54 protein-coding genes and 1 tRNA gene (2 of these 55 running past the window's edge) are annotated in these 55,714 nt (G+C 69.0%); 29 read left to right on the top strand and 26 right to left on the bottom strand.

Annotated features, from left to right (window positions below; genetic code table 11):
- Both DBV35_RS22145 and DBV35_RS22140 read left to right on the top strand, forming a co-directional pair.
- Positions 1–252, top strand: partial view of a TRAP transporter small permease subunit gene (locus DBV35_RS22145; RefSeq protein WP_108662535.1) — the final stretch only. It extends 336 nt beyond the left edge of the window; 252 of the gene's 588 nt are visible here — the last part of the coding sequence; its start codon lies beyond the left edge, outside the window; the stop codon is at positions 250–252.
- Positions 249–1,574 carry a TRAP transporter large permease gene (locus DBV35_RS22140; RefSeq protein ID WP_211100026.1) on the top strand — a complete coding sequence of 442 codons (1,326 nt, stop codon included), beginning with the start codon at positions 249–251 and terminating at the stop codon, positions 1,572–1,574. The genes DBV35_RS22145 and DBV35_RS22140 overlap by 4 nt, the downstream gene beginning before the upstream one ends.
- A 37-nt stretch (positions 1,575–1,611) precedes the next feature.
- On the opposite strand, the gene DBV35_RS22135 is transcribed toward DBV35_RS22140, so the two are convergent.
- Complete coding sequence (locus DBV35_RS22135) at positions 1,612–2,049, bottom strand: acyl-CoA thioesterase (RefSeq protein WP_205648797.1); 438 nt, start codon at positions 2,047–2,049, stop codon at positions 1,612–1,614.
- A 166-nt stretch (positions 2,050–2,215) separates the two neighbouring features.
- Between DBV35_RS22135 and DBV35_RS22130 the strand changes: the two genes are divergently transcribed.
- On the top strand, positions 2,216–2,506 hold the full coding sequence (locus DBV35_RS22130) for a YggT family protein (RefSeq protein WP_108662534.1): 291 nt from the start codon (positions 2,216–2,218) through the stop codon (positions 2,504–2,506).
- Positions 2,507–2,627: 121 nt separating this feature from the next.
- Here DBV35_RS22130 and DBV35_RS22125 read toward each other — a convergent pair whose 3' ends face one another.
- From DBV35_RS22125 to DBV35_RS22090, 8 genes are all read right to left on the bottom strand, one after another.
- The gene (locus DBV35_RS22125; RefSeq protein ID WP_108662533.1) at positions 2,628–2,813 is read right to left on the bottom strand and encodes a Trm112 family protein; all 186 of its coding nucleotides are present in this window, start codon (positions 2,811–2,813) and stop codon (positions 2,628–2,630) included.
- A 12-nt stretch (positions 2,814–2,825) separates the two neighbouring features.
- Entirely contained in the window at positions 2,826–3,503 is a 678-nt protein-coding gene (locus DBV35_RS22120) for an LON peptidase substrate-binding domain-containing protein (protein ID WP_108662532.1), read from the bottom strand.
- Positions 3,504–3,521: 18 nt separating this feature from the next.
- A complete protein-coding gene (gene trxA, locus DBV35_RS22115; protein ID WP_108662531.1) occupies positions 3,522–4,457 on the bottom strand; it encodes a thioredoxin in 936 nt (311 codons plus the stop codon).
- A gap of 203 nt (positions 4,458–4,660) precedes the next feature.
- On the bottom strand, positions 4,661–5,203 hold the full coding sequence (locus DBV35_RS22110) for a prolyl-tRNA synthetase associated domain-containing protein (protein ID WP_108662530.1): 543 nt from the start codon (positions 5,201–5,203) through the stop codon (positions 4,661–4,663).
- Positions 5,200–5,997 (bottom strand): FAD binding domain-containing protein, encoded by a 798-nt coding sequence (locus DBV35_RS22105; protein WP_108662529.1) that lies wholly within the window; start codon positions 5,995–5,997, stop codon positions 5,200–5,202. Before DBV35_RS22105 ends, DBV35_RS22110 begins: the two co-directional genes overlap by 4 nt.
- 24 nt (positions 5,998–6,021) lie before the next feature.
- On the bottom strand, positions 6,022–8,382 hold the full coding sequence (locus tag DBV35_RS22100) for a xanthine dehydrogenase family protein molybdopterin-binding subunit (protein ID WP_108662528.1): 2,361 nt from the start codon (positions 8,380–8,382) through the stop codon (positions 6,022–6,024).
- A gap of 89 nt (positions 8,383–8,471) precedes the next feature.
- On the bottom strand, positions 8,472–8,957 hold the full coding sequence (locus DBV35_RS22095; protein WP_108662527.1) for a (2Fe-2S)-binding protein: 486 nt from the start codon (positions 8,955–8,957) through the stop codon (positions 8,472–8,474).
- 66 nt (positions 8,958–9,023) lie between these two features.
- Positions 9,024–9,740: an SRPBCC family protein gene (locus DBV35_RS22090; protein WP_108662526.1), complete on the bottom strand. Its 717-nt coding sequence runs from the start codon at positions 9,738–9,740 to the stop codon at positions 9,024–9,026.
- Positions 9,741–9,880: 140 nt separating this feature from the next.
- Between DBV35_RS22090 and DBV35_RS22085 the strand changes: the two genes are divergently transcribed.
- Together DBV35_RS22085 and DBV35_RS22080 are read left to right on the top strand one after the other, a co-directional pair.
- Positions 9,881–10,783 (top strand): class I SAM-dependent rRNA methyltransferase, encoded by a 903-nt coding sequence (locus DBV35_RS22085; RefSeq protein ID WP_108662525.1) that lies wholly within the window; start codon positions 9,881–9,883, stop codon positions 10,781–10,783.
- Positions 10,783–11,583, top strand: a complete 801-nt coding sequence (locus tag DBV35_RS22080; protein WP_245944028.1) for a TrmH family RNA methyltransferase — start codon at positions 10,783–10,785, stop codon at positions 11,581–11,583. Before DBV35_RS22085 ends, DBV35_RS22080 begins: the two co-directional genes overlap by 1 nt.
- Positions 11,584–11,821: 238 nt before the next feature.
- On the opposite strand, the gene gshB is transcribed toward DBV35_RS22080, so the two are convergent.
- Together gshB and rsmI are read right to left on the bottom strand one after the other, a co-directional pair.
- On the bottom strand, positions 11,822–12,751 hold the full coding sequence (gshB, locus tag DBV35_RS22075) for a glutathione synthase (protein ID WP_108662523.1): 930 nt from the start codon (positions 12,749–12,751) through the stop codon (positions 11,822–11,824).
- Positions 12,752–12,937: 186 nt separating this feature from the next.
- Positions 12,938–13,813 carry a 16S rRNA (cytidine(1402)-2'-O)-methyltransferase gene (rsmI, locus tag DBV35_RS22070; protein ID WP_245944027.1) on the bottom strand — a complete coding sequence of 292 codons (876 nt, stop codon included), beginning with the start codon at positions 13,811–13,813 and terminating at the stop codon, positions 12,938–12,940.
- Between the two features lie 48 nt (positions 13,814–13,861).
- Here rsmI and DBV35_RS22065 point away from each other — a divergent pair, with 48 nt between their 5' ends.
- Entirely contained in the window at positions 13,862–15,034 is a 1,173-nt protein-coding gene (locus DBV35_RS22065; protein ID WP_205648796.1) for a penicillin-binding protein activator, read from the top strand.
- A gap of 1 nt (position 15,035) precedes the next feature.
- Positions 15,036–16,217 carry a bifunctional phosphopantothenoylcysteine decarboxylase/phosphopantothenate--cysteine ligase CoaBC gene (coaBC, locus tag DBV35_RS22060; RefSeq protein WP_108662520.1) on the top strand — a complete coding sequence of 394 codons (1,182 nt, stop codon included), beginning with the start codon at positions 15,036–15,038 and terminating at the stop codon, positions 16,215–16,217.
- A gap of 24 nt (positions 16,218–16,241) precedes the next feature.
- Here the strand turns inward: coaBC and DBV35_RS22055 are convergent, their stop codons facing one another.
- Entirely contained in the window at positions 16,242–17,918 is a 1,677-nt protein-coding gene (locus tag DBV35_RS22055; protein WP_157961900.1) for an acyl-CoA dehydrogenase family protein, read from the bottom strand.
- A gap of 147 nt (positions 17,919–18,065) precedes the next feature.
- Here DBV35_RS22055 and plsY point away from each other — a divergent pair, with 147 nt between their 5' ends.
- Both plsY and dprA read left to right on the top strand, forming a co-directional pair.
- The gene (gene plsY, locus DBV35_RS22050; RefSeq protein ID WP_108662518.1) at positions 18,066–18,683 is read left to right on the top strand and encodes a glycerol-3-phosphate 1-O-acyltransferase PlsY; all 618 of its coding nucleotides are present in this window, start codon (positions 18,066–18,068) and stop codon (positions 18,681–18,683) included.
- Positions 18,680–19,795 carry a DNA-processing protein DprA gene (dprA, locus tag DBV35_RS22045; protein WP_108662517.1) on the top strand — a complete coding sequence of 372 codons (1,116 nt, stop codon included), beginning with the start codon at positions 18,680–18,682 and terminating at the stop codon, positions 19,793–19,795. Before plsY ends, dprA begins: the two co-directional genes overlap by 4 nt.
- A 9-nt stretch (positions 19,796–19,804) precedes the next feature.
- On the opposite strand, the gene DBV35_RS22040 is transcribed toward dprA, so the two are convergent.
- Complete coding sequence (locus tag DBV35_RS22040) at positions 19,805–20,902, bottom strand: isocitrate/isopropylmalate dehydrogenase family protein (RefSeq protein ID WP_108662516.1); 1,098 nt, start codon at positions 20,900–20,902, stop codon at positions 19,805–19,807.
- A gap of 176 nt (positions 20,903–21,078) precedes the next feature.
- Between DBV35_RS22040 and DBV35_RS22035 the strand changes: the two genes are divergently transcribed.
- From DBV35_RS22035 to DBV35_RS22025, 3 genes are all read left to right on the top strand, one after another.
- Complete coding sequence (locus DBV35_RS22035; RefSeq protein WP_108662515.1) at positions 21,079–22,050, top strand: glycosyltransferase family 2 protein; 972 nt, start codon at positions 21,079–21,081, stop codon at positions 22,048–22,050.
- 142 nt (positions 22,051–22,192) lie between these two features.
- Positions 22,193–23,197 carry an aldo/keto reductase gene (locus DBV35_RS22030; protein WP_108662514.1) on the top strand — a complete coding sequence of 335 codons (1,005 nt, stop codon included), beginning with the start codon at positions 22,193–22,195 and terminating at the stop codon, positions 23,195–23,197.
- A 129-nt stretch (positions 23,198–23,326) separates the two neighbouring features.
- A complete protein-coding gene (locus DBV35_RS22025; protein ID WP_108662513.1) occupies positions 23,327–24,004 on the top strand; it encodes a glutathione S-transferase family protein in 678 nt (225 codons plus the stop codon).
- A 9-nt stretch (positions 24,005–24,013) separates the two neighbouring features.
- Here the strand turns inward: DBV35_RS22025 and ruvX are convergent, their stop codons facing one another.
- The 6 genes from ruvX to DBV35_RS21995 all read right to left on the bottom strand — a co-directional run bounded on the left by ruvX (position 24,014) and on the right by DBV35_RS21995 (position 29,970).
- Positions 24,014–24,496 (bottom strand): Holliday junction resolvase RuvX, encoded by a 483-nt coding sequence (gene ruvX / locus DBV35_RS22020; RefSeq protein WP_108662512.1) that lies wholly within the window; start codon positions 24,494–24,496, stop codon positions 24,014–24,016.
- Positions 24,497–24,515: 19 nt separating this feature from the next.
- Positions 24,516–25,247 carry a polysaccharide deacetylase family protein gene (locus tag DBV35_RS22015; protein ID WP_108662511.1) on the bottom strand — a complete coding sequence of 244 codons (732 nt, stop codon included), beginning with the start codon at positions 25,245–25,247 and terminating at the stop codon, positions 24,516–24,518.
- On the bottom strand, positions 25,244–26,365 hold the full coding sequence (locus DBV35_RS22010; protein WP_205648795.1) for a glycosyltransferase family protein: 1,122 nt from the start codon (positions 26,363–26,365) through the stop codon (positions 25,244–25,246). Before DBV35_RS22010 ends, DBV35_RS22015 begins: the two co-directional genes overlap by 4 nt.
- Positions 26,362–27,465: a glycosyltransferase family 4 protein gene (locus tag DBV35_RS22005; protein WP_108662509.1), complete on the bottom strand. Its 1,104-nt coding sequence runs from the start codon at positions 27,463–27,465 to the stop codon at positions 26,362–26,364. The genes DBV35_RS22010 and DBV35_RS22005 overlap by 4 nt, the downstream gene beginning before the upstream one ends.
- Before the next feature lie 2 nt (positions 27,466–27,467).
- On the bottom strand, positions 27,468–28,691 hold the full coding sequence (locus tag DBV35_RS22000; protein ID WP_108662508.1) for a glycosyltransferase family 4 protein: 1,224 nt from the start codon (positions 28,689–28,691) through the stop codon (positions 27,468–27,470).
- Between the two features lie 67 nt (positions 28,692–28,758).
- A complete protein-coding gene (locus tag DBV35_RS21995) occupies positions 28,759–29,970 on the bottom strand; it encodes a glycosyltransferase family protein (RefSeq protein ID WP_205648794.1) in 1,212 nt (403 codons plus the stop codon).
- Between the two features lie 163 nt (positions 29,971–30,133).
- Between DBV35_RS21995 and DBV35_RS21990 the strand changes: the two genes are divergently transcribed.
- The 4 genes from DBV35_RS21990 to DBV35_RS21975 all read left to right on the top strand — a co-directional run bounded on the left by DBV35_RS21990 (position 30,134) and on the right by DBV35_RS21975 (position 34,959).
- Positions 30,134–32,770, top strand: coding sequence for an ABC transporter transmembrane domain-containing protein (locus tag DBV35_RS21990; protein WP_108662507.1), 2,637 nt, complete (start codon positions 30,134–30,136; stop codon positions 32,768–32,770).
- Positions 32,767–33,225, top strand: coding sequence for a cyclic nucleotide-binding domain-containing protein (locus tag DBV35_RS21985; RefSeq protein WP_108662506.1), 459 nt, complete (start codon positions 32,767–32,769; stop codon positions 33,223–33,225). Before DBV35_RS21990 ends, DBV35_RS21985 begins: the two co-directional genes overlap by 4 nt.
- Positions 33,218–34,105, top strand: coding sequence for an MBL fold metallo-hydrolase (locus DBV35_RS21980; protein ID WP_108662505.1), 888 nt, complete (start codon positions 33,218–33,220; stop codon positions 34,103–34,105). The genes DBV35_RS21985 and DBV35_RS21980 overlap by 8 nt, the downstream gene beginning before the upstream one ends.
- Positions 34,106–34,191: 86 nt before the next feature.
- Positions 34,192–34,959, top strand: coding sequence for an SDR family NAD(P)-dependent oxidoreductase (locus DBV35_RS21975; RefSeq protein WP_108662504.1), 768 nt, complete (start codon positions 34,192–34,194; stop codon positions 34,957–34,959).
- Positions 34,960–35,055: 96 nt separating this feature from the next.
- Here the strand turns inward: DBV35_RS21975 and DBV35_RS31480 are convergent, their stop codons facing one another.
- Entirely contained in the window at positions 35,056–36,384 is a 1,329-nt protein-coding gene (locus DBV35_RS31480; RefSeq protein WP_211100025.1) for a lytic transglycosylase domain-containing protein, read from the bottom strand.
- 214 nt (positions 36,385–36,598) lie between these two features.
- On the opposite strand from DBV35_RS31480, the gene DBV35_RS21965 reads away from it, so the two are divergent.
- The 5 genes from DBV35_RS21965 (at position 36,599) to DBV35_RS21945 (ending at position 40,918) form a co-directional block, all read left to right on the top strand.
- Positions 36,599–37,213, top strand: coding sequence for a ribonuclease D (locus tag DBV35_RS21965; RefSeq protein ID WP_108662503.1), 615 nt, complete (start codon positions 36,599–36,601; stop codon positions 37,211–37,213).
- A complete protein-coding gene (gene lptC, locus DBV35_RS21960; protein WP_108662502.1) occupies positions 37,210–37,851 on the top strand; it encodes an LPS export ABC transporter periplasmic protein LptC in 642 nt (213 codons plus the stop codon). Before DBV35_RS21965 ends, lptC begins: the two co-directional genes overlap by 4 nt.
- Before the next feature lie 27 nt (positions 37,852–37,878).
- Positions 37,879–38,445, top strand: coding sequence for an LptA/OstA family protein (locus tag DBV35_RS21955; protein ID WP_108662501.1), 567 nt, complete (start codon positions 37,879–37,881; stop codon positions 38,443–38,445).
- 280 nt (positions 38,446–38,725) lie between these two features.
- The gene (locus DBV35_RS21950) at positions 38,726–40,264 is read left to right on the top strand and encodes a 2-isopropylmalate synthase (protein WP_108662500.1); all 1,539 of its coding nucleotides are present in this window, start codon (positions 38,726–38,728) and stop codon (positions 40,262–40,264) included.
- A 162-nt stretch (positions 40,265–40,426) separates the two neighbouring features.
- Positions 40,427–40,918, top strand: coding sequence for a pyridoxamine 5'-phosphate oxidase family protein (locus DBV35_RS21945; protein ID WP_108662499.1), 492 nt, complete (start codon positions 40,427–40,429; stop codon positions 40,916–40,918).
- A 76-nt stretch (positions 40,919–40,994) separates the two neighbouring features.
- Here DBV35_RS21945 and DBV35_RS21940 read toward each other — a convergent pair whose 3' ends face one another.
- Genes DBV35_RS21940 through DBV35_RS21925 form a run of 4 tightly spaced genes read right to left on the bottom strand, consistent with a single transcriptional unit; the run spans position 40,995 to position 43,942 of the window.
- Positions 40,995–41,273, bottom strand: coding sequence for a hypothetical protein (locus DBV35_RS21940; protein WP_108662498.1), 279 nt, complete (start codon positions 41,271–41,273; stop codon positions 40,995–40,997).
- Positions 41,255–42,145, bottom strand: coding sequence for an SDR family oxidoreductase (locus DBV35_RS21935; RefSeq protein WP_205648793.1), 891 nt, complete (start codon positions 42,143–42,145; stop codon positions 41,255–41,257). Before DBV35_RS21935 ends, DBV35_RS21940 begins: the two co-directional genes overlap by 19 nt.
- The gene (gene queG, locus DBV35_RS21930; protein WP_108662497.1) at positions 42,142–43,272 is read right to left on the bottom strand and encodes a tRNA epoxyqueuosine(34) reductase QueG; all 1,131 of its coding nucleotides are present in this window, start codon (positions 43,270–43,272) and stop codon (positions 42,142–42,144) included. The genes DBV35_RS21935 and queG overlap by 4 nt, the downstream gene beginning before the upstream one ends.
- On the bottom strand, positions 43,253–43,942 hold the full coding sequence (locus tag DBV35_RS21925; RefSeq protein WP_108662496.1) for a glutathione S-transferase family protein: 690 nt from the start codon (positions 43,940–43,942) through the stop codon (positions 43,253–43,255). The genes queG and DBV35_RS21925 overlap by 20 nt, the downstream gene beginning before the upstream one ends.
- Positions 43,943–44,049: 107 nt before the next feature.
- Here DBV35_RS21925 and DBV35_RS21920 point away from each other — a divergent pair, with 107 nt between their 5' ends.
- Positions 44,050–44,859 (top strand): undecaprenyl-diphosphate phosphatase, encoded by an 810-nt coding sequence (locus DBV35_RS21920; RefSeq protein WP_108662495.1) that lies wholly within the window; start codon positions 44,050–44,052, stop codon positions 44,857–44,859.
- Between the two features lie 35 nt (positions 44,860–44,894).
- On the opposite strand, the gene DBV35_RS21915 is transcribed toward DBV35_RS21920, so the two are convergent.
- Positions 44,895–45,866, bottom strand: coding sequence for a complex I NDUFA9 subunit family protein (locus DBV35_RS21915; RefSeq protein WP_108662494.1), 972 nt, complete (start codon positions 45,864–45,866; stop codon positions 44,895–44,897).
- A 242-nt stretch (positions 45,867–46,108) separates the two neighbouring features.
- On the opposite strand from DBV35_RS21915, the gene DBV35_RS21910 reads away from it, so the two are divergent.
- From DBV35_RS21910 to DBV35_RS21880, 7 genes are all read left to right on the top strand, one after another.
- Positions 46,109–46,193 (top strand) — tRNA-Leu (locus tag DBV35_RS21910).
- Between the two features lie 790 nt (positions 46,194–46,983).
- Complete coding sequence (locus DBV35_RS21905) at positions 46,984–48,219, top strand: glycosyltransferase family 4 protein (RefSeq protein ID WP_157961899.1); 1,236 nt, start codon at positions 46,984–46,986, stop codon at positions 48,217–48,219.
- 517 nt (positions 48,220–48,736) lie between these two features.
- On the top strand, positions 48,737–50,173 hold the full coding sequence (locus DBV35_RS21900; RefSeq protein WP_108662492.1) for an amidohydrolase family protein: 1,437 nt from the start codon (positions 48,737–48,739) through the stop codon (positions 50,171–50,173).
- A 148-nt stretch (positions 50,174–50,321) separates the two neighbouring features.
- Complete coding sequence (locus DBV35_RS21895; protein ID WP_205648792.1) at positions 50,322–51,908, top strand: ABC transporter substrate-binding protein; 1,587 nt, start codon at positions 50,322–50,324, stop codon at positions 51,906–51,908.
- Between the two features lie 7 nt (positions 51,909–51,915).
- The gene (locus DBV35_RS21890) at positions 51,916–52,857 is read left to right on the top strand and encodes an ABC transporter permease (RefSeq protein ID WP_108662491.1); all 942 of its coding nucleotides are present in this window, start codon (positions 51,916–51,918) and stop codon (positions 52,855–52,857) included.
- A gap of 89 nt (positions 52,858–52,946) precedes the next feature.
- The gene (locus DBV35_RS21885) at positions 52,947–53,825 is read left to right on the top strand and encodes an ABC transporter permease (RefSeq protein ID WP_108662798.1); all 879 of its coding nucleotides are present in this window, start codon (positions 52,947–52,949) and stop codon (positions 53,823–53,825) included.
- Between the two features lie 5 nt (positions 53,826–53,830).
- Entirely contained in the window at positions 53,831–55,495 is a 1,665-nt protein-coding gene (locus DBV35_RS21880; RefSeq protein WP_205648829.1) for an ABC transporter ATP-binding protein, read from the top strand.
- Between the two features lie 86 nt (positions 55,496–55,581).
- On the opposite strand, the gene DBV35_RS21875 is transcribed toward DBV35_RS21880, so the two are convergent.
- Positions 55,582–55,714 carry the 3' portion of an aspartate/glutamate racemase family protein gene (locus DBV35_RS21875; protein ID WP_108662489.1) on the bottom strand. Its footprint extends 605 nt past the window's final position, so 133 of the gene's 738 nt are visible here — the last part of the coding sequence; its start codon lies beyond the right edge, outside the window — the gene reads right to left on this strand; the stop codon is at positions 55,582–55,584.

Here is a 55,714-nt window from a genome sequence, read left to right as displayed (position 1 = left end):
GACGTGATCATCTCGCTGGTCAGCGCGGTCGCGAGCCTCTTCTTCGCCTACGCAGCCTGGCACATGGTCCAGCGCGCGATCTTCGCCCCCTCCGGTGAGATCCGCCTCGAGACGACGGGCAGCGCCTGGAGCCCGCCGACACCGGCGCTCATCAAGGTCTTCATCCTCGTCGTGATGGTGCTCCTCGCCATCCAGTTCCTCATTCTCGCCGTGAACTATGCCCGCGGCAGCAAGCGCGGTGTGTCCCGGTGAGCGACATTCTCCACCTCGGTATAAACCTCCAGGAGCTCGGCATCGGCTGGGGCACCATCGTCATGTTCGCCATGATGGTCGCCCTGCTCCTCACCGGCATGCCGCTCGCCTTCGTCACGCTCCTCGTGGCGCTGATCTTCGCCCTCGGCTGGTTCGGGCCGATGTCGATCCCCCTCATCACGAGCCGGGTCTACTCGTTCGTCTCGAACTTCGTGTTCGTGTCGGTGCCGATGTTCGTGCTGATGGCGGCGATCCTCGACCGCTCCGGCATCGCGCGCGACCTCTTCGACGCGATGAAGCTCTTCGCCGGGCGCGTGCGCGGCGGCGTCGCGGTGCAGACCATCTTCGTCGCCGTCATCCTCGCGGCGATGAGCGGCATCATCGGCGGCGAGATCGTGCTCCTCGGCCTCATCGCGCTGCCGCAGATGCTGCGCCTCGGCTATGACCGCAACCTCGCCATCGGCGTGGTGTGCGCGGGCGGCTCGCTCGGCACGATGGTCCCGCCCTCGATCGTCCTGATCATCTACGGCCTCACCGCCAACGTCTCGATCGGCGAGCTGTTCTCGGCCGCCTTCATCCCCGGCTTCATGCTGGCGATGTTCTACGTCCTCTACATCCTCGCCCGCGCCTACCTCACGCCGCACGTCGTGCCGCCGGTCGACCCGACGCCGATCCCGTCCGCGGAGAAGCTGCGCCTCCTCAAGGGCCTCTTCCTGCCGATCCTCGTCGTCTTCTTCGTGCTCGGCTCGATCTATGGCGGCATCGCCTCGGTGACGGAGGCCTCGGCCATCGGCGTCGGCGGCGTCATCCTGTCGACGATCCTGCGCGGCGAGTTCACCTTCCGCCTGTTGCGCGACTCCGCGCTCCAGACGCTCGCCACCGTCGGCATGATCGTGTGGATCGGCATCGGCGCGACGGCGATCGTCGGCGTCTACAACCTCATGGGCGGCGTCAATTTCATCTCGCAGATGATCACCGGCGTGTCGGACAACCCGACCGTGATCGTCCTCCTGATGATGGCGATCCTGTTCTTCCTCGGCGCCTTCCTCGACTGGGTCGGCATCGCGCTGCTGACGATGCCGATCTTCGTGCCGATCATCAAATCGCTCGGCATGGACCCGGTCTGGTTCGGCGTCCTCTTCTGCATGAACATGCAGGTATCGTTCCTGTCGCCGCCCTTCGGCCCGGCGGCCTTCTACCTGAAGAGCGTGACGCCCGACATTCCGCTCGGCGTCATCTTCCGCGCCCTCCTGCCGTTCATCGCGCTGCAGGTGCTCGCGGTCGGCCTCCTGCTCTTCTTCCCCGGCATCACCGGGCGCTGATCGACGGCGCGGCGCTCCGGCGCCGCGCTCCCCCCGCTCAGTCGGCTGTGACGGAGATCGTCGTCAGCGCCGCGCGCAGAGCCTCCGACAGCGGCGTCGGCCGCCGGCTCTCCCGGTCCACGAAGACATGGACGAAGTGGCCCTCGGAGATGGCCTCCTCTTCATCGTTGCGGAACAGCGCGACCTCGTAGCGGACCGACGACGTGCCGATCCGCGCGACGCAGATGCCCGCCGTCACGACGTCCGGGAAGGCGATGGGGTCGAAGTAGCGGCACCCCGTCTCGACGACGAGGCCGATCTGCCGCCCCGCGCGGACATCGAGCACACCCTGTTCGATGAGCCAGCCGGTCAACGCCGTGTCGAAGAGCGCGTAGTGGACGACATTGTTCACGTGCCCGTAGACATCGTTGTCCATCCAGCGGGTGGGGATCGTGCGGAAGGCGCGATAGTCCTCCCGTGTCGACCGTTCCGTCATGGGTCCTCTCGCCTTCGCCTCGACGGCCCGCGCGCGGGCCGATCCTCAGTCTGCGGTGCGGCCGGGATTGCGCCGGGCTCCGCTTCCAAGCGGTCCTGTTGTCGCGATTGCTTGCGAGCGCGCCGCCCCATCGCTAGTTAGCTAGGGGACAATACAAAGGCGACCCATGGCCTCGATACTCGACCTCATTCTGACCGTCATCAATCTCTACACGTGGATCGTGATCGCATCGGCCGTGTTCTCCTGGCTCTACGCGTTCAACATCGTGAACCCGCGCAACCAGTTCATCGCGATGGTGGGGTCCACCCTGTACAAGCTGACGGAGCCCGTCCTGCGCCCGATCCGCAGCGTCCTGCCGGACCTTGGCGGGCTGGACCTGTCCCCGATCGTGCTGCTGCTCGGCCTGTTCTTCCTGCAGCGCATCATCGTCAACAACTACCTCGCGCTGGTCTCCTGACGCCTTTTGTCTGGCGAGCACGCCGGTTCATCCCGCCATGTTTCCATGACGGGATGACGCGCGCTCAAACGAAAACGGCCGCCTCGGGGGCGGCCGTGATCGCGTTTGCGGGATGGAGCGTTCAGCCCTCGATCTGGCGGGCCTCGTCCGGGATCATGATGGGGATGCCGTCCCGGATCGGGTAGGCGAGCTTCGCCTCGTCCGAGATCAGCTCGTTGTTCGCCGCATCATAGCGCAGCGTCGATTTCGTCACCGGGCAGACCAGGAGCTCCAGGAGCTTGGGGTCCACCTTGCGGTCTTCGGCCATGGCCGTCGTCTCCTAATTCAAGATCGGCTTGTCGCTCGCCTGGCGGGCGAGCTCGATTTCGGTGATCGCGACCAGCGTCTCCGCGCGCGAGGCGAGGTCCGGCGCCTCGAGCAGAGCCTGCTTCTCCGCCGGCCCGTACGGGCTCATCATCGCGAGCGTGTTCACCAGCGCCTCGTTGGAGGCCGTGCGCACGCTCTTCCAGTCGGCCTCGAGATCGTTCGCGTCAAGATAGCTCTGGAACGCGCGGATCAGCGCGTCCCGGTCGACGGCCCCCTCCTCGGCGCGCACCGTGAGGTCGCTCTCGAAGCGGTCCGCCGAGATCCGGCACTGCCGGTAGGGCGTGCTGCGCGTCACCTCTTCCAAAATCCGGAAACGGCACACGCCGCCGAGCTGGATGAGATAGCGCCCGTCCCCCGTCTCCTGCACCGAGATGATCCGGCCGAGAGCGCCGACATCGCACAAAGGCGGGTTGTCGTCGCTCTCGTCCGCGCCCTCGCCGAAGCGGGGCTGCACCATCCCGATCACCCGGTCCCCCGCCAGCGCATCGTCGATCATCGCCAGATAGCGCGGCTCGAAGATGTTCAGCGGCAGGTGCGCGCGCGGGAGGAGAAGCGCGCCCGACAAGGGGAAGACGGGCACGATGGACGGAAGATCCGAAAGGCTGTCGTAGGCCGCATTGCCGATCCGCATGTCCGTCCTCCTGATCGATCAGGCAAACAGCACGGATGCCATCTTGCGCCGGCCCGCGAGCGTCGCGGGATCGGCCGGGCCCCATGCATCGAAGAAGTTGATCAGCTCCTTCTGCGCCGCGCCTTCGTTCCATTCACGGTCGCGGCGGATGATCTCGATGAGCTGCTCGACGGCGGCCTTGCGGTCGCCTTCCGCGGCGAGCGCGACGGCATAGTCGAAGCGCGCCTGGAAGTCGGTCGGGTCGGCGGCGACGGCGGCCTCGAACTTGGCGGCCTCGCCGAGCGTCGCGCCCTGCTCCGCGAGGCGGATCGCCGCCTCGAGCGCCAGGATCGGCGCCTCCTTCTTCATCGCCTCGGGCAGCGAGCCGAACATCTGCTTGGCGCCCTCGAGATTGCCGGCCTCGATGCTCACCATGCCGAGCCCGGCGACGGCGGCGACATTCTCCTCGTCGCGGCGCAGCGCCTCGGCGTAGAGCATCATCGCCTTCTCGTGCTCACCGGCGGTGCGGGCGGCCTCGGCCTCGGAGAGAAGCTCGCTGATCCCGTCGGTCGCGGGACCGGCCACGCGCTCCAGGAAGGTGCGGATCTGCTGCTCGGTCTGTGCGCCGATGAAGCCGTCCATCGGCTGGCCCTGGCTGAACGCGATGACGGCCGGGATCGAGCGGATGCCGAGCTGGCCCGCGATCTCGGGATGGTCGTCGATGTTCATCTTCACGAGCTGGACGGCGCCGGAGAACGCCTTCACCGCCTTCTCGAGGATCGGGGCAAGCTGCTTGCAGGGGCCGCACCACGGCGCCCAGAAGTCCACCAGGACCACCGCATTGCGCGAGGCCTCCAGAACGTCCCGCGCAAAGGTCTGCGTCGTGGTCTCCACCACGTCGCCCGTGCCGCCGCGCGGCGCTGTGTTCGGGGTCGCCGAAATCGCCTGTCCCCCGGGCCCCAGAAGGGTGCTCATAGGTGCTCTCTGCTCGTCTCTTGGCTCATGCTGCAGGCATGAGATGTGCCATAGGTAGGGGCATCGCCTTCAACGCGGCAATTGCCTGTCCGCAAGGCGGCGTTGGCGCCGACCATAACATGGCCGGCCCCGAGCGCCATCTCTTGCGGCGTTTCGACTAAAGTGGTCAGCGCAAGGCCAGATTTCGAGACCCGCCCGCAGCCTCATTCCGCCGCGTCGGGCTCCGGGAGCGCGACGATCTGCGGCGCATGGCCGATATGGTCGAGAAAGGCGAAGAAGCCGTCCGCCGACACGCTCGTCGTCGCCGTGTTGCGCAGCGGGTGGACGTTGACGATCTGTGCATCGCGCAGCGCCGTGTCGACCACGCAGCTCACCGCTCCCTCGACGTCGTTGATGAGGGCGAGCGGCGTCACCGAGCCCGGCGTCACGCCGAGATAGCGCGCCATCGCGTCGGCGGAGGCGAAGCTGAGGCGCCCCTTCGCGCCGATGAAGCCGTGGAGGCGCTTGAGGTCGACCGGCTTCTCCTCCGGCGCGACGACGAGGAACATCGTCCCCTTCTTGTCCTTCAGGAAGAGGTTCTTGATGTGAAGGCCCGCGATCGTGCCGCGCAGTTCGCGCGCGGAATCGACGGTGAAGGCCGCTTCGTGCTCCACCGTCTCCGGAACGATCCCCAGCGAATCGAAGGCTTCGGCCAATCGGTCGAAGCCCCTCGGTGCGTCGAAGCCCTGCGCGTCGGCTTCGCTCATCCGGCCTTCGCGACGGCGCGGGCGGCGAGGACCGGGATGAGGTGCGCGCGATATTCGGCCGAGCCGTGGATGTCGGCGAGCATCGTCTCGGGGTCGATCTTCACCCCGCGCACCGCGTCCGGCGACCAGTTCGAGGCGAGCGCCGCCTCCATCTCCGGCACGCGGAAGACGCCCTCGTTGCCCGACCCCGTCACCGCGACGCGCGGCCCGTCCGCGAGCAGCGCCACGAACACCGAGCACAGCGAGTAGCGCGAGGCCGGGTTGCGGAACTTCTCGTAGCCGGCCTTCCGCGGGATCTTGTAGGCGATTTTGGTGATGATCTCGTCATCCTCCAGCGCCGTCTCGAAGATGCCGACGAAATAATCCGCCGCCGCGTGCTCGCCCTTCGAGGTCATGATGGTCGCGTCGAGCGCCAGCGCCGCCGCCGGATAGTCCGCCGCCGGGTCGTTGTTCGCGAGAACGCCGCCCATCGTGCCCATGTTGCGCACGGCCGGATCGCCGATCGTGCCGGCGAGATAGGCGAGCGACGGGATCGCCGCGGCGATCTCCTTGGAGGCCGCCACCGCCGCGTGCGTCGTCGCCGCGCCGATCACCACGCGGTCGCCCTCGACGCTGATCCCCTGAAGCTCGGGGATCTTCGTCACGTCGATGACGTCGCTCGGCGCCGCGAGGCGCTGCTTCATCGTCGCGAGCAGGGTCTGCCCGCCGCCGAGGAACTTCCCGTCCTCCGCAGCGCCGAGCTTCGCGACCGCATCCTCGAGGCTCGTCGCCTTCGCATAATTCGTTGCGTACATGTCCCCGTCTCTCCTGTCCGGCGCCTACTCGGCCGCCATCGGCATGCGCAGCGCCTGAGCCGCCCGCCACACCTTCTCCGGGCTCGCCGGCATGGTCATCGCTTCCGTCTGCAACGCGTCCGTCACCGCGTTGATCACCGCCGCCGGCGCGCCGATCGCGCCCGCCTCGCCGCAGCCCTTCACACCGAGCGGGTTGTTGGGGTTCGCCGTCTCGATATGGTCGAGCGAGAAGGACGGCAGGTCGTCCGCCCGCGGCATGCAATAGTCCATGTACGAGCCGGTCAGGAGCTGGCCGCCCTCGTCATAATAGGCGCCCTCATAGAGGGCCTGGCCGATGCCCTGGGCGAGACCGCCATGGACCTGCCCCTCGACGACGTTCGGGTTCACGATCACGCCGAAATCGTCGACCGCCACGAACTGAATCACGTGGGTGATGCCCGTGTCGGGGTCGATCTCCACCTCGCAGATGAAGCAGCCGGCCGGGAAGGTGAAGTTCGCCGGGTCGTAGAAGGCCTTCTCGGTGAGGCCCGGCTCGATGCCGTCCGGCAGGTTGTGCGCGGTGTAGGCGGCGAGCGTCATCTCGTGCCAGGCGAGCTTGCGGTCGGTGCCGGCGACCTTCAGTTCGCCATTCTCGATCACGATGTCGGACGGATCGGCTTCCATCAGGTGGCCGGCGATGACCTTCGCCTTCGATTCCACCTTCTCGAGCGCCTTCGCGATCGCGCCCATGCCGACCGGGCCGGAGCGCGAGCCGTAGGAGCCCATGCCGAACTGGATCTTGTCGGTGTCGCCGTGGATGATCGCGACGTTCGCGACCGGCACGCCGAGCCGGTCGGCGACCACCTGGGCGAAGGTCGTCTCGTGGCCCTGGCCGTGGCTGTGCGAGCCGGTGAGGATCTCGATCGTGCCGACCGGGTTCACCCGCACCTCAGCCGATTCCCACTGGCCGACGCCGCCGCCGAGCTGGCCGACGGCCTTCGACGGGGCGAGGCCGCAGGCCTCGATATAGCAGGAATAGCCGAGCCCGCGCAGCTTGCCGCGCCGCTCCGCCTCGGCGCGGCGCGCCGGGAAGCCGGCGACGTCGGCATGGGCGAGGCCCTTCTCCACCAGCGCGTCGAAGTCCGTCGGGTCGTAGGCCATCAGGACGGGCGTCTGGTAGGGGAAGGACCGGATGAAATTCTTCCGCCGCAGCTCGATCGGGTCGAGCCCGAGCTGGCGCGCCGCCGCCTCGACGAGGCGCTCCACGACGAAGGTCGCCTCCGGCCGCCCGGCGCCGCGATAGGCGTCGACCGGGGTCGTGTGCGAGTAGACGAGCTTCACGTTGCAGTAGATGTTCGGCGTCGTGTACTGGCCCGACAGAAGCGTCGCGTAGAGATAGGTCGGGGTCGCCGAGGAGAAGAGGCTCATATAGGCCCCGATATTGGCGATCGTCTCGACCTTGAGGCCGGTGAACTTGTAGTCGGCGTCGAGGGCGAGCTTCGCCTTCGTCTTGTGGTCGCGCCCGTGCGCGTCGGTGAGGAAGCTCTCCGAGCGGTCCGCCACCCACTTCACCGGCCGCCCCAGCGCCTTCGCGGCGAAGAGGCAGGTGATCTCCTCGGGATAGATGTAGATCTTGGAGCCGAAGCCGCCGCCGACGTCCGGCGCGATCACGCGCAGCTTGTGCTCGGGGGCGATGTTGTAGAAGGCCGACAGGACGAGGCGCGCGACGTGCGGGTTCTGGCTCGTCGTGTTCAGCGTGTAGTGCTCGTCCGCCGCGTCATAGCTCGCGACGGCGGCGCGCGGCTCGATCGCGTTCGGCACGAGGCGGTTCTGCTCGAGGTCGAGCTCGATGACGTGCGCGGCCGAGGCGAAGGCGGCGTCGGTCGCCGTCTCGTCGCCGAGCTGCCAGTCGCAGATCATGTTGCCGGGCGCCTCGGGGTGGACCTCGACGGCGCCCGCATCGAGCGCGGTGTGGAAGTTGGTGAGGGCGGGTAGCTCCTCATAGTCGACGACGACGGCCTCGGCCGCGTCGACCGCCTGGGACCGCGTCTCGGCGACGACGAGCGCCACCGGCTGGCCCACATGGCGCACGACGCCGGGGTCCATGACCTTCCACGGCGCGGCCTTCATGGCGCTGCCGTCCTTGGAATAGATCATCCAGCCGCAGATGATGTTGCCGACCGCCCCGTCGATGAGGTCCTGCCCCGTGACGATGCCGACGACGCCGGGCATCGCCGCGGCGGCGGACGTGTCGAGCCCGACGATCTTGGCGTGCGCGTGGGGCGAGCGGACGAAGACGCCGTGCGTCATGTCGCGCTCTGCGATGTCGTCGGTGTAGCGCCCCTTGCCGGTGATGAAGCGCTGGTCCTCTTTCCGAAGGACGCGCGCGCCGATGCCCTCTGCCATCTCTTCCCCCAAGACCCTTCAGCTGTTGATCGCTGCGTTGTTGGTCGTCTGCCGTGCGGGGCGCCGCCCGGGCGGGCGGCGCGCCCTGCCTATTCCGCGGCCATTGCGGGCGCGTCCATCTCCTCCGAGGCCGCTTTGATGGCCTTCACGATGTTGTGGTAGCCGGTGCAGCGGCAGATATTGCCCTCGAGCTCCTTGCGGATCGTCTCCTCGTCGAGCGCGCCGTGGCGCTCCACGATGTCGACCGCCATCATGATCATCCCCGGCGTGCAGAAGCCGCACTGGAGGCCATGATGGGTGCGGAAGGCCTCCTGCATCGGGTGCAGCGTGCCGCCTTGCGCGAGCCCCTCGATCGTCGTCACCGACGCGCCGGACACCTGCGCGGCGAGCACCGTGCAGCTCTTCACCGCGTGCCCGTCGACATGCACCGTGCACGCCCCGCACTGCGACGTGTCGCAGCCGACATGCGTGCCGGTGAGCCCCAGATGCTCGCGCAGAAACGTCACGAGCAGCGTGCGGTCTTCCACCTCGCGCGAAACCTCGCGCCCGTTCACGGTGAGCTTGACCTCGCTCATGCCCTCTCTCTCCCCCTGCCCCACGGCTCCGGAAACCGATCCCGGATGCCTCTGGACTTATTCCAGTTATTGCAACGCTATCAGAACCAGGATCACCGCCGCAAACGCCAAAATTCCCCAGAACCAGGGGCCGCCCCAGGCGCGCTTCGCGGCCTCCTGCTCGAGGATCTCCTCGACGCGGTCCTCCATGCGGGGCGAGGCGATCGCCGTCTCTTCCCCGGCGAGCTCCAGCTCGTAGGTGCCTTCCTCGACGATGGACGGCTCGATCCGGCCGCCAACCTCGTCCTCGTCCGCCGACGCGTCGCTCTCCTCGACGGGGGTCTCGGCCGCCGGCGCCGGCGCGCCGCCGCCCAGCTTCTCCGAGAGGGTCGAGAAGAAGTCCGCCGCGTACTTCTTGGCGGTGGTGTCGACGAGGCGCGAGCCGAGCTGGGCGAGCTTGCCGCCGATCTTGGCGTTCGCATTGTAGGTGAGGATCGTGTCGTTGCCGTCCTCGGTCAGGATGACTTCGGCCGAGCCCTTGGCGAAGCCGGCGACGCCGCCCTTCCCCTCGCCGGTCAGCGTGTAGCGCTCCGGTGCAACGGGATCGACGATTTCGACATTCGCCTCGAAGGTCGCCTTGACGGGGCCGACCTTCGCCTGGACGGTGGCTTCCATCTGATGGTCGTTGAGTTTCTCGAGCCGCTGGCAGCCCTTGATGCAATCCTTCAGGATCTCGGGATCGTGCAGCGCTTCCCACACCACGCTCCGCGGCGCGGGAATTCGATGTTCGCCGCTCAGCTCCATGGTCCGGCCTCCAACGGGGCTGTCCTCGCTCTGGCCGCAATCCTGCGACCAACGTCTCTCACAGCGGCCCCTGCGCTGCGCGACACTCTGATATCAAAAACTCGAATAAACGAAATCAACGGGCGAGCATATTGAACGCTATGGAGAGGATAGGCGCGGCGACGGCGGGCTCAAGCCACGCGCTGACGGTGCTGGTCGCGAGCCCCGCCGGCTACCGCCTCATCGATTCGGGCGACGGCCAGAAGCTCGAACAATATGGCGAGATCCGTCTCGTGCGCCCCGAACCGCAGGCGATGTGGCGCCCCACCGACCCCGCCGCCTGGGAGAGCGCCGACGCGCGCTTCGAGGGTACGGACGAGGATGACGGGCCCGGCCGCTGGTCCGCCAAGCCCGACGACTGGACCGTCGATTGCGGCCCCGCGAAGATGATTTGCCGCATCACCAGCAACCGCCATGTCGGACTTTTCCCCGAGCAGCAGCCCCATTGGGACGCCGCCCGGCGCGCCGTCGAAGGGGTCGAGGGGGCGGAGCGGCCGCAGATCCTCAACCTCTTCGGCTATACGGGCGCGGCCTCGCTGATCCTCGCCGCCGCCGGCGCCGAGGTCACCCATGTCGACGCCTCCAAGAAGGCGATCGCCTGGGCGCGCGAGAACCAGACCGCCTCCGGGCTCGACGACCACGCGATCCGCTGGATCTGCGACGACGCCTCCAAGTTCGTCGCGCGCGAGGTGCGGCGCGGGCGGCGCTATCAGGGCATCCTGCTCGACCCGCCGAAATTCGGCCGCGGTCCCAAGAACGAGGTCTGGAACCTCTTCGAGGACCTGCCGCCGATCCTGTCCGACATCGCCGAGCTCGTCGCCGACGACGCCCTCTTCGTCATCCTGACGGCCTACGCGATCCGCGCCTCGGCCCTCTCCTTCGGACGCCTCCTCGAAGAGTCGCTCGCCGGCAAGGGCGGCACGGTCACGGCCGGCGAGCTCGCCCTCGAGGAGGCCTCGGGCCGGCTCCTCCCCACCTCCATGTTCGCGACGTGGCGGCCATGATGCGCGCGGTCGGATCGGTCAAGCACGTCACGAGCACCGCCAACCCGATCATCAAGGCGGCGCGGGCGCTCCACCAGCGCAAGGCGCGCGCCGAGAGCGGGCTCTTCCTCGCCGAGGGGCACAAGCTGATCCTCGACGCGCTCGAGGTCGGCTGGAAGCCGGAGATGATCATCGCGCTCGAGCCGGACGGCGACACCCCCGTCGCCCAGCTCGCCGCCAAGGTGCGCGCGATGGGCGGCGACGTGATCTTCACCAACGCGGCGGTGATGGAGAAGCTCGCCCGGCGCGACAACCCGCAGACGGTGATGGGCGTCTTCGAGCAGCACCTCGCCCCGCTCGACACGATGCGCGCCGGCACGATCGTCGCCCTCGAGGGGCCGCGCGATCCCGGCAATGTCGGCACCATCATCCGCACCGCGGACGCCGTGGGGGCGTCGGGAATCGTCCTCATCGGCAACGCGGCCGATCCGTTCGGGGTGGAGGCGGTGCGCGCCACGATGGGCTCGCTCTTCCACATGCCGATCGCGAAGACGGACATGGCGGGCTTCGAGGCCTTCCTCGACCGCTGGCCGGGCGCGGTGATCGGCACCCACCTTGGCGGTGCGACGGACATCCGGTCGCTGAAACCCCGCGAGCCGCAGATCCTCCTGATGGGGACCGAGCAGTCGGGCCTCACCGACGCGCTCGCCGGACGCTGCACCGACCTCGTGAAGATCCCGATGGCGGGCAAGGCCGACAGCTTCAACCTCGCCATCGCGACGGCGATCGCCCTCTACGAGATCCGCCGGCCCTTCCTCTGAACCCGCGCGGGCGGCGCGGCCCGATGGGGCCGTGCCGGGCCGCTCCCGCCGACGCACCAGCATCGCCCGGCAAGGTTCGAGCCTCAACCCGCGCTGACGCTCTTCGGGGTTGACCCTCGAACCTTGCCGGGCGAGCGCGGAATCAGTCGGCTCCGGAGGAAGGTCGGACCCTCGTCTCTCCAAAGGAAGGGGGAAGGAAGAGAGTGCCGGCGGTGAGGGCGTGTGCCTTTGGCGAGGGTTAGAGCTTGTCTTCGACCGTGTCCCAGAACATCGCGGCGATGTTCGGGCCGCCGAGGCGCTCGACGGCGCGGATGCCCGTCGGCGAGGTGACGTTGATCTCGGTCAGCATCCCGTCGATCACGTCGAGACCGGAGAAGACGAGGCCGACCTCCTTGAGGCGCGGGCCGACGCGCTCGCAGATCTCGCGCTCGCGCGGCGTGAGCTCGGTCTCGTTCGCCGCGCCGCCGCGCACCATGTTGGAGCGGATCTCGCCCGCGGGCGGCACGCGGTTCACCGCGCCCGCGAACTCGCCGTCGATCAGGATGATGCGCTTGTCGCCCTCGGTGACGCGCGGCAGGAAGCGCTGCACGACATAGGGCTCGCGGAAGGTCGCCTCGAAGAAGTCGAGGAGCGAGTTCACGTTCGGGTCGTCCTCGGTGAGCTTGAAGACCGCGGCGCCGCCATTGCCGTAGAGCGGCTTCACGACGATCGTGCCGAACTCCTTGCGGAATTCCTTGATCATCGCCCGGTCGCGCGTGATCAGCGTGTCGGGCATCAGGTCGGCGAACTCGATCACGAAGAGCTTCTCGGGCGCATTGCGCACCCCGGCCGGGTCGTTGACGACGAGGCAGCCGGCCTGCTCCAGGAGGTGGGTCGAGGTGACGTAGGCCATGTCGAAGGGCGGGTCCTGGCGCAGGAGCACCACGTCCATGTCCTTCAACGAGACGGTCGACTTCTCGCCGAGCGTCGCGTGGTTGCCGAGCTGGTCGCGCACCTGCAGCGGCTCGACGACGGAGAACACCTCCCCGTTGCGCATCGACAGCCGCTCCGGCGTGGTGTGGAACAGTTCGTGTCCCCGGCGCGCCGCTTCGAGCAGCAGCGCGAACGTGGAATCGCCGGCGATGTTGATGCCCCCGATGGGGTCCATCTGGACGACGACCTTGGCCATAGAGCTTCTCCCGTTGCCGCCCACACATGCGTCCCGCCACGCACGAAGGCAAGCGGCGCGATCGACCGGCTGCCCCGAGCGGAGCGCTTGGAGCGCGTCGTCCCGTCATGGAATCATGGCGGGATGAACCAGCGTGCTCTTCAGACAAAACGGAAGTCCGGCGTTTCCGTCGGGAAATGACGGGCTTTAGCCCTTCAGCTCCAGCGCGCGGCGATAGAGGTCGCGCCGGTTGAGGCCGGTCGCCTTGGCGACGTCCGCGGCCGCGGCGCTTGCCGGGAGGCGGGCGAGCGCGGCCGCGAGGAGCGCGTCGACCTCGCCCTCGTCCATCGCCGCCGCGCGGCCCGGCGGGCCGACGAGGATGACGATCTCGCCCTTCACCTCCCCTTGCGCGAACTGGGCGGCGAGCGCGTCGAGCGTGCCGCGCTCCACCGTCTCGAAGCGCTTCGTCAGTTCGCGCGCGACGGCGCCATGGCGCGCGCCGAGCTCGGCGGCGAGATCGGCAAGGGTTTCGCCGAGCCGATGCGGGGCCTCGAAGAAGACGAGGGTCGCGGGGACGGCGGCGAGCTCGCCGATGCGGGTGCGGCGCGCACCTTGTTTGGGCGGCAGGAAGCCAGCGAAGAGGAAGGCGTCGGTCGGCAGGCCCGACACGGAAAGGGCCGCGACCGGGGCGGACGGCCCCGGCACGACGTGCACCGCGTGGCCGGCATCGCGCGCCTCGCCGACGAGGCGGTAGCCGGGGTCGGAGATCAGCGGCGTGCCGGCGTCGCTGACGAGGGCGACGGACCCGCCCGCCTCGAGCCGGGCGAGGATCTTCGGCCGCTGCGCGGCCGCGCCATGCTCGTCATAGCGCAGGAGATGCGCCTCGATCTCGAAATGGGCGAGGAGGCGGCCGGTGTGGCGCGTGTCCTCGGCCGCGACCGCGTCGACGCCCGCCAGCGTGCGCAGCGCGCGCAGCGTGATATCGCCGAGATTGCCGATCGGCGTCGCGACGATGTGGAGGCCCGGCGCCGCCGCGGGAGCGGTGAAGCGCGCCCCCTCCACGACAAAGGTTCGTTCGGGCACGTTCACTCCTGCTTGAAAGGTGGCCGATCAATGGTAGAGGATCGGCCGGTGGGCAAGACAAAGAACATATTCGCCGCGCTGCGCATCGCGACGATCGCGGCGGCCGGCGCTCTCGCCGGCTGCTTCGGCGTCGGCACCGACGCACCGACTCCGAGCGCGATCGTAACCCAGGAACCGCTGCAAATTGAACAGCGCGTCATCGGCGACGGGCCGGTCACGATCGCGATGCTGCTGCCGATGTCGGCCGGCGGCAGCGCGAGCGGGCTCGCCCAGTCGTTCGAGAACGCGGCCTCCCTCGCCCTCACCGAATCGAACAAGGGCAACATCCGCATCCTGGTGAACGACACGGCCGGCGACGCGGACATCGCGCGGGGTGCGGCCGAGGCGGCGCTCGCCGCGGGGGCGCAGCTCATCCTCGGCCCGGTCTTCGCGCCCGCCGTCTCCGGCGCGGGCGACGCGGCACGGGCGGCGAACGTGCCCGTCATCGCCTTCTCCACCGACGCGAGCGTCGCGGGACGCGGTGTCTATCTCCTCTCCTTCCTCCCCCGCCAGGACGCGACGCGCATCGTCGCCTTCGCGGCCGAGCGGGGCCTTCGCGCCTTCGCGGCGCTGGTGCCCGACAACGGCTACGGGCTCGTCATGGAGGCGGCCTTCCGCGAGGCGGTGGCGAGCGCGGGCGGCACCGTCGTCGCGGTCGAGCGCTACCAGCCGGGCGAGGCGCGCGGCGCCGCCGAGCAGCTCGCCCAGCGCGGCGCGTTCGAGGCCGTCTTCGTCCCGAACGGAGGCGACGACCCGTCGGCCGCCGCGGGGGTCTTCCGCACGCTCGGCCTCAACACGCGCCTTCTCGGCAGCGGCCAGTGGGGCAATCGCGAGGTGCTGTCGGCGCCCGGCCTCGTCGGCGCCTGGTATCCGGGGCCGGCGCCGGGCGGCTTCGAATCCTTCTCGCAGCGCTTCCAGGCGAAATATGGGAGCGCTCCGCCGCGCACGGCCTCGCTCGTCTACGACGCGGCGCTGCTCGCGAACGGCCTCGTCGGGGCGCGCGGGCCCGCCGCCTTCACCGCCGCATCGCTCCAGACGCCGGACGGGTTCATCGGCGTCGACGGCATCTTCCGCCTCACCTCCAGCGGGCTCTCCGAACGGGGCCTCGCGGTGTTCGAGGTGACGAGCGGGGGCGGCACCAGCATCGTCGCGCCCGCGCCGACCACCTTCGCGCGCAACTGACATGGCGCGAATCCTCCTCGTCATCTGCGGCGGCATCGCGGCCTACAAGGCGCTGGAGCTGATCCGGCGGCTGCGGGAGAAGGGTCACGAGGTGCCGGCGATCCTGACCGAGGCGGCGACGCGCTTCGTGACGCCGCTCTCGGTCGGCGCGCTCTCGAACGCCCCGGTCCTCACCGATCTCTTCGACCTCGACCGCGAGCGCGAGATCGGCCACATCCGCCTCGCGCGGGCCGCCGACATCGTGGTCGTCGCGCCCGCGACGGCCGACATCATGGCGCGCATGGCGACGGGTCGCGCCGACGATCTCGCGACCGCGGCGCTGCTCGCGACCGGCGCGCCGATCCTCCTCGCCCCGGCGATGAACCCGCACATGTGGGCCCACCCCGCGACGGCGCGCAACGTCGCCCGGCTCGTCGCGGATGGGGTCCGGCTCGTCGGGCCCGAGGCCGGCGAGATGGCCGAGCGCGGTGAGGCCGGCATCGGCCGCCTCGCCGAGCCCGCCGCGATCCTCGCCGCGATCGAGGACATTCTCGCGCCCGACCGCCGGCTCGAAGGGCGGCACGTGGTGGTGACGTCTGGACCGACGCACGAGGCGATCGACCCGGTGCGCTACATCGCGAACCGCTCCTCCGGAAAGCAGGGCCACGCGATCGCCGCGGCGGCCGCGCGGGCGGGGGCGCGGGTGACGCTCGTGAGCGGCCCGGTGACGATCCCGACCCCGCCGGGCGTGACGCTCCGGGCCGTCGAGAGCGCACGCGACATGCTGGCGGCGGTGGAGGCCGCGCTCCCGGCCGACATCGCGGTGATGGCGGCCGCCGTCGCCGACTGGCACGTCGAGGCGGCGGCGCAGAAATTGAAGAAGACCGCGAGCGGGCCGCCCGCCCTCACCCTGTCGGAAAACCCGGACATCCTCGCAACGATCAGCCGGTCGGCCTCGCGCCCGCGCCTCGTCGTCGGCTTCGCGGCGGAGACGGAGAACGTCATCGCGCACGCGCGCGCCAAGCTCGCGCGCAAGGGGTGCGACTGGATCCTCGCGAACGACGTGTCGGCCGGGGTGTTCGGCGAGGCGGAGAACACGGTCCACCTCATCACCGCCGACCGGGTGGAGGACTGGCCGCGCCTCTCGAAGGAGGATGTCGGCGCGCGTCTCGTCAACCGCATCGCCGAGACGCTGGCGGACTGAACGGCGGCCCGGCCGCCGCCCCACTTATCCTTCCGGGACGACGAACTCGATGATCGCGTCCGCGTCGAACCGGCCGTCGAGCGCGCCGAAGGCGACGCGGTGCCGTTCGCGCAGGCGCGAGGCGATGTAGGCGTCCGACACAACGCGCGGGAGGTTGCGGCGCATCGCGGCCGCGGCTGCGAGCATCGCGAGCTGCTCGGCGAAGACGCGCGCGAGGGCGGCGTCGCCCGCGGCCCGTTCGCCGAGGCGGGCGACGTCTTCCAGGATGTCGCCATTCTGGTTGCCGAGATCGGCGCCGATCTCCTGCAGGGCGTCGCCGAGGACCGTCGGGTCACGCTCGACGAGGGCGGCGATCTCCAAAGCGGCCTCATTGGCCGACCCGTCCCACTGGCCGAGCACGGCGAGGTCGCCCGCGATGCGGGCCGCCGGGTGGCTTTCCGCGAAAGCGTTGTCGCCGAGACTGTCCCGCGCCTCGGCGAGGAAGGCCGGGGCGGACTTCAGGGCGTAGATGCGGGCGGCGGGGGTGACGAGGCGCGCGAGCGCATGGTCCCCGTCCCGCTCGAAGGCCTGGTCGAAGGCGCCGGCGAGGCGCATCGCGAGCGCGGTGTGCGCCGCGCTCTCGAGCGCGAGGTCGGCGAGGACGCGGGCGTGGAGCGGGTGGGCGATGAGGGTGCGGCCAAAGCTCTGCCGATAGCGCGCGCCGTGGGCGGCGCGGGCGACGGCCGCGCGCATCGCGCCCGCCGCCATCACAGCGAGATCGAGCTGGGTGAGGGTGCGCACGTCGCGCAGGACCTGAAGGCCGCGCCCCGGCTCGCCGATGAGGCGCGCCATCGCCCCGTCGAAGGCGACATTGGCGACCGCCTGGGCGGCGAGGCCGCCGACATTCTGGAGCTGGTTGACGCGGATCGCGTCGACATTCTCGGGCGCGAAGCGGGGGACCATGGCCGCGGTCGGCCCCTCGGGCGTGCGGCACAGGACGAGCGCGAGGTCGGCGGTGGGCGCGGCGACGAACCACTTCTCGCCCGTCACCTTCAGCCGGTCGCCCGTCACGATCTCGCCCTTCATGGCGACGGTGGAGCGGTCGAGCGCGGCGCCCTGCTCACCGAGGGCGAGGGTGATGGTGGCGCCGGACTTCTCCTCCAGCGGGATCGCGCGCCGGTCATATTTGCGGCTGGCGATGAGGGGGAAGAGCTCGGCCTCGAGGTCGGGGGCGTAGGCGAGCGCGGCGACGCAGGCGTGCGTCGCGCAGACCGGGACGAGGTGGCCCCGCTCGCACTGGGCGGTGAGGAAGAGCGTTGCGGCGCGCAGGCGATGCTGGCGGCGATCCTCGCCCTCCTCCCACGTCGCCGAGAGGAGGCCGGACAGGACGCTCCGGTTCATCAGCGCGTGATAGGCGGGGTGGATCTCGACCTGGTCGATGCGCCGCCCGTCGAAATCATAGGGGCGCAGGGTCGGGCCGTGCGCGGTCGCGATGCGGGCGACCTCCTGCGCCTCGGACGAGCCCCAATAGGCGCCGAGGGAGCGCAGGTCCTCCTCCATCGCCTCGTCGAGCGTGGGGTCGAGGCAAGCGCCGAGAACCGGGTCCGACGCGTAGGCGTTCACACCGGCATAGTCGGGCATCCGCGCGGCGCCTGCGTCCGCCTCGTCCCCGCGACGCAGACCGGCTCGGCGCCTCAGCGTCTCGTCCATCGTCTTATGCACCGCGCCATCCCTCGACCGGATCCGCAATTCCTTACCCGTTCCTTAATGTGTACCCCGTTGGACGGTCCCGCAGCAACGATCGTCTTGCGCCAGGACTAATATTCGGCCACGTATCGCGGCGAACAGGCAACACAACCGGGGCCTCCGATGCCAGATCCCGCCGGCTGGGCCGCCACGTGGCCGCAATTGGTAATTCTTTTCGTTTTTGCTTACTTTTGCGGTTCAATTCCCTTTGGCTTAATTTTCACTCGCTTTGCAGGCCTCGGTGACGTCCGGAAGATTGGATCGGGCAATATTGGCGCCACCAACGTCTTGCGGACGGGGCGAAAAGATCTTGCTGCGCTGACACTGTTGTTTGACGCCGTCAAGGGCGTCGTCCCGGTCATCGTCGGCGCCTACACGCTGGGGGATGACGGGGTCGCGGTTGCGGCGGTCGGCGCCTTCCTCGGCCATCTCTTTCCGGTCTGGCTGAAGTTCCGCGGCGGCAAGGGCGTCGCGACCTATGTGGGCTGCCTCTTCGCCGCCTTCTGGCCGGCCGGGCTCAGCTTCGCGGTGATCTGGATCGGCGTCGCCTACCTGATGCGCTACTCCTCCCTCGCCGCCCTCCTCGCGACGCTCGCGACGCCGTTCGTGCTCGTCGCCTTCGACGAATATCTCTACGCGGAGGTGTTCGCCCTCCTCACCGCCTTCCTCTGGTTCAAGCACCGGGCGAACATTCGCCGCCTCGTCGCGGGCGAGGAGACCCGGATCGGCCAGCCCAAATGACGCCGCGGACGGAGGAGGACGCGTCCGACTGGCTGCGCCTCATCCGGTCCGAGCATGTCGGCGCGGCGACCTTCCACGCCCTCCTCGCGCGCTATGGCACGGCCGCCGCGGCGCTCGACGCGCTGCCCGGCCTTGCCGAGGCCGGCGGCCTCAAGCGGCCGATCCGCCTTGCCGAGCCGGGCATGGTCGAGCGCGAGCTGACGGCCGCCGCCCGCATCAGGGCGCGCCATCTTTTCCTCGGCGATCCGCTCTATCCGGCCGCCCTCGCGGCGATCCACGCGCCACCGCCGGTGCTGATGGTGCGCGGCGACCCAGCCGCCCTCACCCGCCGCCCGATCGCGATCGTCGGCGCGCGCAAGGCCTCCGGCGCTGGCCTCACCATGGCCCACCGCCTCGCCGTCGCCTTCGCCGAGGCGGGGCATGTGGTGGTCTCGGGCCTTGCCGCGGGCATCGACACGGCCGCCCACCGCGCGTCCCTTCCCCTTGGCACCGTCGCCGCGCTCGCCGGCGGCGTGGACCGGCCGACGCCGGAGGCGAACATCGCCCTTGCCGACGAGATCGTGGCGTCGGGCGAGGGTGCGCTCATCTCAGAGATGCCGCTCGGCTGGGCGCCCTTCGCGCGCGACTTCCCGCGCCGCAACCGGCTGATCGCGGGGCTCGCGGAGGCGGTCGTGGTGGTCGAGGCCGGCGCGCATTCGGGCGCGCTCCACACCGCCCGCTACGCGCTCGACGAGAATCGAGACCTCTACGCGGTGCCGGGCTCCCCGCTCGATCCGCGCGCCGCCGGCTGCCTGAAGCTCCTGCGCGACGGGGCGGGCATGGTGGTGGAGGCGGAGGACGTGCTCGACGCGCTCCGCCCCGCGCCCACGCCCGCGCCGGGGCTGCGCGAGCCGGACGTCCCGCCCCCCATCATCGCCGAGACGCCGGCCGAATCGGTGACGGCGCGCGTTGCCGAGCTCCTCTCCATCGCGCCGGTGACCGTCGACACGATCGCCCGAGCGAGCGGCATCGGGGTCGGCGAGGTGACGGGCGCGATCGTCGAATTGGAGCTTGCCGGGCGTGCCGAGTGGGACCCGGACGGGACCGTCCGCCTCGCCCCGCCTCCGGCCTGACCCGCGCCATCAGCCGCGCGTGTCGAGTTCGGCCATCACGCGCTGCGTGACTTCGCGCAGGCCCGCCGTGCCGCCATGCTCGCAGGTGCGCAGCGCGCCGGACGCGAAGGCCCGGTCGACCGCCGCCACGATCCGCTCCGAGGCCTCCACGAGTTCCTCCGACCCATGGCGCAGGCCGAGCCAGTCGAGCATCATCGCGCCCGACAGGATCGCCGCCGTAGGGTTCGCCCGGCCCGTCCCCATGATGTCGGGCGCGGAGCCGTGGGCGGGCTGGAAGAGGGCGTGGTCGTCCCCGATATCGGCCGACGGCGCGAAGCCCATCCCGCCGACGAGCCCGGCCGCGAGGTCGGACAGGATGTCACCGAACATGTTCTCGGTGAGGATCACGTCGAAGCTCCACGGGCGCTGGAGAAGGAAGAGCGCCGTCGCGTCGACATAGAGCCGGCTCGTCCCGATCGCGGGATAGCGCATCGACACCTCGTCGAAGACGCGCCGCATAAAGGCGAAGGAGACGAGCACGTTCGCCTTGTCGACGAGGGCGACGCTCGCCGAGCGGCCGAGGATGGCGGCGCGCCGCATCGCCTCCTCGAAGGCGAAGCGGCTGACGCGCTCGGTCGTGGCGCGCGTGATCACCTGCGTGTCGCGCGCGACCTCGTCGTGCTCGACGGTGCCGCGTCCGCGCGCGGCGAAGAGGCCCTCGGTCGATTCGCGCACGATCACGAAATCGATTTCGCGCGCACGAGGGTCTGCGAGCGGGCTCGGCACATTGGGAATCGCGCGCGCGGGCCGCACCCCGGCGAAGAGGCGGAACATCGTCCTCAGGTCAAGCTGCGGGGTGATCTCCGTCCCGTCATGGTTGCGCACTGAGGGCAGGCCCATCGCGCCGAGGAAGATCGCGTCCGCCGCCTCACACGTGGTTTTCGCCTCGTCCGACAGTGCTGTGCCGGTGTCGAGAAAGGCCTGCGCGCCCGCCCGCAGCATCACATAGTCGAGGTGCGGCGCGCCGGCCTTGCGCGCCGCGGCGTCGACCACCGCGAGGGCGGCCGGCGTCACCTCCCGGCCGATTCCGTCCCCGGGCAGCACCGCGACGCGTAGTCCGTTCGCCATTCCTACCTCCACCGCCCGGCCGTCGGGGCCGGTCGGATGTCCAACCTACTTGACACCAACAACTTTGAATTGCAAATCCGAGCGAAGCGTGCTCCCGTTCCACACCGGCGAGCGGACGGGGCAGGCAGCCCCTTCCTGTGCCGGCGGGCGGACGGGGAAGGCAGCGAGGCGGGACGATGGCAGCGGGAAGCGTCGCGATGATCGCGACCGTGAAGGACGAGGGGCCCTACCTTCTCGAGTGGATCGCCCATCACCTCGCGCTCGGCTTCGACGGGATCGTCGTTGCATCCAATGATTGCAGCGACGGGACCGACGCGATGCTCGACCGGCTGGCCGCCCTCGGCCACCTCACCCATTTCGACAATTTCCCGCCCTACAAGTCGATCGGCTTCAACATCCAGACGGCGGCCTATGCGCGCGCCCGGCGCTACCCCACCGTCGCCAACGCCGACTGGGTGATCACGCTCGACGCGGACGAGTTCCTCAACATCAAGGTCGGCGCTGGCGGCGTCGCCGACCTCGTCGCCGCGCTGCCGCAGGAGGCGGACCTCGTTCCGATCTGCTGGCGCATGTTCGGCGATTCCGGCCTCACGGGCTGGATCGACGCGCCGATCAGCGACGTGCAGACCCGCGCCGCGCTGCCCGCCACCAACCAGAACCAGTGCAAATCGCTCGTGCGCGACCATCAGCGGTGGCCGCTCTTCGGCCCGCACCGCCCGCGCGACCTTCCCGAAACCGCGCCCGACAAGGCCACGCCTGCAGCGATGTTCTATCCGCACGGCACGCCCGTCAGGCACGACGATGAGATGAAACCCTATAGAGGACGGCTTAAATTGGTGGCGGCTTCCTGGGAGATTGTCCAAATCAACCACCATTTCGTGCGGACCTGGGAAACATTCTTGCTAAAAGCCTTTCGCGGGAACGTATTCAGGCCCGTGCCGAACAATATCTTCGAAGACCCGCGATACTCGCGCGAGAAATATAACGAATTCAATACAAATGACGTGGAGGACCGCTCGATTCTGCGAATGGCCCCGGCGCGGGCGGCGATTCTCGCCACGCTGATGGCCGATCCGGTGCTCGGGCCGCTCCACGAGGCGGCATGCGCCTCGGCGAAGGAAAGGCTGCGCGGCATCGGCCTTCTCTGACCCACCGGCGGCGTGCGGCGCGGAAATCCGTGGCCCGGCACGCTTTTGCGTCGCGCCGGGTTTCGGTCGCGCGGGATCGGCTTTATTGTCGCCAAAGTTGGCGACAACCCTCCCCGCCCAAAGGTCCAAGAGAGATCCGCAAATGACCCCCTCGCTCCGCCTCGGCCGCAGCGGCCTCCTCGTCTCGCCCCTCTGCCTCGGCACCATGACGTTCGGCGCCCGAACGGACGAACGCGACGCCGCCATCATCTATGCCCGCGCCCGCGAAGCCGGGATCAACTTCATCGACACCGCCGACACCTACAACAGCGGCAAGTCCGAGGAGATCGTCGGCCGCCTCGTGGCGTCCGAGCGGGACGAGATCGTCCTCGCCACCAAGGCGTCGAACCCGTTCGGCAACAACCCGAACCATCGCGGCCTGTCGCGCGCCTGGCTGATGACGGAGGTGCCGCGCTCGCTGAAGCGGCTCGGGACCGACCGGATCGACGTCCTCTATCTCCACAAGGAAGACCCGCTGACCCCGCTGGAGGAGACGGTGCGCGCGCTCGAGGATCTCGTGCGCGGCGGCCTCATCCGCTATATCGGCGTCTCGAACCACAAGGCGTGGCGCGTCGCGGAGATCGTGCGCTATTGCGACCAGGCGAACATCACCCGCCCCGTCGTCTGCCAGCCTTATTATCACGCGCTGAACCGGACGATCGAGGTCGAGCTGCTGCCGGCCTGCGCCGCCTACGACATCGCCGTCTTCCCCTACAGCCCGCTCGCGCGCGGCGTGCTGTCCGGCAAATATAGCGGCAGCTCCGTCCCGGCCGACAGCCGCGCCGCCGTCTCCGACAAGCGCATCCTCGAGACCGACTTCCAGCCCGAATCCCTCGCGGCGGCCGAGAAGATCGTCGCCCACGCCAAGGCGCGCGGCGTGAACCCCAGCGCCTTCGCGATCGCCTTCGTGCTCGCGAACCCGATGGTGACCGGCGCGATCGCGGGCCCGCGCACGCTTGAGCAGCTCGAGGCCTATCTCGAAGCCGTCGACGTCGTGTGGACGGCCGAGGATGAGGCCGCGGTGGAGGCCGTCGTCCCCGCCGGCGCGCACGCGATCCCGCATTATGTCGACCCGCAATACCCGGTCGAAGGGCGCCCGTTCGCCTGATCGGGCGGCCCCGAAAAACGCGGCGGCGGTTCACGAACGCGCCGCCGCCGATCAAAAATGTGCTATAGCGCCTTTCGGCTCCCGGCGCGGCGGACTATAGGAGTCCGGCCGAATCCAGAGGAGCCGAAGATGCTTCGTTTCTATTTCCACCGCACCCCGAACCCGATGAAGGTCGCCCTCCTCCTCGAGGAGCTTGGCGTCGCCTACGAGGTCATCCCCGTCGACACCTACAAGGGCGAGCAGCACGCGCCGGCCTTCCTGAAGGTGAACCCGAACGGGAAGACCCCGGCGATCGAGGATAACGGCGTGCGCGTTTTCGATTCCAACGCGATCCTCCTCTATCTCGCCGAGAAGCACAGCGCGTTCCTCGGCGATCCGGCCGACCGGGGCGAGCTTCTCTCGTGGCTCTTCTGGATCGCCTCCGGCCTCGGCCCGTTCTCCGGCCAGTGGGTCCATTTCCAGACCGCCGGAGCGTCCGAGGGCGGCGACTACGCCAAGCGGCGCTACAAGTTCGAGGCGCACCGCCACTATCGCGTGCTCGACCAGCATCTCGCCGGGCGGACCTTCATCGTCGGGCTCGACTACACGATCGCGGACATCGCCGGGTGGGGCTGGATCCGGATGCACCAGCGCGTCCTCGGCGAGGGCGGGCTCGGCGCCTATCCGAACCTTGCCGAATGGTTCGAGCGCATCAACGCGCGCCCGGCCGTCGGCCGCGCCGTCTCGCTGCCGGAGCGCTACGCCTTCAAGAGCGAGGTCGACGACGAGACGAAGCGGTCGATGTTCCCGTCGAACTTCGCCGCCTGACCCGGCCGGTCAGCGGCGCGGATAGTCGAGGACGCGCAGCCGGTCGAGCGCGCCCTGGAGGATGACGGCCGCGGCCACCCGGTCGATCTGCTCGCGCCGCTTGGCGCGGGAGGTGTCGGTCTCGAGGAGCGAGCGTTCCGCCGCCACCGTCGACCATCGCTCGTCCCAGGAGATGAAGGGGCGGTCGGTGAGCTTCGTCATGTTGCGGGCGAAATCGCGGGTGGACTGCACCCGCGGCCCGGCCGTCCCGTCCATGTTGATGGGCAGCCCGACGACGAAGGCGACGACATTGTACCGGTCGGCGAGCGCGAGAAGCGCCTCGGCGTCCGGCTTGAACTTCGTGCGCCGGATCGTCTCCAGCGGCGAAGCGATGCGCCAACCCTCGTCCGACACCGCGATGCCGATGGTGCGCGTGCCGTAATCGAGGCCGAAGAGCGCGCCGGAGAGGTCGCCGATCTCCTCGATGGGCGTGAAGGGGGACGGTGCACTCATCGCGCGCTCCAGAATGGGCTCAGGGCGCCGCAGCGTCCGGCCAGAGGTCCCGCGCGCCGGCCCAGACCGCACCCGGATGGCTCGACACCAGGGCGACGAAGGCCGCCACGAAGGCGTCGACCTCATCCGTATGTACCAGATGATGCGTCAGCAAGCCGATCGGTCCGGTCTGGCTCCGCGCCGTCGCCACCATTCCGCACAGCGCCGCGTCGTCAGCAAGGCCCCGGTCGGCCCGCCAGGCGATCGGGTCGATGTGGGTGTCGACGCGGCGGAGCGGCCGGGTGACGAGGTCGCCCCGGAAGCGCGAGAGGCCGAGATAGCCCGCCGCCGCGAGCGGAGCTTCAAGGTCCGCCCGCATCCGGTTCCAGGGCGGCACCATCACCGGCCAGAAGGCGGGCGAATCCGCGAGCCGCGTTCGCGCCGCGACGCAGGCCGAGAGGATCGTCTCCACTTCGCGCGCCCCGCCGAGCTCGGCCGACTTCCCCGCCCGCTCATGGTTCTCGTGCGCGATGCCGTGCTGGAGGATCGCGAGCCCCGCCGCCTCGCAGAAGGCGAAGAGGGACGGCTCGGCGAAGGCCGGGATCGCGGCGATGGCGAGCGGCGCGTCATGGCGCGCGGCGAGCGCCGCCATCGCCGTGAGCGCCGTTGTCTCGCGCACCGCGTCGTCGTCGCGCCACCACACGGCGCGCGGCGTCCCCGCGTCGGCCGCCGCGTCGAAGAGGGCCGTGAGAGCGGCGAGCGGCGCGCTCATCGCCCCGCCTCGGCGAGGAGGCGGGCGGCGGTCGTCTCCGCGCCTTTCGTGTCGATCGGCTGCGGCCCCGGCCGCGCCTCGGCGAGCGCCGCGTCGACGGCCTCGGCGAGCATCGGCGCGGTGAGCCCGTTCTCTGCGAGCACGCGCGCGAGGCCGCGCCTGGCGAGCGCTTCGGCGCGGTCGGTCTGCTCGGTCTCCTCGTTGGCGGCGAAGGGCACGAAGATCGCCCGTGTCCCGGCCGCGAGCACGTCGAGGACGGTGTTGTAGCCGGCCTGGCTCACCGAGAGGGCCGAGCGGGCGAGAAGCGCGCCGAAATCCGGCCGGTTCGGCTCCACGACGGCATTCTCCGGCGCCGCCGCGCGCCACGCCGCGATGCGCCCCTCCCCCATCTTCGGCGAGACGAGGATGCGCCAGCGCGAAGGGCCGAGCGCGGCCGCGCCGAGCGCCGCCTCCACCAGCGCGCCGCCCACCGCGCCGCCGCCCGCCGAGACGATCACCTCGTCCGACCCGTCGCCGCCGGGCGCGGCCGGAGCGGTCGCCGGGCGGTGGACGAAGCCGGTATAGTCGATGAGGTCCGCGACCTCCCCCGCCGCCGCGAAGCTGTCTTCGAGGCGCACGAAGGCGGGGTCGGCGTGGACGTAGATCCGGTCGAAATGGGCGCGCGCGCGGGCCGTCATCACCCGCTCCTTCTGCGGACTTTTGCGCACGAGGACATCGCGGATGGAGCTCGCGACGAAGACGCGCCGGTCGAGCGCCTCCAGCACCGGCACGATCTCCCCCTCGAACGGGCCGCGGCCGAAGGGAAAGGCCTCGACGAGGATGGCGTCGGGCCGCTTCGCCGCGATCGTCTCGGCGAAGCGGGCGCGCCGCGCGGCCTGGAGCGCGGCATAGGGCGTCCCGTCCTCGCCGATGATGGTGCGGAAGCTCGGGTCGGTCGCCGCGACCGGGGTCAGCTCCACGAGGTCGAGGCCCGCGACGTCGAGCGTCGCCGGCGGCCGCGCGCCGAGGACGAGCGTCACCTCGGCGCCGGCGGCCGCGAGCGCGTGCGCGATGGCCCCCGCGCGGACCGTGTGGCCCGTGCCGAGAAGGTGCTGCACCCAGATCACGACCCTCGTCAAAGCGGCGCCACCGCCTGGACTCCGAGGGGGGCCTGCGAGGCCCGGTGCAGGATCGCCTCGCCGATCAGCGTGTCGAGCCGCCGCGCCCCGGCATCGAGGTCATTCTCGGCGGCGAAGGCGCGCGCGGCGTGGCCCATCGCGACGCGCCGCTTCGGATCGGCGAGAAGCAGGTCGATCGCGGCGGCGAACGCCTCCGGGTCGCCCGGCGGCACGAGGAGGCCCGTCTCCCCGTCGCGCACGATGTCGGCGACGCCACCCGAGGCTCCGCCGACGACGGGGAGTCCCGCCGCTTGCGCCTCCAGGAAGGTGAAGCCGAACGGCTCGTCGATCGCCGGCCACACGAAGAGGTCGCTCTCGCGAAAGAGCCGGCCGAGCGCGTCGCGGTCGAGGAGGCCGACGAAGGTGCCCTCCGGGAAGAGCGGTTCGAGGCCCGCCCGCTCCGGCCCGTCGCCCGCGACCGTGAGCGCGGCGCGGGTGCGCAGCCGGCCCATCGCGGCCGCGAGCACGCGCAGGCTCTCCGCCTTCCGCCCGCCCCGCATCATCGCGGCCGAGACGAGGCGCGTCCCGGTCGGCTCCGCGCGGGGGCCGAGGAAGGGGGCGGTGTCGACGAAGGGCGGCAGAAGGGTGAGGCGGCGGCGCACGAAGGGGGCGAGGCCCTCGCGGTCGCGCTCCGTCACCGCCGCGACGCGATCGGCCTCCACCAGCGCGGCGTCCGCGAGCGCGAAGTGGCGCGCCCAGGGGCCGACCGCGCGCCGCACCGCCCGGCTCGCCTCGACGATGGCGTAGGGCCGGCCGAAGCGCGCGGCGAGGCGCGGGCCGAGGAGGTCCGGGGCCTTGTGATAATTGTGGTAGGTGAGGAGCACGTCGGGCGCGCCTTCGGTGCGCCAGATCGCGGCGATGCGCTCGATCTCGGCCTCCGCCTCGGCGCAGATCGCGTCGAGCCCCTCGGGCTCCGCACGCCAGGTGACGAGACGCGAGGGCAGGATCACGCGGTGCCCCGCCCGCTCCAGCGCGGCGACGATGAGGCGCGCGAAGGTCCGGTCGCCGGACGCGACCGGATGGTCCGGCGGCTTCATCGGGGTGAAGAGTCCGACCCGCATGGCTACGCCGCCTCGCGCAGCCTCCCGTCGGCAAGGCGGCCGGCGAGAAAGGCGATCCCCGGATCCGGCGAGAAATGCGCCCGCACCCGCGCCGCGCCCGCCGCGCCGAGCGAAGCGCCGCGGTCCGGGTCGGCCGCGACCGTCGCGATCGCCGCCGCCAGCGCCGGCACGTCGCGCGGCTCGACCAACAGGCCGGTGTCGTCCGTCACGATCTCCGGTACGGCCGAGACACGGGTCGACACAACGGGAAGTCCCATCGCCATCGCCTCCATCAGGACGTTCGGCAGTCCGTCGCGGTCTCCGTTCTTCGCGATGCGGCTTGCGAGCACGAAGAGGTCGGCGCGCCGATAGGCGTCGATGACGCCAGAGCGCGCCTGCGCGCCGCGAAAGTCAATCCTGTCGCGAATCCCGAGGCCTTCCGCCAGTTTCTCGGAGCGGCGCACCCCGCTGCCACCCCCGATATGCTCGAAGCGCCAGTCGAGGCTGTCCGGCAGGCGGGCGAGCGCGCGGATGACGTCGTCGAGCCCCTTCTTCTCCACCGCCCGGCAGACCGAGAGGATCCGGAACGGCCCCTTCGCGTCCCGCGCCGGCGGCTGCGGGAAGCGGGAGAGGTCGAGCCCGTGATAGACGAGGGAGACCTTCGGCGTGTCGGCGAGCGTGTTGAGGAAGTCGGCGTTCGCGGCCGTGCAGGTCGCGCCCCATTCCGCGTCCGCGATCTTCTCGCGAAGGTCCCATTGCGGGGTCGTGTAGATGTCCTTCGCGTGGGCGGAGAAGGCGAAGGGGAGCCCGCGCAGCTTCGCCGCATAGCGCGCGACCGAGGCGGGCGTGTGCAGGAAGTGGACGTAGATCATCGCCACGTCGTCCGGCAGCTCGGCCGCGAGGACGGCCGCCTGGCCCCAGCGGCGGCGGCGGCTCGCCGAGCGGTCGCGGGCAAGGTCCGCCGCGCAGGCGGCCTCGGCCTCGGCGTAGCCGGGGAGCGTCTCGGCCACCGCGCGGCCGCGCGCGACGCGGGCCGGGTCGTCCTTCAGATATTCCGGCAGATAGAGGACCGGGGCCGTGATCTCGCGGTGGAGATCGTGAATGGCCCCGTCCGTCGGGTGGCGGAGCGAGACGATCAGGATGTCGAGCCCGAGGCGCTGAAGGCCGAGGATCTCCTGGGCGATGAAGGTCTCCGACAGGCGCGGATAGCCCTTCACGACGATCGCGATACGATGGCGCTCGGTCATGATCAGCGCGAGGCCGTCCGTGCGCGGGCGCGGCCTCGGCCGCGAAGAGTGCCGGCGTGCATCGGGCTCACCGCACGAGCGACAGGTTCGGCTTTCCGCGCGCGGAGGCGCGCAGGACCGACAGGGTGTGCTGGTTGATCACCTCGAGCCCCGAGAGGATCTCGCTGTGGCCGGCCTCGGAGGGGGCGGGCTGCTCGGGAAGGGCGGCGAGCGCGTCGATCATCACGTCGACATCCGGATAGGCGTCGATCGGCAGGCAGGTGACGAGGCCGGCCGCCTGCGCCTTGTGGGCGCGGATCGCCTGCTCGCGCCGCGGCACGATGCGCGGGACGAGGAGGGTCGGCTTATCGAAGGAGAGGATCTCGCAGAAGATGTTGTAGCCGCCCATGCCGACGATGGCGGTCGCCTCCGCCATCAGCCGCTCGATCACGGGGGTGAAGCGGATCACCTCGACATGGCGCAGCATGTCGGCGCGCGCCTTGAAGGCGGCCTGCGCCTCGGTCGGCATGAACGGGCCGAGGACCACGAGGGCGGGGAAGAGCGGGCGCTCATGCGCCTCGTAGGCGCGCAGCACCCAGTCGACGAGCTCCATGCCGTCGCCGCCGCCGCCGGGGGTGACGAGAATGAAGGGCTCCTCGCCGAAGGGCCGCGCGGTCGCGCCGTCGGCGGCCGGCATCTCGCGGCGCAGATAGCCGGTGAAGAGCATCTTCTCGCGCACCCGCTCCGAGACCTGGATGCCCTCGAGCGGATCGTGGATCTCGCGCCGGCCATAGACCCAGATGTCGTCATAGATGGATTCGAGCGCCCGTACCGCGTGCTTGCGCTCCCACTCGTCGGCGAGAGAGGCCGGGTCGTCCATCACGTCGCGCAGGCCGAGAATGAGGCGGCAGCCGCGCCCCTTCAGCATCTTCAGCGTGCCCTCGACCTCGCCTCGCAGGCCAAGCGGCTCCTTGTCCACGAGAAAAATATCGGGGTCGAACACGTCCGCGGTGTGCTCGATGATCGAGGCCCGCAATTTCAGCATGTCCTCGATATCGAGGCGCAGGGAGTGGGAGGAGTAGGCCCCGTTGCGCAGCTTGATGACGCCGGGGACGCGGACGAAGTCGACGCGGGAGCGGAAATCGAAGCTGCCGATGATGGGCGAGCCGGAGAGGATAATGACCGACAGGCGCGGCATCTCCTCCACCATGGCGTGCGCGATGGCCCGACACCGTCGCAGATGGCCGAGGCCGAACGAGTCGTGCGAGTAGATCAGGATCCGCGGGTGCTCGGTCGGCATAGGGCTGGCCATCCGGAAACCGACGCGACGTCCCCATGAACGCCACGCCCTAAATTTAAGCTATGCGACAGACGACGGTGCGGCGCAACAATCTCTAATTGTTTGAGCAATGCTCACGACAATGCTTTCCCACGGCGCAAGGCAGTGATAACGTCGCGCCCCGATGGAACGCAGCTTATTTGGATTCATTTGGCGCTACTCGAAGCGCCAGCAGATCGTCATCCTGGCGATGACGGTCATTTCTTTCCCCATTCTGTACATGACTTTGGAGCTTCCAAAGTGGATCGTAAATGACGCGATCTCGGGGAAGGACTTTCCGAAAAACTTCTTCGGCTTCGAGATGGCGCAGATTCCCTATCTGATAGGGCTCTGTTTCGTATTCTTGGGGCTCGTCGTCCTCAACAACGTCGTCAAGTATTTCCTCAACATCTACAAGGGTGTGTCCGGCGAAAGAATGCTGCGGCGTCTTCGCTACATGCTCTACAATTACGTTTTGCGGTTCCCGCTCTCTCGCTTCCGCAAGGTCTCGGGCGGCGAGATTATCCCGATGATCACCGCCGAGGTGGAAGACGTCGGCGTCTTCATCGGCGAGGCGATCGCGACACCGGCCTTCCAGGGCGGCACGCTGCTCGTCTACATCGTTTTCATCTTTGCACAGGACCCGTTCCTCGGGGCGGCCGCGATCTCGCTCTACCCGCTCCAGGCCTACGTCATTCCGAAGCTGCAGCGCCGGGTGATCCTGCTCACCCGCGAGCGCATCAAGAACATCCGCGCGATCTCGGAACGCATCGCCGAAACGGTGAGCGCCGCGCCCGACATCCACGCCAACGACACCGCGCGCTACCACCTGGCGGACCTGTCCGACCGCCTGTTCGTGAACTACCGGCTCCGCCTGGCGATCTTCCGCCGGAAGTTCATGATCAAGTTCCTCAACAACTTCCTCAACCAGCTCCCGCCCTTCTTCTTCTATTCGGTCGGCGGCGTCCTCGTCATTCGCGGCGACATGAGCTTCGGCGCGCTCGTCGCCGTGCTCGCGGCCTATAAGGACCTCGCGAACCCGTGGAAGGAGCTCCTGAACTGGTACCAGAACCTCGCGAACGTGACGGTGAAGTACCAGACGGTGGTGGAGAATTTTGATGTGGAAGACGCCATCGCGCACGAGAAGCTGCACCCCGAGGATGCCGACTCGATCACGCTACCGGACACCGAGATCAAGCTCTCCGGCATCAGCGTCAGCTCCGGCGGCAGCGGCTTCGCCCTCTCCGACGTCACGCTGAACGCCAAGCACGGCGACCATATCGCCGTATACGGGCGCGACGGGTCGGGCCGGACCGAGCTTCTCCTCGCCGCGGCGGGCCTCCTCCAGGTGACGGCCGGGCGCGCGACCTTCGGCGGCCAGCGCTATGAGGAACTGCCCCACACGGTCATCTCGCGCCATCTCTCCTTCGTCGGCAGCGACCCCTTCATCTTCAACGACACGATCCGCGGCAACGTGGTCTACGCGCTGAAGACGAAGCCCTGCCCGACCGAGGAGGACGCGGCGGACGACGACATGGCGAAGATCCGCAAGGCCGAGGCGAGCCTCACCGGCAACTCCCTGCTCGACGTGTCCGACCCGTGGGAGGACTATGAGCGCGCCGGCGTCGAGGATCCCGCAAAGCTCGACGATCGCCTCCTCCACCTCTTCCAGCTCGTCGGGCTCGAGGGCGACCTCTACAAGCTCGGCCTCGCCGCCCACCTCGACAGCGACCTGCAGCCGGCCTTCATCGACAAGATCATCGCCGCCCGCACCGAGGTCGCGCGCCGCGGCGCGGAAGACAAGAACTGGGCCGGCCTCGTGGAATTGTGGGCCTCGGGCGAGTTCAACAATTCGGCGACCATCGGCGAGAACACGCTCTTCGCCGTGCCGAGCGACCCGACCAAGAAGGTGTGGGACGCGGCGGCCGACCCGGTCGTCCTGAAGGCGCTGCGCGAGGCGGGCATCGCCGACATGCTCGTCGAGATGGGCGCGACGGTCGCGGCCACCATGATCGAGCTCTTCTCCGACACGGGCGCGGACGCCTCGCTGATCGGCGACCACTCCTTCATCACGACCGACGAGCTCCCCCTCTTCGAGCAGCGCCTGCGTCGCCATCGCCAGAGCGCGCAGAAGCCCCTCTCGAACGAGGACGTCGCCGCCTTCATCGGCCTCGCCTTCCGCCTCGTGCCGGGCCGCCACCGCATCGTGACGCTGACGCCCGAGCAGGAGAAGCAGCTCATCGCCGCGCGCGGTCCGGTCCACGCCGCGCTGAAGGACAATGAGGGCTACGCCCTCTTCGCCGAGGACACTTACATCGCGCCCCTGTCGATCGAGGAGAACATCCTCTTCGGCAAGCCGCGCGTCGACCGCCGCGGCGCGTCCGACCGGATCGACGCCTTCCTGCGCGACACGGTGAACGAGCTCGGACTGCGCGAGGCGATCGCCCGCGCGGGCCTCAATTTCGAGGTCGGCGTCGCCGGCGGGCGCCTCTCCGCCTCGCAGCGCCGCCGCATCGGCCTCGTCCGCGCGCTGGTGAAGCGTCCGGACATTCTGATCTTCGATTCCGTCGCCGACGGCGATCGTGCGCTGATGTCGCGCATCGTGGAGGCCGGCAACGGCCACACCCTCATCGTCGGAACGGCCGATCCCCAGGTCGCGAAGCTTCTCGAAACCGTTGCAGTGATGCGTGATGGTCGGTTGGTCGCGACCGGAGGATGGGATAGCGTGCAACAGATCGCCATAGACGGGGCGTCCGTCGAACTTGAAAAGGAGGCGTCATGAGCCTCGACAGCGACGCCGCCGCGCTGCGCAAGGTTCCCCTCTTCCGCGGCGTCGACGACCAGAAGCTGAGACTGCTCGCCTTCATGTCGGAGCGCGTGCGCTTCGAAGCGGGCGAGAACATCGTCGTCGAAGGGGATTTCGGCGACACGGCCTACATCATCCTGTCCGGCAGCGCCGACGTTCTGATCTCGAGCGCACAGGGCGAGCAGCTCGTCGCGACCGTCGGCGAGAACGACTTCGTCGGCGAGATCGCGATCCTCATCGACGTGCCGCGCACCGCGACCGTGCGGGCCACCTCCGAGCTGATGGCCCTCTCGGTCTCGAAAGAACACTTCTTCAAGCTCCTCACGAACTTCCCGGACATGGCGGTCGAGGTGATGCGAGCCCTCGCCCACCGCCTCGAGCGGACGACGCGCGAGTTCGGCAAATTGCGAGCCGCTCTCGCCGATGGTTGAGCACGACGACGACACGCTTTCCCTCACCCTGTGGGGGGTGCGCGGGTCGATCCCTGCGCCGGGCCGCAACACGGTGCGCTATGGCGGCGAGACGGCGTGCTTCGAGGTGCGCGCCGGGCCCCACACGCTGGTCATCGATTGCGGGTCGGGCGTCAGGGCGTGCGGGCGGGCGCTGGCGCGCCGGGGACTCGAGCAGATCGACGTCATCTTCACCCACACCCACATGGACCACATCTGTGGCCTCCCCTTCTTCTGCCTCGCCTATGATCCGGCGGTGGAGGTCAATCTCTGGGGCGGGCACATCCCGCCCGGCGGCACGCTGGAAGAGATCGTCGAGCGGCTGATGAGCCCGCCGATCTTCCCGGTCGCGACCTCCGCGCTCAACAACACCCGCTTCCGCCGCTTCAAGGGCGGCAACCCCATCACCCTCGGCTCCGGCCTCACCGTCGCCTCCACGCGCCTCAACCATCCCGGCAATTGCTGCGGCTATCGCATCGACTGGCGCGGCTCCTCCATCGCCATCATCACCGACCACGAGCACGGCAATCCGAAGATGGACGCCGCCGTCGCCGAGTTCGTCACCGGCGCGGACGTGATGATCTACGACGCGATGTATCTCGACACCGAATATCCCCGCTTCGTCGGCTGGGGCCACTCGACGCCGACCCAGGCGCTCGCCCTCGCCGCCCGCTCCGGCGTCACGACGCCCGTCATCTTCCACCACGATCCCGACCGGACCGACGACGCGCTCGACGCGCTCGGCGCCGATCTCGTCCGCCAGATGCCGACCGCCGAGGTCGCGCGCGAGGGGCAGACGATTAGCCTGCGCGGCGGCGAGCGCATCCGCGAGAGCGTGAAGGGCATCGTCACCCCCGCCTGACCGGCCCGCCCGGCCCTTCCGAAAATCTCGACAGCGCTGCCGTTCTCCGTCACATCCATGCGACACGCACGAGGAGGGCGGGACCCATGAACATCAGCCAATCGTCCGTCGCGGTGGTGACCGGGGGCGCCTCCGGGCTCGGTGCCGCGACTGCGCGCCGCCTCGCCGCGGCCGGCGCCAAGGTCGCGATCTTCGACATGTCCGACGCCGCGGGCGAGGCCATCGCCGCCGAGATCGGCGGAATCTACGCCCATGTCGACGTCACCAGCGAGGAGAGCCTCAAAGCCGGGTTCGAGGCCGCCCGCGCCGCGCACGGCCAGGAGCGCATCCTCGTCAATTGCGCCGGCATCGCCCCCGTCGCGAAGACCGTCTCGCGCGGCGCGGCGCACCCGTTCGACATGTTCGCCAAGGTGATCGACGTGAACCTCCTCGGCACCTTCCGCGCGAGCGCTCTCTCCGCGCTCGGCATGTCGGAGGCCGACCCGCTGACGGAGGACGGCGAGCGCGGCGTGATCATCTGCACCGCCTCGGTCGCGGCCTTCGAGGGTCAGATCGGCCAGGCCGCCTACGCCGCCTCGAAGGGGGGCGTCGCGTCCCTCACCCTGCCGCTCGCGCGCGATCTCTCCCAATACGGCATCCGCGTCGTGACCATCGCGCCCGGCCTCTTCGAGACGCCGATGCTGATCGGGCTCGGCGAGAAGGTGGTGAATTCGCTCGGCGAGCAGGTGCCCTTCCCCAAGCGCCTCGGCAGGCCGGACGAATACGCCCACCTCGCCGTGTCCATCGTGGAGAACCCGCTGCTGAATGGCGGCGTCATCCGCCTCGACGGCGCGATCCGGATGGCTCCACGCTGACGGCGCACGCGGCGCCGCCGATGGCAGGATGCTCCATCTTGTTGATCACGAGCACCTGTTTCCCGCTCAAGTGGTTCCACTTGAGCGGGACGCGCTCTACCCGTTCTTGACGACGACGCAGGGCGACAGCGCCTGCGTGATGCGCCGGCAGAGCGCGGCGGCCTCCGCCCGGCTCCCGGCGGCGAACTGCACGGCATGGATCGGCCGCCGCCCGCGCGCGGCGAAGCGGCGGACGATCACCGTCGGCCCCTTCTCCACGAGGTCGCCCGGCAGGCGGCTCTTCAGCCGGGCATACTGGCGCATCGCGATGGCGCGCTGGGTGTGGCCGGCGACCTGCGCGCCCCACGGGGTCCACGCGGTCGAGGTCCCGGCCGGCGGCGCCACCGCGCGCGTGCGGCCGAGCCGTGCGACAAGCTCCGGGCAGTCGACCCGCATCGGCCGGTAGTCGGGCCGCGGCCGGGGCGGCAGCGGCACGAGGAGGGCCGAGCGCGCCGGCGCCACCACCCCGTCGGCGAGCGAGTCGATCATCGCGCGCGGATGCATCGCGGCGATGAGGAGGCGCGCGACCATGCCCGTGTCCGCCAGGGCCGGCCGGACCTCTCCCTCCGCCTTGTCCGTCTCTTCCGTCTGCGCCGCCTCCGCGGACCGCTCGGCGGCGGCGACCGCGAGCGCCATCCCCGTCACGATGCGCCCGGTCTCGGTCCAGGGCCGCACCGGCGAGGCGGAGAGGGCGAGGGCGAAGTCCGCTGCGCCGGGCGGATGCGGCTCGATCGGCAGGCGCGGCGCGAAGTCGGGGGTCCCGTCGTCGAGCGCGAAGCGCGCGGCGGTGTCGGCGATTCCGTCGGCCGCGCGCGCGGCCGCCGTCTGCGCCCGGCCCGCCCAATAGTCGGCCGACCGCCCGGTGATCGAGAAGACATAGTCGATCGTCTCGTAGGGGAGGCCGCCGATGCCCGCGACGAAGGGCGGCACCCGGTTCGGCCCGCCATTATAACCCGCCGCCGCGAGGCCCCACGAGCCGAAGCGGCGGCGCAGGTCGGCGAGGAAGGAGGCGGACGCGTCGAGCGCCTGCTCGGGATCGAACGGGTCCTTGAGGCCTCGGATCCGCGCCGTCCCCGGCATGAATTGCGCAATGCCCTGCGCGCCGACGGGGCTCACAGCCCCCGGATTGAACCGGCTCTCCTTCCAGATAAGGCGGATGAAGAAGTCGGCCGGGACGTCGTGGCGGGCGGCGGCCGACATCATCAGGCGGCACAGCGCCGCCACCTCCTTGCGCTCGTCCTTCGGAGCCTCCACTTGCACCTCTGCCGGTGCGTCGGGGTCCGCCTCGCAGCCGGCGCCGTTGTTTTCGCAGGAGTCGCTCTCGTTCGCCGCCGCCGGCCCGGCAATCTGGGCCAGGATCAGGGCCGCCAGGATTGTGATCGCCATGACACGGCGGGCGATAAATCGACCGAAACTGTCCGGAAATCGGGCCATACATTTCACCGGGGGTTCAAACCCGCAACTTTTCACGAATGTTGTTAAGGTTAGTTTCAAGTGCCTCGCATCGCAGGGGGCCCAAAAGGCCGTCCGCGATGTCGAACCATTGTCAAGGCCCCTTTCGATCGCCATGACAAGGCGTCGACTGAAGGAAGAGGATAGGGTGACGATCAGGCTTCACCAAGGCGATCTGCCGAACCCCGTCAAAGGGGTGCCCGCCATTGCCATTGATACCGAGGCCATGGGCCTCAACAATGGCCGCGACCGGCTGTGCCTGGTGCAGATGTCGAGCGGCGACGGCACGGTCGACCTCGTCCAGGTCCGCCGCGGCCAGACCGAGGCGCCGAACCTCACCGCCCTCCTCGCCGACCCGTCGATCGTCAAGATCTTCCACTATGGCCGGTTCGACATGGGCCTCCTGAAGGCCACCTTCGGCGTCATGCCGACGCCGGTCTACTGCACCAAGATCGCCTCCAAGCTCGTGCGGACCTACACGGACCGGCACGGCCTGCGCGACCTCGCGCGCGAGCTGATCGGGGAAGAGATCTCCAAGCAGCAGCAGAGCTCCGACTGGGGCGCCGCGACGCTGACCGATGCGCAGAAGACCTATGCCGCGTCCGACGTCCTCTTCCTCCACCGCATCCGCGACCAGCTGAACCTCATGCTCGCCCGCGAGGAGCGCACCGCTCTCGCCGAGGCGCTTTTCGCCTTTCTCCCGACGCGGGTCGAACTCGACCTCGCGGGCTGGCCCGACCAGGACATTTTTGCCCACTCATGAGCGAAGTCGCCGCCTCCTATCCCGACTTCGTGTCGGACAGCCGCCTCAAGGAGCAGCGGCGCGCGCGCCGTCACTCCCGGCGGGTGCGGCGGCTGCGCATCCTGTTGCCGACGATCAGCGTCATCATCGTCGCCGGCCTCGTCGTCGCGGCGGTGCTGCCGAAGCTCGTGCCGCTGTCGATGCTCGCCGGCCTCAGCCTGACGGCGGACGGGCTCGTCATGAACGCGCCGCGCCTCTCGGGCCATCTCGGCGAGGGCCGGCGCTACGAGGTCGTCGCCGACCGCGCCGTGCAGAGCCTCCTCACCCCCTCGCGCCTCAGCCTCGAGGGCCTCGCCGTGAATTTCGATCTCGGCGATGATCAGAACGTCAACATTCACAGCGACCGCGCCGCCTATGACACCGGCACGGAGGTGCTCGACCTCTCCGAAGGCGTCTCGATCGTCTCCTCGGACGGGAACCGCGCCAAGCTCGACAACGCCACCGTCCTCCTCGGCGAGGGGCGGGTCGAGGGCGACGGCGGGATCGAGATCAACTCGCCGAGAGGCCGCATCCGCGCCGGCCGGATCGACGTCATCGACAGCGGCAACCTGATCCGCCTCACCGGCGGCGTGTCCATCACCATCTTCCCCGCGCCCTGAGAAACGGCCTCACGGAGACCTCGCCCCATGCTGCTTCCCCTCTTCCGCGTCGGTCTCGTCGCACTCCTCGTCGGCACGGCCGCCCAAATCGCCGGCGCACAGACGCTGCAAACGGGCTTCGCCGATTTCGGCTCCGACCAGACCTCGCCGATCGAGATCGAGGCCGACGAGCTCGAGGTGCAGGACCGCAACAACGTCGCCGTCTTCTCCGGCAACGTGACGGTCAAGCAGAAGGACGCGGCGCTGCAGACCGCGCGCCTCATCGTCCACTATGCCCAGTCGGCGCTGCCGAGCGATCTCGCCCGCGCCTCCGACGCGCCGGCCACCAACCAGAACCAGCGCATCTCCAAGCTGGAGGCGACGGGCAACGTCCTCCTCACATCCGACGGGCAGGCGGCGACCGGGGATTCCGGCATCGTCGATTTCGACGCCCGCTCGCTCTCCTTGAACGGCAACGTCACCCTCACCCAGGAGGGGAACGTCATCACCGGCGACACGCTGACCGTCGACCTCAACACCGGCATCGCGCGCGTCCAGTCGCGCTCGCGCGTGCGCGTGCTCCTGACCCCCGGCGGGCAGACGCCGAAGAACTGACGACGCGGGCAGGCTCCGAAGAACTGCCCCCAAGCCGCGCCATGGCACTGGTCAAAGGCGCGGCAGCGGTGTACAAGAACGCGCCATGACGAAGACCGAGCATCATATCAGCGCACGCGCGCCGGCCCTGCGGGCCGGGCTGCGGCCGCTCGGCATTCTCCTTCTCCTTACCAGCCCCTGAGCGTCGGCGGCCCGACCAAGCGGGCGCACGTTCAGGGGATGATCGAAGCGAAAATCGACCGATCATGCGGCCGGAAAGGCTGCCATCAGGGATGAAGCCATGAGCGAACACATCATCATTTTCGACACCACCCTGCGCGACGGCGAGCAGAGCCCCGGCGCATCGATGACGCTGGACGAGAAGCTGCAGATCGCGACCCTCCTCGACGAGATGGGCGTCGACGTGATCGAGGCCGGCTTCCCGATCGCCTCCGAGGGTGATTTCGAGGCCGTCTCCGAGATCGCGCGCCAGATCGAGAACAGCGTCGTCACCGGTCTCGCCCGCGCCATCCCCGTGGACATCGACCGCGCCGGCGAGGCCGTCCGCCATGCCCGCCGCCCGCGCATCCACACCTTCGTCTCCACCTCGCCGATCCATCTGCAGCACCAGATGAAGAAGACCGAGGAGGAGGTGCTCGAGATCATCGAGGCCACCGTCGGCCAGTCCCGCAATCTGTGCGACAATGTCGAGTGGTCGGCGATGGACGCGACGCGCACCCCGCTCGACTATCTCGTACGCTGCGTCGACGTCGCGATCCGCGCCGGCGCCACGACCATCAACCTGCCGGACACGGTGGGCTATTGCGTGCCGTCCGAGTACCGCAACATGTTCGAATATGTCCGCAACAACGTCGTGGACGCGGACAAGGCGATCTTCTCGGCCCACTGCCACAACGATCTCGGCATGGCGGTCGCGAACTCGCTGGCCGGCATCGAGGGTGGCGCGCGGCAGGTGGAATGCACCATCAACGGCCTCGGCGAGCGCGCGGGCAACGCGGCGCTGGAAGAGATCGTGATGGCGATCCGCACCCGCGGCGACGTGCTGCCCTACGCGACGAAGATCGACACGCGCCAGCTGACCCGCGCCTCCAAGCTCGTCGCGATGGCCTCCGGTTTCACCGTCCAGTACAACAAGGCGATCGTCGGCAAGAACGCCTTCGCCCACGAGAGCGGCATCCACCAGGACGGCATGCTGAAGCACGCCGAGACCTACGAGATCATGCGGCCCGAGGATGTCGGCGTGCGCGCGACCTCGCTGGTCATGGGCAAGCACTCCGGCCGCCACGCCTTCAAGCAGAAGCTGGCCGAACTGGGCTTCGAGCTGGGCGACAACGCCCTGCAGGACGCCTTCCGCCGCTTCAAGGACCTCGCCGACCGCAAGAAGCACGTCTATGACGAGGACATCGAGGCCCTCATCGAGGATCACATCACCGAGGAGAACGAGCTCGCCCGCGTGATGAGCCTGACGGTGATCGCCGGCACGGGCGGCCCGCAGAAGGCGATCCTGGTGATGGACGTCGGCGGCCGTCACGTGACGGAAGAGGCGACCGGCTCGGGTCCGGTCGACGCGGTCTTCAACGCGGTGAAGAAGATCCTGCCGCACGAGGCGAAGCTCTCCCTCTACCAGGTCCACGCCGTCACCGAGGGCACGGACGCGCAGGCCGAGGTGTCGGTCCGCCTGGAGCAGAACGGGCGCATCGAATCCGGCCGCGGCGCGGACGTCGACACCCTCGTCGCCTCCGCCAAGGCCTACGTCGCCGCGGTGAACAAGCTCTTGGCCCGCCGCCGCCTGCACGCGCAGGGCGTCAACGCGGCCTGATATCGAGAGCGGCCGGCCTTCCTGCGGGATAGCCGGCCGATCCTTCCCCGCACGCGCGGCCCGGCGACGCGCCCGGCGTCCGTTCGCGGGCATCATTCCCATACCCGGAAACAAATCCCACGCCGCGCGTTCTCCTTCGGAAGCCCAAGAGGGAGACACACCATGGCCACCGGTCAGGACCTGAAGGAAAAATTCTGGGACGAGCTGGAGGACAGCCCGTTCGTCATGCTCGGCCTTGCCGGCGTCGACGAGGCGCACACCCAGCCGATGACGGCCCAGTTCGACGATGATCTGCCGAACCGCATCTGGTTCTACACCAACCGGCAGAACCGCCTGATCAAGGCGCTCGCGTCGAGCCACGACGCGGTGCTCAACTACGCCTCGAAGGGGCACCACCTCTTCGCCAGCATCCACGGGACGCTGAGCGTCGACAACGACCGCGCGATCATCGAGAAATTCTGGTCGCCCGTCGTCTCCGCCTGGTACGACAAGGGCAAGGACGATCCCGACCTCGCGATGCTGCGCTTCGAGCCCGGCCGCGCCGAGATCTGGCGGGCCGAGACCGGCGACTTCATCGCCCTGATGGCGGCGAGCCTGCTGCGCGGCAATGCCGACGAGGCCGCCCGCGCGCGCGTCGCGAAGACCACCTTCTGACGCGAGACCCGGCGCGATCCGCCCGCCGGGCTTCGGCCCCGCGGGCGTCAGCGCGAGATGTCAGCTCTGACCAGTATCAGCGCACCGGTGTCGTCGGCGTCACCACCGGCGGCTGGCGGAAGATCGAAGGCGAGTTGAGCTGCATCTGCAAATTCTGCCGCTCGATCCGGTTCTGGACGTTGGTGTCCTGCTGCCGGGCCGCCTGGTCGCGCTGATAGGAATCCATCTGCATCGACCGTTGCGAGTTCTGGAGCTGCAGGCGGTTCTGGTACTGGTCGTAGGACTGCGCCAGGGCCGCGTCGCCGCCGATCATCGCCGCGCCCGCGAGGGCCGCCATCAGATAGATTCGCGCCATCTGCCACTCTCCCACAATGCCGAAAGTCCTTCCCGGTATGTGGGGTAGAGGAGCCTCACACCCAACTCCGAGATGATCCGGGCGTTCGAAACACGCTTCACCTCGCCATAGAAAGAACGCTGCATCGGCGTCAGCGAGGCCTCGTCGAAGGCCACCGCCGGCGGCGGCTCCACCCCCATCAGCGACGCCGCGTAGGCGACGACGTCCTCCGGCGGCGCCGGCTCGTTGTCCGCGACATTGTAGACGCGGTGCGCGGGCCGCCCCACTGCCGCCACCAAGGTCTGCGCGATGTCCTCCACATGGATGCGGTTGAACACCTGGCCGGGCTTGATGATCCGCTTCGCCCGCCCCGTCTCGAGGCTGATGAACTGGTTGCGGCCCGGTCCATAGATCCCGGCGAGGCGGAAGATCCCGACAGGCACGTCGATCCGGCGGCCGAGCGCCTGCCACGCCGCCTCCGCCTCGAGCCGCCAGACGCCGCGATCGGCCATCGGCAGACAGGCCGAGCGCTCGTCCACCTCCGCGCCGCGATGGTCGCCATAGACGCCGATGGTGGACAGATAGCCGATCCATTCGAGATCCTGCGCATGCGCGAGATCCCGCTCGAACTCGTGGAGGAAGGGGTCGCCGTCCGCGTCGGGCCCTGCCGAGACGAGCACGTGGGTCGCGTTGCGCAACGCCTCGGAGAGGGTCTCGCTCCCCTGCCCCGCCTCGCACACGATCGAGCGCACGCCGCGCCGGTGGAGGTCGTCCGCCTTCTCGATCGAGCGCGTCGTGCCGACGACGCTCGCGGGGCGCGCCTGGCGCACGAAGGCGCGTGCCGAATAGCCGAAGCCGAGCGCGACGAGGCGCATCTCCCGCGTCTCGCTCATGACGTCCACTCCGCCGCGACCATCGGGTCGGTCTCGCCGCCGGCCCGGCTTTCCCTGAGGCGCGCGAACTCGGCCGCCGGCAACAGCGCCTCCGCCGCCCAGACCGCCGCCGCACGCACCTGCGGCGCCTCGTCCGACAGCCGCTCTTCCACTTTGTCCATCAGCCGCGCCTCCCCGGCGTTGCCCACTGCAATCATCACATTGCGCACGAAGCGCTCCCGCCCGATCCGCTTGACCGAGCTTCCGGCATACCGCTTGCGGAACGCCGCGTCATCGAGGCCGGCAAGGTCGCGAAGGCTCGCGTCCGGCCCTTCCTCCCCCGCGAGCTTCGCCTCCCGCGTCACCTGCGCGAAGCGGTTCCACGGGCAGACCGCGAGACAATCGTCGCACCCGAAGACGCGGTTGCCCATCGGCTTGCGCATCTCGCGCGGGATCATCCCCTTCGCCTCGACCGTCCAATATGCAAGACACCGCCGCGCATCGAGCGCATACGGCGCCGGAAAGGCCGCGGTGGGGCAGATATCGAGACAACGCCGGCAGGTGCCGCAATGATCCCCCTCCGCGACATCGGCGGGCAGATCGAGCGTCGTGAAGATCGCGCCGAGGAACAGCCACGAGCCGTAGCGGCGCGAGACGAGATTGGTGTGCTTGCCCTGCCAGCCGATCCCGGCGAGCGCGGCGAGCGGCTTCTCCATCACCGGCGCGGTGTCGACGAAGACCTTGATGTCGCCGCCGAAGCGGGAAACGACGCGGTGGGCGAGCGTCTTCATCCGCCCCTTCATCACGTCGTGATAGTCCCGCCCGCGCGCGTAGACCGAGACGAGGCCGTTCTCGCGCGCGGCGAGCCCGTCGAGCGGGTTGCGCGCGGGGCCGTAATTCATGGCGAGCATGATGATGGAGCGCACGTCCGGCCAGAGCGCGGTCGGATGACCGCGCCGCGCGGCGGTGTCGGCGAGCCAGTCCATGTCGCCATGATAGCCGCGGTCGAGCGCGGCCTCGAGCCGCGCCGCGAGCTCCGGTCCGACCGACCGCGCGTCGAGGACGCGCGCCTCGTCGAACCCGGCATCGAGGGCGTCCCCGACGATGAAACGCTTCGCGCTCGCCGGATCAGAAGTCGAGGTCGGCATAGTGGGCGGAGGGCTTCACGAGCCGCGCCATGTCGCCGAGGATCGGCCGGAAGGCCGGCCGCGACTTCAGCTTCTGGTACCAGGCCTTCACCGCGGGGTCGGCGTCCCACGGCACCTCGCCGAGATAATCGACGACCGACAGTGCCGCGGCCGCCGCGAGATCGGCGAAGGAGAGCATGTCCCCCGCCATCCAGTTCCGCGACGCGGCGAGCGCGCCGATATAGTGCATGTGGCCGACGATGTTCTGCCGCGCCGCCCGAAGCGCCGCCGAGTCGGGCGCACCGCCGCCGTGCTTGGCCGGGATCTCGATCTTGAGGATCCGCTCGGTGACGAAGGGTCCGGCGACCTCCTCCTCGAACTTCACCAGGAACCACTCGACGAGGCGGCGCACCTCGGCGCGCTGCAGCGGTCCGGGGGGCATCAGGCTGTGACCCGGCCGCGTCGCGCCATAGCGCTCGCTGAGATATTCCATGAGGACGCTCGCCCCGATCAGCGGGCCGCGATCGCCATCGAACGCCATGGGAAGCTTGAGGCCGGGATTGACGGCCGTGAAGGCCGGCCGCGCCTCCCAGAAAGGCTCCAGAACGAGGTCGACATCGAGCGCATGTTCCGCCATCGCGAGGCGGATGAAGCGACACGGGGCCAGAAAGGGGTGGTGATGGACGATCATAGCTGCGCCTAACGCTGAACTAACCAATTGGTACGCATCTCGCGGTCAGGCGCTAACCGCCCACAAGGCGACATAGCGGACGAAACGCATTCAACAAAGGGTGTTCAATGGAACCCGAAACCATCGTGTCGGCGATCTTACTCGGCATCGTCGAGGGCCTGACGGAGTTCATTCCGGTCTCCTCGACGGGGCACATTCTGCTGCTGGGGCATTTTCTCGGGTTCCAATCCGCAGGCAAGACGTTCGAGGTCCTCATCCAGCTCGGCGCGATCTGCGCGATCCTCGCGGTCTATACCAACCGCCTGACGCGGATCGTCCTCGCCACGCCGCACGATCCTGCCGCGCGCCGCTTTGTCGCCGGCATCATCATCGCCTTCCTGCCCGCCGCGTTCGCGGGCGTGATGCTGCACAGCTTCATCAAGGAGGTCCTCTTCGAAACCCCGTCCCTGATCTGCTCCACGCTCATCGTCGGCGGCGTGGCGCTTCTATGGATCGACCGCCACGCGACGGCCGAACCGCGCTACACCGACGCCACCCGATACCCGCTCTGGCTCGCCTTGGCCATCGGCTGCTGCCAGATGCTGGCGCTCGTGCCGGGCGTCTCGCGCTCGGGCGCGACCATCGGCGGCGCGCTCCTCCTCGGCACGGACAAGCGCTCGGCGGCGGAATTCTCCTTCTTCCTCGCGCTGCCCACCATGTCGGGCGCGTTCGTCTACGACCTCTACGCCAACCGCAACGCGCTTTCGACGAACGATGCGATCATCATCGCGATCGGCTTCGTCACCGCCTTCTTCGCGGCGCTCTTCGTGGTGCGCTCGCTCCTCGATTTCGTCAGCCGTCACGGGTTTGCGCCGTTTGCGTGGTGGCGCATCGTGGTGGGCGTCGTCGGCCTCGCCCTGCTCCACTATCGCGGCTGAGGGAATGGCCCCGGCTTCGGCCGGGGCCGTGCGCCTTAGGTGGTGCTGCCGGGCTCGGCGAACTGGCCGCCGCGGCGGTAAGTCCACAGATAGGTCGGTAGGATGGCGGCGAGGCTGTGCGGCGCGATGCCGGCCGCGGCAAGCGTCCGCCCCTCCTCGATCGCGAGGTCGGACACGACATTGTCGGCCTTCAGCATCTCGACCTGGTCGGTGGTGAGCGGGGCGTTCGGCATCAACTCGATGATCTTCGCCTGGAGGCTCGCGAGGCCGAAGGGGAGCGAGACGAGCTTCCGCTTCTGGTGCGTGATGTCGATCATCAATTCGATCAGTTCGCGCATCGTCTTGATGTCGGGCCCGCCGAGCTCATAGGTCTTGCCGGCGGGGACGAGGCCGTCGACCGCGGCGGCCGCGAAAGCGCCGACATCACCGACATAGACCGGCTGGAAGCGCGTCTCGTCCCCGATGATGGGGAGGAAGGGCGACACCTTCGCCATGCGGGCGAAGCGGTTGAAGAAGGCATCCTCCGGCCCGAACACGATCGAGGGACACAGGATCGTCGTCTCGGGCAGGACTTCGCGCACCGCGGCCTCGCCGGCAGCCTTGGTGCGCCCATATTCGGCGGGCGATTCGGGATCGGCGCCGAGCGCCGACATGTGAACGAGGCGGCTGATGCCGGCCTCCCGCGTCGCCTCGGCGACGAGGCGCGCGCCCTCGGCGTGCACACCCTCGAAGGTCTGCTTGCGCGATTGGGCAAGAATGCCGACGAAATTGACCACCGCGTCGGCGTGCGCCACGGCGGCGCGCACGGCCTGGGGGTCCCGCACGTTGGCCTGGATCGGCTGGATCTGGCCGACGAGGCCCATCGGCTGAAGGTGGCCGACGAGATCGGGCCGGCGCACCGCGACGCGGATCCGCCAGCCACGCCGGGCGAGGGACCGGACGAGATAGCGCCCGATGAAACCCGAGCCGCCGAAGACCGTCACCAGCTTGGTAGGATTGCGCTCCATTGTGCCTCTCACTCGCGTCCCCGATAGGACCGGCGGTGGCGTGGCGATCCGCCGCCGCCCGTCCGCACGCATCCTGATGCGACGGGCGTCTTGCGCCGGGATGAACCCCGCGCCTTAGACTTACACCCGTTCGCAAAGCGTTATTGCCTTCGCGCCGGAAGGGCAACGCCGTCGCGTCATTCGGGCAAATGAGCGTTGACTTTGTCGCGTAGAACCTCTACCTCGCGGCTTCCAAACACCGCGCCCAGATGGCGGAATTGGTAGACGCGCACGGTTCAGGTCCGTGTGCCGCAAGGCGTGGAGGTTCGAGTCCTCTTCTGGGCACCACTCTCTAGTCCCACGACATCCGGTCGGGACCAATCCCCAAACGAATTGTTGGCCACTCTGGGCTGACATTGTCCGATGCGGCACTCCGAGGAGTGCCGGCATCCGACGCATGGTTCGGTGGATCTGTCGGCCCCCTCTTCACCACATCGATTCGGCTCCAGCCAACGCGCGTGGCCTGTTTGAGCCGGCCATGGATGCTGTGGGCTCGAACGCCCGTGTCAGCGCATCGACGCTGCGACAGGCAGGGCCAATGCGACGATCTGCTCGCGTCTTCGCCAGTCAAGGGCGCGCCGAACGGCACGCCATCCATGCCTCTACCCTCCCGAGCACACCGCATGACGCGGACAACTCGCGAACCTGTTTCGCGCGGCGAAGGATTTTATCGACGAGTCAGGCGGCAAAGAATGACGCGCCCCAGTTTCTTTTATAAGGTCCGCCCGTATAAGTTCTTTCCGACGCTTGACCTAAGCGGCGCGCGAAAAGTGGACTACCTAGATCAGATTTAACTCTTGCCTATCCGGTTAAAACTTCAGCTCACTCAGCGTAATTTTTGATCTTTGTGGCATTATTCTTGATGCTACGCTGATGTCAGTCAAACACGTTTGGAACGACACGATATTTCCCGTTTAAAGAGATAGATGGCATGTCGATAGAATATTTAGAGCCAAGGAATAAAGTACCGGTTCAGACGATCGCATTTTTGTCCGTTACGGGAGGCGGATACGAAGGGGCAGCGATCCGCGATGCCAGACTTGCCCGAGAGTTTCACAGACGCGGTTATGACGTCCGAATGTACTGGATCTTCGGAACCAACATTCGGTCTCTCGGCGAGGGGATCCCATACCGCTGGCTGGCGCACCCCATCCGCTACATGCGGCAAAAGCCGATGCCCGGTGTCGACCGCGCCTTGAGGCGGGTCGTCCAGCATCGATCGGAGGCGGCCCGGCAGCGCACGCTTCAGCGCCTGAACGACATGCGGAAGACCTTCATGGCCAATCTGTGCGAGGTCGTCAGTGTCCCCGGCACCCTCGACACCGCTCTGGTCGAGGATCTCGAGCGGGCGATGATCGACGACAAGGTCAGCCACCTGTTCGTCGGGATGGGCCTGCTCGGCACCTTTGCCGAAGCGGTCGAGAAGCGCGGCCGCCACCGCTTCACCTGGCACATGACGATCCAGGGCGACGATCTCGCCGCCGACTACGCGCGTGACGGCGCGGCCAAGGCCCGTTTCGTCGCCAATCTTCAGCGCCTCGTCAGCGAGGCCCAACCCACCGCCTCGGCGGTCAGCCAGAATTACGCGACGTTCCTGGCCGAGACGCTCGGGCTCGACCTTGCGCGGTTGGACATCCTCTATCCTGGGCTGGAAATCTCCGCCCCTGTTCCGAAGGACGATGCGCGGCGCCTGGTGGAAAGGCTCATGCCTTCAGTGGACTGGAGCCTCCCTCTCATCAGCTTCGTCGGACGGAACGACGCCGAGAAGGGCATCGACATCTTCCTCTACGCGCTTCGCATCCTGAAGGCGCGGGGGCTCCGCTTCCAGGCGGCCATTGCCGGGGCGTCGCTCTTCGGACAGACTTACAGGCAGGCCTGTGAGCAGATCGCGACCCGTCTCGACGTGCCGGTGCGCTTCCTCGGCCCGCTGAGCAACCAGGAGCGCGACGCGCTCTACGGCGCCAGCCACACCATCGTCTATCCTTCCATCATTGCGGAGGGCTTCGGGATGGTCCCCGCGGAGGCCATGGCGCAGGGAACGCCGGTCGTCGTCCCGCGCATTGGAGGTCTCGTCGAGGCGGTGTCCGACGGCGTGTCGACCGGCGGTCTCACCTTCGCGCCCTGGGACAGCGGCGACATGGCCGACCAGCTCGAGCGGCTGCTCGTCGACGGCGAGTTCCATCAGAGCCTCGCCCAGCATGCCCGGCCCCTGGCGGAACGTTTCGACGTCGGCCGGATCGCGGATCGCCTGATGGTCATCGGCGGGATGATCCCTGACCGCAGTAGCGACGCGCCCCTCACCATATCGGCATGACGCGCGTGGACGCGACCCTCGCTCGGTGAGGCGCCTCGGCCGGCGGTTGCCGCCCAGACAGCGGCGACCGCTTCGGTCTTCGTCGAGACCGCGAGGTTGATCGCGGCGCCATCCACAGGCAAAAGCCGGCGCCCCATCCATCCGGCGACCCGTCTCTCCTGCCCGCCAGCGCGCCGGAGGCCTCCGGATTTGCGTCGTGTCCGCCGCCGCGCGCCTTGCCGCGTTCGGCGGCAGGCTGCACGCGTTTTCGGCCTGCACAACAATTCAACTATCGTCCCGTAGGAAGGATTGCGTTCTCAATGCAGGACGGGATAGCGTGGTCGCGTCTCGCCGCCGGGGCCTCGTCGCTCCTTCCCAAAACGCCGGATGATCCATGCGCCGACGCCCTCGACCCGATCCCGTCCCCTCCGGTCACGGCATTCGGTCGAGCCGCCCGCTCGCGCTACGCTCCTCCCTCACGACGAGACCAGAAGCTCCGACCAATGCCGGCCCGACGGCCGGCCATCCGAGGTAAGGAATGACCCGCAAACTCATCCGCGCCGCTCACGTGATCGCCTTCCAGGACGGAGGCCATCGCCACCTGCGTGACGGCGTCATCGTCATCGAGGACGACAAGATCGCCCACGTCGGCAAGTCCTTCGAGGGCGAGGTCGACGAGGTGATCGATGCCGGCGACCAGATCGTCACGCCCGGCTTCGTGAACACCCACATCCACATGACGGAATCCCCCCTCGACCGCTCCTTCGTCGAGGACCGCGGGCCGCGCCAGTTCTACAATTCCGGCCTCTTCGAGTTCCTGTCGGCGCGCAACGGCGCGATCACCGACGACGCGCGGCGCGCCTGCGTCGCCTTCTCCGTGCCCGAGCTCGTCAGCACCGGCACCACCACGATCAACGAGATCGGCGGCTTCGGCGAGGACGTCGTCAACGAGGTCGGCAAGTGCGGCGTGCGCGCCTATGTCGGCCAGACCTACCGCTCCGGCCGCTGGTACACCGACGACGGCCGCACGGTGAAATACGAGTGGTGGGAGGATGACGGCGAGGGCGCCTTCCAGAAGGCCGTGAAGTTCATCGAGGATTTCGACGGCGCCCAGAACGGCCGCATCAAGGGCTTCCTCACCCCCTCGCAGGTCGACACCTGCAGCGAGGCACTGCTGCGCCGCTCGCGCGAGGCGGCCACGGAGATGAAGGTCCCCCTCCACCTCCACACCTCCCAGTCGGTGCCCGAGTTCATCGAGATGACGCACCGTCACGGCAAGACGGCCATCGAGTGGCTGGAGCAGATCGGCTTCCTCGGCGACGACGTGATCCTCGGCCACTGCATCATGCCGGGCGGCACGAGCTGGACCAACTATTATGCCGACGATATCGGCATCCTCGCCGACACCGGCACCAACGTCGCCCACGCGGTCTGGGTGTTCTGCCGCCGCGGCATCGCGATGGAGAGCTACGCGCGCTACCTGGAGCGCGGCGTGAACATGACGCTCGCCACCGACACGTGCCCGCAGAGCATGATCGAGGCGCTGCGCTGGACCGCCGTGTGCAGCAAGATCGTCGACCGGCGCACGGAGGTCGCGACCGCGGCGGACGTGTTCAACTCGGCGACGCTCGGCGGCGCGAAGGCGCTGAAGCGCGACGATCTCGGCCGCATCGCGCCGGGCGCGAAGGCCGATCTCCTGTTCTTCAATGCCGGCGGCATGTTCATGACGCCGATCCGCGACCCGATCCGCAACATCGTCTACTCGGCCCAGGCCGATGACCTGCGTCATTCGATGGTGGACGGCGAGTTCATCATGAAGGACCGTGTCGTGAAGGGCTTCGAGGACGTCGAATCCCTTGCCGCCAAGGTGCAGGAAGGCGCCCAATATATGTGGGACAACATGCACCGCGAGGATTGGGGCCATCGGGACATCAACGTCCTGTCTCCGAACAGCTTCCCGGAGTTCCGGCCCTGACGGATCCGCATCGGCCCCGCCGGGCCGGTGCACGCCTGTGACGACAATCCGGCCCGCTCCTTGCCTTCCCGCAGCGAGAGCGGGCCCCGTTGGCCCCCAGCGATCCGCGGCGCGCCGTGCGATCCGACCGACCCCGAAAGGACCTCGAATGTTGAAAGGCTGCAGGACCCAGGCCCTGGCCCTTACCGCCGTCGCGATCGGTGCGCTCTTTGCGCTGTCGCCGGAGGAGGCCGCGGCGCAGAACCTGAAGATCGTCATGGAAAGCCGCCTCGGCGTGCTCGACCCGACGATCACCGGCGCTCACCAGTCGCGCGATCACGGCTATCTCATCTACGACACGCTCCTCGCGCTCGACGCCGACCAGACGATCCAGCCGCAGATGGTCGACGCGTGGGAAGCCAGCGAGGACGGCAAGACCTACACCTTCACCCTGCGCGACGGCCTCGCCTTCCATGACGGCGCGCCCGTGACGTCGGCGGACGCCGTCGCCTCGATCAAGCGCTGGGCCCAGCGCGACCGCATGGGCAAGGTGGTGATGGAGAATGTCGCCGAGATCACGACGCCCGACGACAAGACCTTCGTGATCGCCCAGAAGGAACCGTCCGACCTCCTTCTGACCGCCTTCGCCAAGCCGAGCGGCATGCCGCTCTTCGTGATGCCCGAGCGCGTCGCGGCGACCCCGGCCACCGAGGCGATCACCGACTATACCGGCTCCGGCCCGTTCAAGTTCGTCGCCGACCAGTTCGAGCCCGGCGCGCGCGCCTTCTACGAGAAGAACGAGGCCTATGTCCCGCGCGACGAGCCGCCCTCCTGGTTCGCCGGCGGCAAGGTCGCGAAGGTCGATTCCATCGAGCGCATCGAGATGCGCGACCCGATGACGGCGCTGAACGCCCTCCTCAATGGCGAGGTGGACTATCTCCAGGCCGTTCCGCTCGACCTCATCCCGATGGTCCCGACCGACGGCTCGATCGTCGTCCACCAGCAGGACATGATCGGCTACCAGATCGGCTACCGCTTCAACCACCTCAACCCGCCCTTCGACAACAAGGCGGTCCGGCACGCCGCCATGCAGGCAATCGGCCAGGAAGAGGGCCTCCTCGCCCAGTTCGGCGACCCGCAATTTTTCCAGATCTGCGGTGCGGCCTTCGGCTGCGGCCTGCCCTATGAGAGCGACGTGATGGCCGACCTCGTCATCGAGTCGGACGTGGATGGGGCCAAGGAGACGCTCGCGAGCTCGGGCTACAATGGCGAGCTCGTTCGCATCCTGCGCGCCTCCGACGTCAACACGTCGGAAATCCCCCTCGTGATGGCGCAGAAGCTGCGTGAGGTGGGCTTCAATGTCGACGTGGAATCGATGGACTTCATGACCATGCTGTCCCGCCGCGCCAACATGGGCCCGACCGGGGACGGCGGCTGGAGCATCTTCGTGACCAGCTGGCACAATGTGGAGATCTCCGACCCGATCCGTTCCTTCATGGTCTCGGCCGAAGGCAAGGACGGCTATGCCGGCTGGCCGACCGAGCCGCGCATCGCCGAGGGCGTGAAGGCCTTCCAGCTCGCCACCAGCGAGGAGGAGCGCAAGCAGATCACCGAGGACATGCAGAAGATCATCTACGAGGAGGGCATCTTCGCGCCGCAGGGCTCGTTCGCCCGCCGCGGCGGCTGGCGCTCCAATGTCAGCGGCGTGATCGACGCCCCGGCGAACGTCTTCTGGAACATCTCGGTCGACAAGTAGGCCATCCGTGCTCGGCTACATCCTCCGCCGCCTGATCGCGACCATCCCCGTCATGGGGGTGGTCGCCGTCGCCGTCTTCCTGCTCTTGCGCCTGGCGCCGGGCGACCCCGCCATCATCATGGCCGGGGACGCCGCGACGCCCGAGCAGCTCGCCGAAATGCGCGAGAGGATGGGCCTCAACGAGTCCTACGTGGTGCAGTTCGTCCTGTGGGCCGGACAGCTCCTGCAGGGCCATCTCGGCGTCTCGCTGCAATCGAATGTCAGCGTCGCCTCCATGATCGGCGATCGCTTCGGCCCGACCTTGTGCCTAGCGATCGTCACCATGACCTTCTCGATCCTGATCGCGGTCCCGCTCGGCGTGATCGCCGCCTGGGCGCGCGGCACCATCATCGACCGCGTGGTGATGACGATCGCGGTGCTTGGCTTCTCGACGCCCGTCTTCGTCACCGGCTACGGGCTCGTCTATCTCTTCTCGCTGAAGATGCGGTGGTTCCCGGTCCAGGGCTACAACGCGCCCGACGCGGGGCTCTTCGACTTCTTCCTCACGATCACGCTGCCGGCGCTGACGCTCAGCACGATCTACATCGCCCTCATCGCGCGCATCGCGCGCTCCAGCGTGCTGGAAGTGCTCGGCGAGGACTATATCCGCACCGCCCGCGCGAAGGGCGCGAAGGAGCGCACCGTGTTCCTGCGCCACGCGCTGCGGAACGCCGCCGTGCCGATCGTCACCGTGATCGGCTCCGGTGCCGCCTTCCTCATCAGCGGCGTCGTCGTGACCGAGAGCGTGTTCAACATTCCGGGGCTCGGTCGCCTCGTCGTGGAGTCCGTGCTCGCCCGCGACTATCCCGCGATCCAGGCGCTGATCCTGCTCTTCGCGCTCATCTACATCCTCATCAACCTCGCGGTCGACGTCCTCTACACCGTCTTCGACCCACGGATCCGGTACTGACATGCGCCTCGTCCCCTCCGCCGGCCGTCGGCCCCGCCGGGGTCGCGCCGACCATCCCGTTCGTCCCAGAGGGAGGGCCTGACATGGCGATGTCGGAAGACACCTCGATCGCCCCGCCGCCGCCCGGCCGCTTTTCCTTCGCCGCCAGCGCGGGCGCCGTGCGCGATCTCGGCTGGCCGGTGATCGTCGCCATCCTGGTCCTCGTCGCGATCGTGGGCGCCGCCCTCGCCGCCCCGCTGATCGCAAGCGATCCGGGCTTCCTGAACCCCGCCGCGCGCCTCAAGCCGCCCTCGGCCGAGCACTGGTTCGGCACCGACCGGCTCGGCCGCGACGTGTTCTCGCGCGTCGTCTACGGCGCGCGGACCTCGCTCATCGTCGGCGTCCTCGTCGCGGTCATCTCGCTCGCGATCGGGCTCGTGATCGGCGTCGTCGCCGGCTATCTGCGCATCGTCGACGCGATCGTGATGCGCGTGATGGACGGCATCATGTCGATCCCCAACGTGGTGCTCGCCGTCGCGCTCGTCGCGATCACGGGGGCGAACCTCATGACGGTGCTGATCGCGCTGATCGTGCCGGAATTTCCGCGCGTCGTGCGCCTCGTGCGCGGCGTGATCCTGAACCTGCGCACCGAGCCCTATGTGGAGGCGGCGATCTCGCTCGGGACGCCGCTGCCGAAGCTCCTGTGGCGGCACATGATCCCGAACACGACGGCCCCGCTGATCGTGCAGGGCTCCTTCATCCTCGCCTCGGCGATCCTGTCGGAGGCGGCGCTCAGCTTCCTCGGCGTCGGCCTGCCGCCGGAGGTGCCGTCCTGGGGGAACATCATGTCGGAGGGGCGGACCTACTTCCAGTTCCTGCCCGGCCTCATCTTCTTTCCGGGCGTCTTCCTCGCGCTGACGGTCCTGTCCATCAACCTCATCGGCGACGCGTTGCGTGACGCGCTCGACCCGAAGCTCGCGAAGCGGTGATGGCGATGACCGACACGGCCTCCCTCCCCGCCCCCGTCCTCACGGTCGAGAACCTCACGATCGGGCTGCGCCACCGGCTGCAGACCCCGCCCCTCGTCGACGGCATCAGCTTCTCGATCCGGCCCGGCGAGACGCTCTGCGTCGTGGGTGAATCGGGCTCGGGCAAATCGCTCACCTCACTCGCCGTGATGGGTCTCCTCGACCGCGCGCTCGAACTGCGCGACGGCTCGATCCGCCTCGGCGAGGAGGAGGTCACCACCGCCTCGCCGGAGCGGCGCCGGCGGCTGCGCGCCTCCGAGATGTCGATGGTGTTCCAGGAGCCGATGACGGCGCTGAACCCGGTCGAGACGGTCGGCAAGCAGATCGCCGAGGTCCTGAAGATCCACGGCGAGCGCAGCCCCTCGCGCCGCAAGGCGCGCGTCATGGAGATGCTGGAGGCGGTGCACCTGCCCGACGCCGCCCGCATCTACGACGCCTATCCGCACCAGCTCTCGGGCGGCCAGCGCCAGCGCATCGTCATCTCGATGGCGCTGATCCTGAAGCCGAAGCTCCTCATCGCCGACGAGCCGACCACCGCCCTCGACGTGACGACGCAGAAGCAGATCCTCGCCCTCATCGAGGAGCTGAAGGCGAGCTTCAACACCGCCGTCCTCTTCATCACCCACGATTTCGGCGTGGTGGCGGAGATCGCCGACCGCATCGCGGTGATGAACAAGGGCAAGATGGTCGAGGTCGGCACGCGCGACGAGATCCTGCGCCGGCCGCGCGAGGCCTACACGCGGATGCTCGTCTCGTCCGTGCCGAGCCTCACCCCCGTCACCACCCACAAGACGGTCGGCGACACGGTCCTCACCGTCGACAAGCTCGCCAAGGTCTACAATGACGGCGGCCTCTTCCGCCGCGGCCGCGTCGTGACCGGGCTCGAAGGGGCGGACCTCTCGCTGCGGCGCGGCGAGATCCTCGGCGTCGTCGGCGAGTCGGGTTCGGGCAAGACCACCCTCGCCCGCTGCCTCGCCCGCCTCATCGAGCCGACGAGCGGCAGCGCCAACCTCCTTGGCACCGACATCTCGGACCTGTCGACGCGGAGCCTGCGTCCCTTCCGCAAGCGCATCCAGGTGGTCTTCCAGGACCCGTTCCGCTCGCTGAATGCGCGGATGCGGATCGGCGAGGCGATCATCGAGGGGCTTCTGAATTTCGGGACGCCGCGCAACGAGGCGCTCGCCAAGGCGAAGGAGCTGCTCACCCTCGTCGGCCTCGACCGTGAGATGACGACGCGCTTCCCGCACCAATTCTCCGGCGGCCAGCGCCAGCGCATCTGCATCGCGCGTGCGCTCGCCCTCGATCCGGCGGTGCTGATCGCCGACGAGGCGGTCTCCGCGCTCGACGTGTCGATCCAGAAGCAGATCCTCGATCTCTTCCGGGACATCTGCGAGAAGACCGGCGTCGCGATCCTCTTCGTCACCCACGATCTGCGCGTCGCGGCGCAGATCTGCGACCGCATCATCGTCATGCAGAAGGGGCGGATCGTGGAGCAGGGAACGGCGAAGGCGGTCCTCTCCGCGCCCGAGAACGCCTACACGCGCGAACTGATCGCCGCCGCGCCCGGCCGCGAGTGGGACTTCGCGGCCGTCGGCCGACTCGGCGCGGGCGCGGAAGCCGCGCCCGCTTGACCGAAACCGCGCCGCTTGTCGGCGGCGCGGGCGCGAAAATCGCGCCCGCCTGACGTAGACCGCGCCGCTTGTCGGCGGCGCGGGCCTCAGCCGGCCGGGGTGTAGTGGCTGAACGAGCCGACGTAGGGCTTAGCGATGGGTGCTGCGTAGCCGTGGCGCTTCGACGTGCCGAGGCCGAGCTGGACGATCGCCTCGATCAGCTTCACGCCCGCGGAGACG

Source organism: Acuticoccus kandeliae (genome assembly GCF_003073115.1).
The sequence above is the reverse complement of the archived record's forward strand: the minus strand, read 5'-3'. Positions and strand labels throughout refer to the sequence as shown.

Excerpts from the sequence above, each read along its gene's own strand:
- DBV35_RS21880 (WP_205648829.1), top strand. The coding sequence starts at position 53,831 with ATGACCGACACGGCCTCCCTCCCCGCCCCCGTCCTCACGGTCGAGAAC.
- DBV35_RS21945 (WP_108662499.1), top strand. The coding sequence starts at position 40,427 with ATGGCCACCGGTCAGGACCTGAAGGAAAAATTCTGGGACGAGCTGGAG.
- queG (WP_108662497.1), bottom strand. The coding sequence starts at position 43,272 with ATGCCGACCTCGACTTCTGATCCGGCGAGCGCGAAGCGTTTCATCGTC.
- DBV35_RS22080 (WP_245944028.1), top strand. The coding sequence starts at position 10,783 with ATGCGCGCGGTCGGATCGGTCAAGCACGTCACGAGCACCGCCAACCCG.
- gshB (WP_108662523.1), bottom strand. The coding sequence starts at position 12,751 with ATGGCCAAGGTCGTCGTCCAGATGGACCCCATCGGGGGCATCAACATC.
- DBV35_RS21915 (WP_108662494.1), bottom strand. The coding sequence starts at position 45,866 with ATGGAGCGCAATCCTACCAAGCTGGTGACGGTCTTCGGCGGCTCGGGT.
- DBV35_RS21980 (WP_108662505.1), top strand. The coding sequence starts at position 33,218 with ATGGTTGAGCACGACGACGACACGCTTTCCCTCACCCTGTGGGGGGTG.
- dprA (WP_108662517.1), top strand. The coding sequence starts at position 18,680 with ATGACGCCGCGGACGGAGGAGGACGCGTCCGACTGGCTGCGCCTCATC.
- DBV35_RS21975 (WP_108662504.1), top strand. The coding sequence starts at position 34,192 with ATGAACATCAGCCAATCGTCCGTCGCGGTGGTGACCGGGGGCGCCTCC.
- DBV35_RS21995 (WP_205648794.1), bottom strand. The coding sequence starts at position 29,970 with ATGCCGACCGAGCACCCGCGGATCCTGATCTACTCGCACGACTCGTTC.
- DBV35_RS21940 (WP_108662498.1), bottom strand. The coding sequence starts at position 41,273 with ATGGCGCGAATCTATCTGATGGCGGCCCTCGCGGGCGCGGCGATGATC.
- DBV35_RS21900 (WP_108662492.1), top strand. The coding sequence starts at position 48,737 with ATGACCCGCAAACTCATCCGCGCCGCTCACGTGATCGCCTTCCAGGAC.
- DBV35_RS21885 (WP_108662798.1), top strand. The coding sequence starts at position 52,947 with ATGTCGGAAGACACCTCGATCGCCCCGCCGCCGCCCGGCCGCTTTTCC.
- DBV35_RS21920 (WP_108662495.1), top strand. The coding sequence starts at position 44,050 with ATGGAACCCGAAACCATCGTGTCGGCGATCTTACTCGGCATCGTCGAG.
- DBV35_RS22005 (WP_108662509.1), bottom strand. The coding sequence starts at position 27,465 with ATGCGGGTCGGACTCTTCACCCCGATGAAGCCGCCGGACCATCCGGTC.
- DBV35_RS21955 (WP_108662501.1), top strand. The coding sequence starts at position 37,879 with ATGCTGCTTCCCCTCTTCCGCGTCGGTCTCGTCGCACTCCTCGTCGGC.
- DBV35_RS21895 (WP_205648792.1), top strand. The coding sequence starts at position 50,322 with ATGTTGAAAGGCTGCAGGACCCAGGCCCTGGCCCTTACCGCCGTCGCG.
- trxA (WP_108662531.1), bottom strand. The coding sequence starts at position 4,457 with ATGAGCACCCTTCTGGGGCCCGGGGGACAGGCGATTTCGGCGACCCCG.
- DBV35_RS21935 (WP_205648793.1), bottom strand. The coding sequence starts at position 42,145 with ATGAGCGAGACGCGGGAGATGCGCCTCGTCGCGCTCGGCTTCGGCTAT.
- DBV35_RS22090 (WP_108662526.1), bottom strand. The coding sequence starts at position 9,740 with ATGGAGCTGAGCGGCGAACATCGAATTCCCGCGCCGCGGAGCGTGGTG.
- DBV35_RS22100 (WP_108662528.1), bottom strand. The coding sequence starts at position 8,382 with ATGGCAGAGGGCATCGGCGCGCGCGTCCTTCGGAAAGAGGACCAGCGC.
- DBV35_RS21905 (WP_157961899.1), top strand. The coding sequence starts at position 46,984 with ATGTACTGGATCTTCGGAACCAACATTCGGTCTCTCGGCGAGGGGATC.
- DBV35_RS22000 (WP_108662508.1), bottom strand. The coding sequence starts at position 28,691 with ATGACCGAGCGCCATCGTATCGCGATCGTCGTGAAGGGCTATCCGCGC.
- DBV35_RS22085 (WP_108662525.1), top strand. The coding sequence starts at position 9,881 with ATGGAGAGGATAGGCGCGGCGACGGCGGGCTCAAGCCACGCGCTGACG.
- DBV35_RS21925 (WP_108662496.1), bottom strand. The coding sequence starts at position 43,942 with ATGATCGTCCATCACCACCCCTTTCTGGCCCCGTGTCGCTTCATCCGC.
- ruvX (WP_108662512.1), bottom strand. The coding sequence starts at position 24,496 with ATGAGTGCACCGTCCCCCTTCACGCCCATCGAGGAGATCGGCGACCTC.
- DBV35_RS22095 (WP_108662527.1), bottom strand. The coding sequence starts at position 8,957 with ATGAGCGAGGTCAAGCTCACCGTGAACGGGCGCGAGGTTTCGCGCGAG.
- lptC (WP_108662502.1), top strand. The coding sequence starts at position 37,210 with ATGAGCGAAGTCGCCGCCTCCTATCCCGACTTCGTGTCGGACAGCCGC.
- DBV35_RS22035 (WP_108662515.1), top strand. The coding sequence starts at position 21,079 with ATGGCAGCGGGAAGCGTCGCGATGATCGCGACCGTGAAGGACGAGGGG.
- DBV35_RS22110 (WP_108662530.1), bottom strand. The coding sequence starts at position 5,203 with ATGAGCGAAGCCGACGCGCAGGGCTTCGACGCACCGAGGGGCTTCGAC.
- DBV35_RS22105 (WP_108662529.1), bottom strand. The coding sequence starts at position 5,997 with ATGTACGCAACGAATTATGCGAAGGCGACGAGCCTCGAGGATGCGGTC.
- DBV35_RS22025 (WP_108662513.1), top strand. The coding sequence starts at position 23,327 with ATGCTTCGTTTCTATTTCCACCGCACCCCGAACCCGATGAAGGTCGCC.
- DBV35_RS22120 (WP_108662532.1), bottom strand. The coding sequence starts at position 3,503 with ATGCGGATCGGCAATGCGGCCTACGACAGCCTTTCGGATCTTCCGTCC.
- DBV35_RS31480 (WP_211100025.1), bottom strand. The coding sequence starts at position 36,384 with ATGGCGATCACAATCCTGGCGGCCCTGATCCTGGCCCAGATTGCCGGG.
- DBV35_RS22125 (WP_108662533.1), bottom strand. The coding sequence starts at position 2,813 with ATGGCCGAAGACCGCAAGGTGGACCCCAAGCTCCTGGAGCTCCTGGTC.
- plsY (WP_108662518.1), top strand. The coding sequence starts at position 18,066 with ATGCCAGATCCCGCCGGCTGGGCCGCCACGTGGCCGCAATTGGTAATT.
- DBV35_RS22130 (WP_108662534.1), top strand. The coding sequence starts at position 2,216 with ATGGCCTCGATACTCGACCTCATTCTGACCGTCATCAATCTCTACACG.
- DBV35_RS22030 (WP_108662514.1), top strand. The coding sequence starts at position 22,193 with ATGACCCCCTCGCTCCGCCTCGGCCGCAGCGGCCTCCTCGTCTCGCCC.
- coaBC (WP_108662520.1), top strand. The coding sequence starts at position 15,036 with ATGGCGCGAATCCTCCTCGTCATCTGCGGCGGCATCGCGGCCTACAAG.
- DBV35_RS21950 (WP_108662500.1), top strand. The coding sequence starts at position 38,726 with ATGAGCGAACACATCATCATTTTCGACACCACCCTGCGCGACGGCGAG.
- DBV35_RS21985 (WP_108662506.1), top strand. The coding sequence starts at position 32,767 with ATGAGCCTCGACAGCGACGCCGCCGCGCTGCGCAAGGTTCCCCTCTTC.
- DBV35_RS22040 (WP_108662516.1), bottom strand. The coding sequence starts at position 20,902 with ATGGCGAACGGACTACGCGTCGCGGTGCTGCCCGGGGACGGAATCGGC.
- DBV35_RS22015 (WP_108662511.1), bottom strand. The coding sequence starts at position 25,247 with ATGAGCGCGCCGCTCGCCGCTCTCACGGCCCTCTTCGACGCGGCGGCC.
- DBV35_RS21990 (WP_108662507.1), top strand. The coding sequence starts at position 30,134 with ATGGAACGCAGCTTATTTGGATTCATTTGGCGCTACTCGAAGCGCCAG.
- DBV35_RS22135 (WP_205648797.1), bottom strand. The coding sequence starts at position 2,049 with ATGACGGAACGGTCGACACGGGAGGACTATCGCGCCTTCCGCACGATC.